The 56380-nt window shown below is 72.7% G+C and carries 50 protein-coding genes (1 of these 50 cut by a window edge); 23 read left to right on the top strand and 27 right to left on the bottom strand.

Translation table 11 applies throughout. The annotated features are described in order from the left end of the window. Nucleotides 1-309 carry the 5' portion of a response regulator gene (locus MKK69_RS18310; RefSeq protein ID WP_243970150.1) on the bottom strand. Its footprint begins 153 nt before the window's first position, so the window shows 309 of its 462 coding nt (coding positions 1-309); the start codon lies at nt 307-309; the stop codon falls past the left edge of the window. A 1-nt stretch (nt 310) separates the two neighbouring features. Beyond that, complete coding sequence (locus MKK69_RS18305) at nt 311-2566, bottom strand: ATP-binding protein (protein WP_243970148.1); 2256 nt, start codon at nt 2564-2566, stop codon at nt 311-313. Nucleotides 2567-2815: 249 nt separating this feature from the next. On the opposite strand from MKK69_RS18305, the gene MKK69_RS18300 reads away from it, so the two are divergent. Next, nucleotides 2816-4387, top strand: a complete 1572-nt coding sequence (locus MKK69_RS18300) for an ABC transporter substrate-binding protein (RefSeq protein WP_243970146.1) — start codon at nt 2816-2818, stop codon at nt 4385-4387. A 174-nt stretch (nt 4388-4561) separates the two neighbouring features. After that, complete coding sequence (locus tag MKK69_RS18295) at nt 4562-5047, top strand: hypothetical protein (RefSeq protein ID WP_243970144.1); 486 nt, start codon at nt 4562-4564, stop codon at nt 5045-5047. A 304-nt stretch (nt 5048-5351) separates the two neighbouring features. On the opposite strand, the gene MKK69_RS18290 is transcribed toward MKK69_RS18295, so the two are convergent. Next, nucleotides 5352-5576, bottom strand: a complete 225-nt coding sequence (locus tag MKK69_RS18290) for a DUF6894 family protein (RefSeq protein WP_243970142.1) — start codon at nt 5574-5576, stop codon at nt 5352-5354. Between the two features lie 204 nt (nt 5577-5780). Here MKK69_RS18290 and MKK69_RS18285 point away from each other — a divergent pair, with 204 nt between their 5' ends. Continuing rightward, nucleotides 5781-6884: an SMP-30/gluconolactonase/LRE family protein gene (locus MKK69_RS18285; protein WP_243970141.1), complete on the top strand. Its 1104-nt coding sequence runs from the start codon at nt 5781-5783 to the stop codon at nt 6882-6884. 32 nt (nt 6885-6916) lie between these two features. Then, a complete protein-coding gene (locus MKK69_RS18280; RefSeq protein WP_243970139.1) occupies nt 6917-7285 on the top strand; it encodes a hypothetical protein in 369 nt (122 codons plus the stop codon). A 209-nt stretch (nt 7286-7494) separates the two neighbouring features. Here MKK69_RS18280 and MKK69_RS18275 read toward each other — a convergent pair whose 3' ends face one another. Next, entirely contained in the window at nt 7495-7983 is a 489-nt protein-coding gene (locus MKK69_RS18275) for a response regulator (RefSeq protein ID WP_243970137.1), read from the bottom strand. A 602-nt stretch (nt 7984-8585) separates the two neighbouring features. Between MKK69_RS18275 and MKK69_RS18270 the strand changes: the two genes are divergently transcribed. Together MKK69_RS18270 and MKK69_RS18265 are read left to right on the top strand one after the other, a co-directional pair. Next, nucleotides 8586-11126 (top strand): PAS domain S-box protein, encoded by a 2541-nt coding sequence (locus MKK69_RS18270; RefSeq protein ID WP_243970136.1) that lies wholly within the window; start codon nt 8586-8588, stop codon nt 11124-11126. A gap of 196 nt (nt 11127-11322) precedes the next feature. Then, nucleotides 11323-11883 (top strand): PAS domain-containing protein, encoded by a 561-nt coding sequence (locus MKK69_RS18265; RefSeq protein WP_243970134.1) that lies wholly within the window; start codon nt 11323-11325, stop codon nt 11881-11883. Nucleotides 11884-11928: 45 nt separating this feature from the next. Here the strand turns inward: MKK69_RS18265 and MKK69_RS18260 are convergent, their stop codons facing one another. From MKK69_RS18260 to MKK69_RS18220, 9 genes are all read right to left on the bottom strand, one after another. Further along, nucleotides 11929-12675 (bottom strand): DUF1028 domain-containing protein, encoded by a 747-nt coding sequence (locus MKK69_RS18260; RefSeq protein ID WP_243970132.1) that lies wholly within the window; start codon nt 12673-12675, stop codon nt 11929-11931. A 6-nt stretch (nt 12676-12681) separates the two neighbouring features. Beyond that, nucleotides 12682-13413: an ABC transporter ATP-binding protein gene (locus MKK69_RS18255; RefSeq protein WP_243970131.1), complete on the bottom strand. Its 732-nt coding sequence runs from the start codon at nt 13411-13413 to the stop codon at nt 12682-12684. Further along, entirely contained in the window at nt 13406-15208 is a 1803-nt protein-coding gene (locus MKK69_RS18250) for an ABC transporter permease subunit (RefSeq protein WP_243970129.1), read from the bottom strand. The genes MKK69_RS18255 and MKK69_RS18250 overlap by 8 nt, the downstream gene beginning before the upstream one ends. Further along, nucleotides 15201-16034 carry a branched-chain amino acid ABC transporter permease gene (locus MKK69_RS18245; protein WP_243970127.1) on the bottom strand — a complete coding sequence of 278 codons (834 nt, stop codon included), beginning with the start codon at nt 16032-16034 and terminating at the stop codon, nt 15201-15203. Before MKK69_RS18245 ends, MKK69_RS18250 begins: the two co-directional genes overlap by 8 nt. A 133-nt stretch (nt 16035-16167) precedes the next feature. Then, a complete protein-coding gene (locus MKK69_RS18240; RefSeq protein ID WP_243970125.1) occupies nt 16168-17322 on the bottom strand; it encodes a substrate-binding protein in 1155 nt (384 codons plus the stop codon). Nucleotides 17323-17356: 34 nt separating this feature from the next. Beyond that, nucleotides 17357-18202 carry a nitrilase family protein gene (locus tag MKK69_RS18235; RefSeq protein ID WP_243970123.1) on the bottom strand — a complete coding sequence of 282 codons (846 nt, stop codon included), beginning with the start codon at nt 18200-18202 and terminating at the stop codon, nt 17357-17359. Nucleotides 18203-18372: 170 nt separating this feature from the next. Continuing rightward, the gene (locus MKK69_RS18230; protein ID WP_243970121.1) at nt 18373-18999 is read right to left on the bottom strand and encodes an ANTAR domain-containing response regulator; all 627 of its coding nucleotides are present in this window, start codon (nt 18997-18999) and stop codon (nt 18373-18375) included. After that, a complete protein-coding gene (locus tag MKK69_RS18225; RefSeq protein WP_243970119.1) occupies nt 18996-20150 on the bottom strand; it encodes a transporter substrate-binding domain-containing protein in 1155 nt (384 codons plus the stop codon). The genes MKK69_RS18230 and MKK69_RS18225 overlap by 4 nt, the downstream gene beginning before the upstream one ends. A gap of 144 nt (nt 20151-20294) precedes the next feature. After that, complete coding sequence (locus MKK69_RS18220) at nt 20295-20915, bottom strand: DNA-3-methyladenine glycosylase (protein ID WP_243970117.1); 621 nt, start codon at nt 20913-20915, stop codon at nt 20295-20297. Nucleotides 20916-21152: 237 nt separating this feature from the next. On the opposite strand from MKK69_RS18220, the gene MKK69_RS18215 reads away from it, so the two are divergent. Further along, nucleotides 21153-22883 carry an adenylate/guanylate cyclase domain-containing protein gene (locus MKK69_RS18215; RefSeq protein WP_243970115.1) on the top strand — a complete coding sequence of 577 codons (1731 nt, stop codon included), beginning with the start codon at nt 21153-21155 and terminating at the stop codon, nt 22881-22883. 310 nt (nt 22884-23193) lie between these two features. Then, entirely contained in the window at nt 23194-24480 is a 1287-nt protein-coding gene (locus tag MKK69_RS18210) for a PAS domain-containing methyl-accepting chemotaxis protein (RefSeq protein WP_243970113.1), read from the top strand. Nucleotides 24481-24512: 32 nt separating this feature from the next. On the opposite strand, the gene MKK69_RS18205 is transcribed toward MKK69_RS18210, so the two are convergent. Next, a complete protein-coding gene (locus MKK69_RS18205; protein WP_243970111.1) occupies nt 24513-25745 on the bottom strand; it encodes an MFS transporter in 1233 nt (410 codons plus the stop codon). 93 nt (nt 25746-25838) lie between these two features. Between MKK69_RS18205 and gcvA the strand changes: the two genes are divergently transcribed. Both gcvA and MKK69_RS18195 read left to right on the top strand, forming a co-directional pair. Continuing rightward, nucleotides 25839-26726 (top strand): transcriptional regulator GcvA, encoded by an 888-nt coding sequence (gene gcvA / locus MKK69_RS18200; RefSeq protein WP_243970109.1) that lies wholly within the window; start codon nt 25839-25841, stop codon nt 26724-26726. 146 nt (nt 26727-26872) lie between these two features. Next, nucleotides 26873-29017 carry a helicase-related protein gene (locus MKK69_RS18195; RefSeq protein WP_243970108.1) on the top strand — a complete coding sequence of 715 codons (2145 nt, stop codon included), beginning with the start codon at nt 26873-26875 and terminating at the stop codon, nt 29015-29017. A 40-nt stretch (nt 29018-29057) separates the two neighbouring features. Here MKK69_RS18195 and MKK69_RS18190 read toward each other — a convergent pair whose 3' ends face one another. Next, the gene (locus MKK69_RS18190; protein WP_243970106.1) at nt 29058-30191 is read right to left on the bottom strand and encodes an acyltransferase family protein; all 1134 of its coding nucleotides are present in this window, start codon (nt 30189-30191) and stop codon (nt 29058-29060) included. A 474-nt stretch (nt 30192-30665) separates the two neighbouring features. On the opposite strand from MKK69_RS18190, the gene MKK69_RS18185 reads away from it, so the two are divergent. Next, complete coding sequence (locus MKK69_RS18185; protein ID WP_243970104.1) at nt 30666-31004, top strand: DUF1491 family protein; 339 nt, start codon at nt 30666-30668, stop codon at nt 31002-31004. Between the two features lie 179 nt (nt 31005-31183). Here MKK69_RS18185 and MKK69_RS18180 read toward each other — a convergent pair whose 3' ends face one another. The 5 genes from MKK69_RS18180 to MKK69_RS18160 all read right to left on the bottom strand — a co-directional run bounded on the left by MKK69_RS18180 (nt 31184) and on the right by MKK69_RS18160 (nt 36813). Further along, a complete protein-coding gene (locus MKK69_RS18180; RefSeq protein WP_243970102.1) occupies nt 31184-32233 on the bottom strand; it encodes a ketopantoate reductase family protein in 1050 nt (349 codons plus the stop codon). 433 nt (nt 32234-32666) lie between these two features. After that, on the bottom strand, nt 32667-33650 hold the full coding sequence (gene dgcA / locus MKK69_RS18175) for an N-acetyl-D-Glu racemase DgcA (protein WP_243970100.1): 984 nt from the start codon (nt 33648-33650) through the stop codon (nt 32667-32669). A gap of 1 nt (nt 33651) precedes the next feature. After that, nucleotides 33652-34665, bottom strand: a complete 1014-nt coding sequence (gene dgcN, locus MKK69_RS18170; RefSeq protein WP_243970156.1) for an N-acetyltransferase DgcN — start codon at nt 34663-34665, stop codon at nt 33652-33654. A gap of 203 nt (nt 34666-34868) precedes the next feature. Then, nucleotides 34869-35420 (bottom strand): GNAT family N-acetyltransferase, encoded by a 552-nt coding sequence (locus tag MKK69_RS18165; protein WP_243970098.1) that lies wholly within the window; start codon nt 35418-35420, stop codon nt 34869-34871. A gap of 226 nt (nt 35421-35646) precedes the next feature. Next, nucleotides 35647-36813: a type III PLP-dependent enzyme gene (locus tag MKK69_RS18160; RefSeq protein ID WP_243970096.1), complete on the bottom strand. Its 1167-nt coding sequence runs from the start codon at nt 36811-36813 to the stop codon at nt 35647-35649. A 707-nt stretch (nt 36814-37520) separates the two neighbouring features. Between MKK69_RS18160 and MKK69_RS18155 the strand changes: the two genes are divergently transcribed. After that, on the top strand, nt 37521-38027 hold the full coding sequence (locus tag MKK69_RS18155) for a GNAT family N-acetyltransferase (protein WP_243970094.1): 507 nt from the start codon (nt 37521-37523) through the stop codon (nt 38025-38027). On the opposite strand, the gene MKK69_RS18150 is transcribed toward MKK69_RS18155, so the two are convergent. Next, nucleotides 38009-38245, bottom strand: coding sequence for a hypothetical protein (locus tag MKK69_RS18150; protein ID WP_243970093.1), 237 nt, complete (start codon nt 38243-38245; stop codon nt 38009-38011). The genes MKK69_RS18155 and MKK69_RS18150 overlap by 19 nt on opposite strands. Nucleotides 38246-38601: 356 nt before the next feature. Between MKK69_RS18150 and MKK69_RS18145 the strand changes: the two genes are divergently transcribed. The 6 genes from MKK69_RS18145 to MKK69_RS18120 all read left to right on the top strand — a co-directional run bounded on the left by MKK69_RS18145 (nt 38602) and on the right by MKK69_RS18120 (nt 50155). Continuing rightward, nucleotides 38602-40665: a methyl-accepting chemotaxis protein gene (locus MKK69_RS18145; protein WP_243970091.1), complete on the top strand. Its 2064-nt coding sequence runs from the start codon at nt 38602-38604 to the stop codon at nt 40663-40665. Between the two features lie 126 nt (nt 40666-40791). Next, a complete protein-coding gene (locus tag MKK69_RS18140; protein ID WP_243970089.1) occupies nt 40792-42234 on the top strand; it encodes a lipopolysaccharide biosynthesis protein in 1443 nt (480 codons plus the stop codon). A gap of 137 nt (nt 42235-42371) precedes the next feature. Further along, complete coding sequence (locus MKK69_RS18135) at nt 42372-43559, top strand: FAD-binding protein (RefSeq protein ID WP_243970087.1); 1188 nt, start codon at nt 42372-42374, stop codon at nt 43557-43559. Between the two features lie 134 nt (nt 43560-43693). Further along, nucleotides 43694-45022 (top strand): glycolate oxidase subunit GlcF, encoded by a 1329-nt coding sequence (glcF, locus tag MKK69_RS18130; protein ID WP_243970086.1) that lies wholly within the window; start codon nt 43694-43696, stop codon nt 45020-45022. Nucleotides 45023-45641: 619 nt separating this feature from the next. Further along, nucleotides 45642-48740 (top strand): ribonuclease E/G, encoded by a 3099-nt coding sequence (locus MKK69_RS18125; protein ID WP_243970084.1) that lies wholly within the window; start codon nt 45642-45644, stop codon nt 48738-48740. 284 nt (nt 48741-49024) lie between these two features. Further along, nucleotides 49025-50155: a methyl-accepting chemotaxis protein gene (locus tag MKK69_RS18120; protein WP_243970082.1), complete on the top strand. Its 1131-nt coding sequence runs from the start codon at nt 49025-49027 to the stop codon at nt 50153-50155. Between the two features lie 9 nt (nt 50156-50164). Here the strand turns inward: MKK69_RS18120 and uraD are convergent, their stop codons facing one another. The 6 genes from uraD to MKK69_RS18090 form a co-directional block, all read right to left on the bottom strand. After that, on the bottom strand, nt 50165-50674 hold the full coding sequence (gene uraD / locus MKK69_RS18115) for a 2-oxo-4-hydroxy-4-carboxy-5-ureidoimidazoline decarboxylase (protein WP_243970080.1): 510 nt from the start codon (nt 50672-50674) through the stop codon (nt 50165-50167). Nucleotides 50675-50678: 4 nt separating this feature from the next. After that, the gene (uraH, locus tag MKK69_RS18110; RefSeq protein WP_243970078.1) at nt 50679-51032 is read right to left on the bottom strand and encodes a hydroxyisourate hydrolase; all 354 of its coding nucleotides are present in this window, start codon (nt 51030-51032) and stop codon (nt 50679-50681) included. Nucleotides 51033-51064: 32 nt separating this feature from the next. After that, the gene (gene uraH, locus MKK69_RS18105; protein ID WP_243970076.1) at nt 51065-51580 is read right to left on the bottom strand and encodes a hydroxyisourate hydrolase; all 516 of its coding nucleotides are present in this window, start codon (nt 51578-51580) and stop codon (nt 51065-51067) included. 197 nt (nt 51581-51777) lie between these two features. Continuing rightward, nucleotides 51778-51978, bottom strand: coding sequence for a DUF2934 domain-containing protein (locus MKK69_RS18100; RefSeq protein WP_243970075.1), 201 nt, complete (start codon nt 51976-51978; stop codon nt 51778-51780). Nucleotides 51979-52072: 94 nt separating this feature from the next. Next, nucleotides 52073-52243, bottom strand: coding sequence for a DUF3606 domain-containing protein (locus MKK69_RS18095; protein ID WP_243970073.1), 171 nt, complete (start codon nt 52241-52243; stop codon nt 52073-52075). Between the two features lie 119 nt (nt 52244-52362). After that, entirely contained in the window at nt 52363-53373 is a 1011-nt protein-coding gene (locus tag MKK69_RS18090; RefSeq protein WP_279598473.1) for a 2-keto-3-deoxygluconate permease, read from the bottom strand. Between the two features lie 172 nt (nt 53374-53545). Between MKK69_RS18090 and MKK69_RS18085 the strand changes: the two genes are divergently transcribed. The 5 genes from MKK69_RS18085 to MKK69_RS18070 form a co-directional block, all read left to right on the top strand. Further along, nucleotides 53546-54016 carry a DUF4926 domain-containing protein gene (locus MKK69_RS18085; protein ID WP_243970072.1) on the top strand — a complete coding sequence of 157 codons (471 nt, stop codon included), beginning with the start codon at nt 53546-53548 and terminating at the stop codon, nt 54014-54016. Further along, the gene (locus tag MKK69_RS31040) at nt 54013-54147 is read left to right on the top strand and encodes a DUF6883 domain-containing protein (RefSeq protein ID WP_279598472.1); all 135 of its coding nucleotides are present in this window, start codon (nt 54013-54015) and stop codon (nt 54145-54147) included. The genes MKK69_RS18085 and MKK69_RS31040 overlap by 4 nt, the downstream gene beginning before the upstream one ends. Nucleotides 54148-54150: 3 nt before the next feature. Then, nucleotides 54151-54354, top strand: a complete 204-nt coding sequence (locus tag MKK69_RS18080; protein ID WP_243970071.1) for a DUF6883 domain-containing protein — start codon at nt 54151-54153, stop codon at nt 54352-54354. 268 nt (nt 54355-54622) lie between these two features. Then, on the top strand, nt 54623-55726 hold the full coding sequence (locus MKK69_RS18075) for a four-carbon acid sugar kinase family protein (protein ID WP_243970069.1): 1104 nt from the start codon (nt 54623-54625) through the stop codon (nt 55724-55726). Further along, nucleotides 55723-56380: PdxA family protein (locus tag MKK69_RS18070; RefSeq protein WP_243970066.1), on the top strand; the 658-nt coding region annotated here is incomplete at its 3' end. The genes MKK69_RS18075 and MKK69_RS18070, both read left to right, overlap by 4 nt.

The raw sequence follows: 56380 nt of genomic DNA, 5'->3' as shown, positions 1-56380 counted from the left end.
GTCGGTCTCCTCCCGCGACGACGTCAGCATCACCACCGGGATCCCGCGGGTCGTCGGATCGCCCTTGATCTTGGCGAGCACCTCCAGGCCGTCGACCTTGGGCAGCTTGAGATCGAGCAGCACCACCGCCGGATCCTGGGCCTGGCGCCGCTCGTGCGGCCCGCGCCGGTAGACGAAATCGAGCGCCTCCGCCCCATCGCGGCAGATGACGATCTCGTTGGCGAGCTGGCTGGATTCCAGGGCCGCGAGCGTCAACTCGATGTCGTTCGGGTTGTCCTCCACGAGGAGGATCGGCTTCAGTCCCGCCATGTCAGTGCGATTCCTCCCGGAGCGGCAGGGTGAAATAGAAGGTCGCGCCCTGGCCCAGTTCGCCCTCGGCCCAGGTCCGGCCGCCGTGACGCTCGACGATGCGCCGGACGTTGGCCAGTCCGATGCCGGTGCCCTCGAACTCCTCGACCCGGTGCAGGCGTTGGAACACGCCGAACAGCTTGTCGACATAGGCCATGTCGAAGCCGGCGCCATTGTCGCGCACGAAGAACACCGCCTCGCCGTCCTTCGGCGGCAGGCGCCCCATCGTGATGACGGCCTCGGGCTTGCCCCGGGTGTACTTGGCCGCGTTCGAGAACAGGTTCTCGATGACGAGCCGCAGCATCACCGGGTCGGCGTAGGCACGCCCGAGCGGCGCGATGTCCCACACGATGCTCCGGTCGGGGGGGACGTCGCGCAGGATCTTGCGCCGGACCTCTTCGACCAGGGCGTTCATGTCGCCCGAGACCTTGTTCAGGGCGTTCCGGCCCATCTGCGAGAACGCGAGCAGGTTGTCGACCAGGGTCCCGGCCGAGAAGGCGGCCTCGATGATGGTGTCGACGTAGTGCCGGCCCTTCTCGGAGAGGTTGGCCCCCTCGCGGGTCTTGAGCAGGTTCGAGTACCCGACGATGTGCCGGAACGGCGCGCGCAGGTCGTGGCTCACCGAGTACGAAAACGCTTCGAGCTCCTTGTTCGAGCGCTGAAGCTCCTCGCTCATGGCCGCGAGTTCCTCGGCCCGGCGCAGCACGATGCCGAGCACCGAGGCGCGCAGGTCCTTGGCAGCCTCGACCTCGGGGATGGACCAGGGTAGCGAGCGGCCCTGCACCGTCTCCTTCCAGATCTCGAACGACTTGCGCGGATGCAGGCGGTCCGGCCCGCCCTCGGGATCGGGCACGGCCGGTTTGGTCGGGTTGCCGCCCCACTTGACCGTCCGGACCACCTCCGGCCTGAACCACAGGATGTAGCTCGCGTATTTCTTCGAGACCGAGATCGCCAGGAGCCCGCTCGCCCGGTCGGCGAAGGCCGCCGCCCCGGGGATGACCTCCGACAGGGCCTCGGACACGAAGACGGCGTCGGTGTCGCCGCGGGCCGACAGCCATTCGTACAGGGCGCGCACCGCCCGCTCGTCCGGCGTCGCGCCGAGGAGCCGGCACCGGTCCGCGGTGACGATGGCCGCGCCGGAGGCGTTCACCAGGGCCAGGACGTCGTCGGGATGCTTGAGGAGGCCGTCGACGAAACTGTCCTCCTCGGCCATGAACCCGAGCAGGCGCGCCTGCACCTGCCCCAGCGCCAGCCGCTGCTCGGCCTGGGCGCCGCGCTCCCGCGCCGAGAGCTGCAGGGCGAAGATCTGGGCGAGCACGTCGCAGGCATTGCGGGCGTGGAGCGGCACGCGCTTGGGCTTGCTGTTGTGGCAGGAGATCAGGCCCCACAGGCCGCCGTCGATCAGGATTGACACCGACATCGAGGCCATCGTGCCCATGTTGCGCATGTACTCGACGTGGACGGGCGAGACGGAGCGCAGCACGGACTGGCTGAGGTCGAGCGGCTTGCCGGCCGGCGTCGTCGCCGGCAGGATCGGCACGGGCGCGTAGCCCGCGTCCGGGATGATGCGCAGGCGGTTGCTGCGGTAGAGTTCGCGCGCCTGCGCGGGGATGTCCGAGGCCGGGAAGCGCAGGTCGAGGTAGGACGGCAGGACGCCGTTGCCGTCCTCGGCCAGCACCGTGCCGTGCCAGTCCCGGTCGAACCGGTAGACCAGCGCCCGGTCGAGGCCGGTGACGTGGCGGATATCCTCCGCGACGAGTTGGCAGAGTTCCTCGATGCTGCGGGCGGTGTGCAGCCGCTCGACGAAGGCGCGCAGCCGCGGCGTGAGCACGTCGAGGCCGACCCCCATCGCGGCGGCGTCGATCTCCTCCAGTTCCAGCACCACGAGGTCGTCGACCCGGTAGGCCGCGACCTCGTAGGTCAGGCGCGCGGCGTCGGAGGTCAGCGTCACGGTGCGGAGGTAGGACGCGCCGGCCTGCGGGCCGCCCTCGTCGAGATGACGCCGGACGATGATGGCGAGGTGCGGAAAAGCCGCGTGGAGGGACGTGCCGACGGCGGCCTCGACCGGGGCATTCGCGCTGGCCTGCACGATCGCGAGGCTCCCCGCGTCGAGGGCGAGCAGGAAGCCGTGCGGCTGCACGCTCCCGACGATGTGGATCGGCTCGCGGTCGCAGGCGGTCAGGTCGACCCGGGGCGCCGCGTTCTTCGATGGCTCCAAACCGATATACCCCATTGCGACGGACGCTCGGGGGGACCGTACCATCTAACGAACATTAACATCGAGCCGCGGGCCTGACCATGCGCGGTCCGGCCGCTCCGTGCACGATACCGAGGCCGAAGGGCCGGGTTTCAAGGAAGCGACCGACGGTCGCGTCGGACCGATCATTCCCCGGCGCGCCTGGCCGGCGGCACGCGCCCGCTCTGGTCCGGGGGTTGCTACGCTTATGCATCCCGCGAAAGGACCACGATGAAGCGACGCACATTCCTCGCGGCCGGCGCGGCGACCCTGGCGGCCCCGGTCGTCGGCCGGGCCCAGGACGCCCGGGTCCTGCGCATGGTGCCGCAGGCGAACGTGACGTCCATCGACCCGATCTGGACGACGGCGATCGTGACGCGCAACCACGCCTACGTCGTCTACGACACGCTGTTCGGCCTCGATGCCGACCTGCAGCCCCGCCCGCAGATGGCGGCCGGGCACCGGGTCGAGGAGGACGGACGCCGGGTGACGATCACCCTGCGCGAGGGCCTGCGCTTCCACGACGGCACCCCGGTCCTGGCGCGGGACTGCGTCGCCAGCATCCGGCGCTGGGCCGCGCGGAACGGCTTCGGCCAGGTGCTGATGGCGGCGACCGACGACCTGAGCGCCGACGGCGATACGCGCCTCGTGTTCCGGCTCAAGACGCCGTTCCCGCTGCTCCCGAACGCGCTGGCGAGCGTGAGCCAGCCCCCCTTCATCAGGCCCGAGCGGATCGCGCGCACCGACCCGTTCAAGCAGATCACGGACGCCACCGGCTCCGGCCCGTTCCGCTGGAAGGCCGACGAGTTCAACTCGGGCAGCCTGATGGTCTACGAGCGGCACGCCGGCTACGTGCCCGCCCCCGGGGCGCCGAGCCTGACCGCCGGCGGCAAGGTCGCTCATTTCGACCGGATCGAGTGGCGGATCATCGCCGACGGCGCCACCGCGGCGGCCGCGCTGCAAAACGGCGAGATCGACTGGTACGAGCAGCCGCCGCCCGAACTTCAGCAGTTGCTGGCCCGCAACCGGGACATCGTCGTGGAGGGGCTCGACCGCCTTACCAATCCCGCGATCCTGCGGATGAACCACCTGCACCCGCCCTTCGACGACGTCGCGGTGCGCCGGGCCTTGCTGCCGGCCATCGTCCAGGGCGACTTCATGGCGGCGGTCGCGGGCGACGATCCGGCCAACTTCAACGACCGGTGCGGGATCTTCACCCCGGGCACGCCGATGGCGACGGAGGCCGGCCTGGAGGCGCTGACCGGTCCGCGCAGCCTGGACAAGGCCCGGGCCCTGCTGAAATCCGCGGGCTATAACGGTGCGAAGGTCCGGCTGATCGGCCCGACCGACATCCTGGCGCCCTCGGCGATCACCCAGGTGGCGGCCGATCTCCTGCCCCGGATCGGCTTCACCGTGGAGACGGCGCTCAGCGACTGGGGCACCGTGATCCAGCGCCGGGTCTCGCGCGAGCCCGTCGACAGGGGCGGCTGGTCGGTGCTGCTGACCACGTTCTCGTCCTTCGACAATGCCGACCCGGCCGCGCTCCAGCCGCTCCGGGCCAACGGCGCCAATGCCTGGTTCGGCTGGCCCTCGATCCCGAAGCTGGAGGCGCTGCGCACCGCCTGGTTCGCCGCCCCCGACGAGGCGGCGCGCCGGGCACTCTGCGCCGACATGCAGCGGGTCGCCCTCGACGAGGTGGTCTACGTGCCGGTCGGCTCCTACCGATCGATGACCGCGCACCGGCGCAATCTCGCCGGCCGCGTCGTGGGCTTTCCGATCCTCTGGAACCTCCGGAAGGCGTGAGCGGCGTTCCGGAATCCGGCGGGACGCGGCCGTGTCCGTGTCCCTGCTGCGCCGCCATGTCGTCCGGCCGGGTCTTTGACGGCTCGCGGGTCCTGCCGCACACTCACCGGCACGGTCCGGTCATCGCCCCGCAGACGCCCGAGGCTTGACCCGCACCCTGTCCGGGAGGAGCCCATGCGCGCTGAGATCCCGCTCGATGAACCGGCCGCCGCCGGGCGCGCGGACGGACGCCCGCTCCCGGCGCGCGCCGCCCTCGTCCTGCTGACGGCCCTGGCGCTGCTCGGGGCCTGGACGGTGTCCCGGAGCCCGGTGACGCCCGTCGATCCCGATCTGGTGCGGGTGATCCGGTTCATGGCGGCGCTCAAGGGCGGGTTCGCGCTGGTGGCCCTGGCGGCCTGCTTCTGGCGCCTCGCCCGGCCCGCCGGCCCCTGGCGGACCGCGGTCTACGTCGCCGGTCCGCCCTCCATGGCTGCGGGGGCGCTCGTGCTGGGCGCGCTCCACAGCCCCGCGATCGCCGCGGGCGCCCTGCATCTCGGCCTGCTCGCGGTGGTGGCGGCCGCCCTGACCGACCGCGATTTCCTGCCCGATTCGCTCCGGCGCGGGCGGGGACGTGCCCGCGCCCCGATCCGGTCCGCGCGGGGCGGTATGGCCGGCCGGTGACGGCGGGACGCGCGGGGCCCGGCTGATCGCGACGTCCCTGCGACCCGCCGGGCTCCGCGATTCCCAGTTCGGGTTTGGGATCATCGCCCGGTCCACCGGCATGGCAGTCTAGAGCCGCCATGCCCCTCCCGCCCCCTGCGGGCCACGGTACCCACACCCTCGGTTCGGGAAGGCACGACAGGCCCCGCTCCCGTGCGGGAGAGGGGAGACCCACGCACCGTCCTGCGCCCGTGTTGCCCGGTTTGTGAATCCGCTCGGTGTGAACAGCGCGCCCGGGCCAATCCGAGTCTGGCTGCGGGGCGGTTCAGGCGGCCGCCTCGAAGGGCTGCACGAGGACCCGCCGTCCGGTCAGATCGTGGACGCTGACGCGCCACTCGGACCAGTCGGTCCGGTTCGCCAGCGTGTGCCGCACGTCGGCCGCGACCCGGCGCGCCCGGGCGGTCAGGCGCGCGGCGGCGCGGATCTCGGTGCCCCGGGCGTCGAACACGCATTCGAGGCCGTTGGTGCAGTGGAACCGGTAGCGTGCCATCCCTCGCGCCTCCCGACCGCCCCGCGCGGCCCTCACCTTGAGTTCACTATATGTTCTGATTTGGCCGGGATCCAGCCCGGTCGAAGCGTCGCAGCCGGCCCGGATCGAACCGCGATCCGGGATCGCCTGCGGCCCGTCGAGGAACAGGAACCCGCCGCCCGCGCTTTCCGGCGGACAGTTTCGCCGTGCATCCCGGGACGCCGCATGACCCGCCCCTCACTCCTTGCCCTCCTGCTGGTGGCCGGCCTGGCGACGCCCGGCCGTGCCGCGGAGGCGCCGGCCGCCGGCGATGCCCTCCAGCCGATGATCCAGTCGGACAGCCTCGTCTTCAACGGCGTCACCCGGTCCCGGGACGGCCGGGTGTTCTCGCCGTTCCAGCGCCAGACCAAGGACACGGGGATCGAGCTCGGCGAGTGGCGGGACGGCAAGGCCGTGGCCTATCCCGACGCGGGCTGGAACGCCTGGAAGGCCGGGGACGACCCGGCCAAGGCGTTCGTGGCGGTCAACGCCATCCGGATCGGGCCGGACGGCGACCTCTGGGTGGTCGACAAGGGCGCCCCCGGCATGGGCGAGGCGCCGCTCCCGGGCGGCCCCAAACTCGTGCAGATCGACCTCGCCACGAACGCCGTGCGCAAGGTCTACCCCCTGCAGGCGGCGACCACCGACAGGAGCTTCATCGACGATTTCCGCTTCAACGGCCGCCACGTCTACCTGACCGATGCCGGGCAGCCCGGGCTGATCGTCCTCGACCTCGACACCGGATCCCTGCGGCGGGTGCTCGACGGGCATTGGTCGACGATCGCGCAGCGTCCGCTCACCGGCCAGGGCCGGGTGCTCCGGGACGACAAGGGCAAGCTGCTCTTCATCCACGCCGACCAGCTCGAGGTCTCGCCGGACGGCCAGACCTTCTACTATCAGGCCTGCACGGGCCCGCTCTACAGCATCCCGACCCGCGACCTCGACGACGCCACCCTGAGCGACGCCGAGCGCGCCAAGCACGTGCGGCTCCACGCCGCCACCGTGGCGACGGGGGGAACCGCGATCGACGCGGCCGGCACTATCTACGCGAGCGACACCGACGGCCTGCGCATCCTGAAGATCGCCCCGGACGGGTCGATGAGCACGCTCGTGCAGGATCCGCGGCTGGTCTGGGTCGACGCGCTCTGGATCGACGAGCAGGGCGGCCTGTGGATCCCGGCGGCGCAGATGAACCGGACCCCGGCGATGAACGGCGGCGAGGCCTCGGCGGTGAAGTTCCCGACGACGATCTACCGGATGCAGATCGACGCCAAGCCGCTGCGCAACTGAGCGCGGTCGCGGGGGCCGCGACGGAAGGATGGATGGGTACGATCATGGCGGCATTCCACGTCTCTTGGCTGGCGCGGACCCTCCTGGTCGCCGCCCTCGTCGGGCCTGCAGCGCCGGTGCGGGCCGGTGACGGCCTCGTCGTTCAGGAGACCCGCCTCCACACGCCCCCGGATTCCCACGAGCCACAGCGGGCCCTGGTCGAGGTGCGGAACGCGGGACCGGACCCGGTGACGAACGCGAGTGTCCTCTGCACCTTCACGGGGGCGGGCGGGACGGTCCTCGCCACGCAGACGGCCGCCGTGCCGGCGATCGCCGGCGGCGCCGCCGGGCAGGCCGAGGCGATCTATTACGGCTGGCCCCGGGCCGGCGCGGCCGCCTGCCGCCTCGCCGGGCCGCGCTGAGGCGTGACGTCGAGCGGCTTGGCCTTGGCGATGTCCGCCCGGGGTGGGACACAGGCCCTCTGTTTCCGACCCGTAACAGCTCGTGATGCCGACGCGCCCCATTCTCGAAAGCGGGCGAACAGGGCAGCCCCCCCAAGGGATGGCTCCGATCGACCGTGACCGACCCCGCCGAGGCAGGAAATCCTGCTCGGTCGTCGGAGAGGCCGAAGCTACGTCTTGTCCGGCTCGGTCGTGGGAGCGGCAAGGGCGCCGATGCCGTTGCCCAGCTCCAATCCCGTATGAGGCGGGACTCCGCTCGGCAATACGGGAGCGGCCGCGAGGTCCTCTTGCCCCTCGGCGAGGCCGGCTTCCACCTCCTGGATGAGGTCCGCGAACACGTACGGCTTGCTGAGCAGGCGTGTGCCCGGCGGCAGTTCGCGCTGAAGATCCGCCCCGGCGCCCGAGGTGACGATGATGCGAACACCGGGCCAACGGTGGTGAACGAGATGGGCGAGGGCAACACCGTCGCCTACGATGCCCCGTCCCGTAATCAGCACGCGCACCGGGGTCGGTCCTTCGAGCACCGCCAGCGCCTCGGCGGCCGTGCGGACCTCGATGGTTTGAAAGCCGACATCCTCCAGCATATCAACCGTCACCATACGGACGAGCTGGTCGGCCTCCGCGATGAGGACAGCGAGAGGCCTGCGGTCAGCGATCACTGGGTTTGCTCCTGATCTCAGCCTTACGTTCGTCAGGGCGAGGCGCTGCAGAGCGCTCCGGCATGGCGAGGTAGCCGCTCCAGAGACATTGAAACCGCCGACCTTGCTACCGCACCGCGGGCAAAGCGCCTAATCGGGCTGCACCCGGAACCGCTCGTGCCCCCCCCCCCGGATCGCCGCGTGGCGGCGGCCAATATCCGATGTGCCAATGCCGCGCCAAGGTCCGGACCGGCGGAAAACCGCCCGTTCCGGTCATTCGCCGCGGCCCCACCCAGCGCCCGAAAGCGGACCCGCCGAGGGTCCGTTGCGGGCCGCATCCCGCCACGCACCCCGAACCGGCCGGGTCCCGCCCGAGGCCCGCCCCCGTTCCCGAGGCTGCGCTCCACACCACACCGGCTCCGGACCAGATCGGCGGCCCCGGAAAGGTGCGGCCCGCTGTGGCGCCCCGGGCCGGTTTCCGGCAGAAGGCGCCGACGCATCCCCATCCCTCCCGGAGGCCGATTCCCGACCGTGACCGCCCCCTTCGCCACCCCCGACGAGCTCGGCCGCGCCCGGCGCGCGTGGGCCGATCCGCGCGCCCGCGCGCGGATCGGGACCTGAGCATGGGCGAGGCCGGGACCGAGGACCTCCTGCGGCGCGCCCGCGCGCTGGAGGAGGAGGCCGCCGCGCTCCGCGCCCGGGCCGGCATTGCCGCCCGGGGGGACGCACCGGGCGCGGCGGCGCGGGCGTGGCTGCAGCGGGCGATCTTCGACGGGACCACCCGGCTCGCGGTCGTCGCCGCCGACCGCGACGGGCACGTCACCGCGTGGAACGCGGGGGCGGAGCGCCTCCTCGGCTGGACCGCGGCGGCGATGCGGGGTCGGCCGATCGCCGACCTGTTCACCCCCGAGGACCGGGCAGCGGGCCATCCGGAGACCGGGATGCGCATGGCCCTGGATCGGGGCCGTGCCGAGGACACGGGCTGGCGCCTGCGTGCCGACGGCGCGCGCCTCTGGGTCGCCAGCGAGACGATGCCCCTGCGGGACGATGCGGGCGACCCCGCCGGCTTAGTGCAGATCCTCCAGGACCGCACGGATCTGCGCGAGGCCGGGCAGGCCCTGCGCGCCAGCGAGGAGCGCTACCGGACGCTGTTCGAGGCCATCGACGACGGCTTCTGCGTCATCACCTTCCTCGACGGCCCGCATGGGCCGCTGAGCGACTACGTCCACGTCGAGGCCAATCCGGGCTACGAGCGCCATACCGGCATCGCCGGCATCGTCGGGCGGACGCTGCGCGGCCTCGTCCCGGCCGACGACGCGGAGGCCTGGCTCGACCTCTACGGCGGCGTGCTCCGCACCGGCGTCCCGATCCGCTTCGAGCGCTACTTCGCGCTCGTGGACCGCACCATCGAGGTCTCGGCGGTGCGCATCGAGCCGCCGAGCCGGCGCCAGGTCTCGGTGCTGTTCCGGGACATCACGGCGCGCCGGCAGGCGGAGGACGCCCTGCGCGCCAGCGAGGCTTTGGCCCGGACCAATGTCGAGCGCGTCCAGCTCGCCCTGGCGGCGGGCGCGATCATCGGCACGTGGCTGTGGGACCTGCCGAACGACCGCTTCACCGTGGACGAGGCCTTCGCGACGAGTTTCGGCCTCGACCCGGTCCTCGGGCGCGAGGGCCTGAGTCTGGCCCAGGTGGTGGAGACCGTCCACCCGGACGACAGGGCCGGCCTCGCCGCGGCGATCGAGGCCGCCATCGCCCGGGGCGGGGCCTACGCGCACCAGTACCGGGTCCGCCGCGCCGACGGGCGCTATTACTGGCTGGAGGCCAACGGCCGCGTCGACCACGGCCCGGACGGGACGCCGCTCAGCTTCCCGGGCGTCCTCCTCGACGTGGACGAGCGCCGGGCCGTCGAGGCGGAGCGGGACCGCGTCACCGCGGCCCTGCGCAGCCTCAACGAGACCCTGGAGCAGCGCGTCGCCGCGCGGACCGCCGAGCTGATGCGGGCCGAGGAGGCGCTCCGGCAATCGCAGAAGATGGAGGCCGTCGGGCAATTGACCGGCGGGCTCGCCCACGACTTCAACAACATGCTGGCCGGGGTCGTCGGCTCGCTGGAGCTGATGCAGACCCGGATGCTCCAGGGCCGGGTCGGCGACCTCGACCGCTACATCGGCGCGGCGCAGGGGGCGGCCCGGCGCGCCGCCGCCCTGACCCACCGGCTGCTGGCCTTCTCGCGCCGCCAGACCCTCGATCCCAAGCCGACCGACGTGAACCGCCTGGTCGAGGGCATGATGGAGCTCGTGCGCCGCACGGTCGGCCCCGCGGTGACGATCGAGGCGGTGGGCGCGGGCGGCCTGTGGCCGACGCTGGTCGATCCGAGCCAGCTCGAGAACGCCCTGCTCAACCTCTGCCTCAACGCCCGGGACGCCCTGCCGGAGGGCGGGCGGATCGTCATCGAGACCGCCAACCGCTGGCTCGACCACCGGGCCGGGCAGGAGCGCGAGCTGGAGCCCGGGCAGTACGTGACGCTCTGCGTCTCGGACAACGGCACCGGCATGACCGCGGACGTGGTCGCCAAGGCGTTCGACCCGTTCTTCACCACCAAGCCGATCGGCGAGGGCACCGGGCTCGGCCTGTCGATGATCTACGGCTTCGCCAAGCAGTCGGGCGGGCAGGTGCGGATCTACTCGGAGTTCGGCCAGGGCACGATGGTCTGCCTGTACCTGCCGCGCCATCTCGGCGAGACGGAGGGCGAGACCATCCTGCCCGACCTCGCCCACGCGCCGCGGGCCGAGCAGGGCGAGACGGTCCTCGTGGTGGACGACGAGCCGACCGTGCGGATGCTGGTCACCGAGGTGCTGGAGGATCTCGGCTACGCGGCGATCGAGGCGGCGGACGGCGCCTCGGGCCTGAAGGTGCTCCAGTCCGACGTGCGCATCGACATGCTGATCACCGATGTCGGCCTGCCCGGCGGCATGAACGGCCGCCAGATGGCCGACGCCGCGCGCGAGACCCGGCCGGACCTCAAGGTGCTGTTCATCACCGGCTACGCCGAGAACGCCGCGCTCAACCACGGCCATCTCGGCCCCGGCATGCAGGTGATGACCAAGCCCTTCGCCCTGGAGGCGCTCGCCACGCGGATCCGGGGGATCATCGCGGGCGAGGGCTGAGGCCGGGGACGGGGCCCTGCGGGTCGGCGCGGCCCCGGTCATTGCCACGGGGAACCGTGGCGCTCATGACGGCGGCGGCGCCCCGCCGCCCGGGGCGCGAACCGGATGGCGCCGCCATCCTCGGAATCACGGACCGGGGGGACGTCCGGCCCGGATGCGACGTGCCGAACCGATCGGAGGCGACGGAGGATCTGCCGTGCACACGCAGGACATCCCAACCGAACTCAGGCGCTATATCGAGGGCGCGCACATCGCCCTGGCCCTGGCCGCGGCCGGCGGCGACACCTCGCTGCTGCTGGTGAACGAACCCTTCCGCCAGCTGACAGGCTACGCGGACGTGGACGTCGTCGGGCGTAACTGCCGCCTCCTGCAGCGCGACACCGAGAACCGCGAGGCCCGGGCCAGGATCCAGGCCTTCCTGCAGGACGAAAGGCTGGGCGCGGTGCGCACGCCGATCGTCAATGTCCGCAAGGACGGCCGGCCGTTCGTCAATCTGCTGTCCCTGTCCAAGCTGAAGGCGCTGTCGGGCGAGGTCCGCTTTCTTCTCGCCTCCCAATTCGACGTCAGCCGCTCGCAGCCGGAGCTGCTGTCCGCCTACGAGACCGCGCTGAGCCGGACCGTGTCCCGGCTGAACCCGACGCTGGCCGAGAGCGGCATCGTGATCGAGGGGTCCCTGACGACGATCGCCAACACGGTCGCCACCGTCGCGCAGGCCAAGCTCACCCTCGCGGATCTCGAGGCGCCCGGATGTCCGTGACGAGACCGGGGCCGGAGACCCGGAGGTCCTGGGCGGCGCGGGGCGTCACGGTTCCCGCGCAGGATCGCGCGCCCCGCCCGGGCGCTCGGCGGGGGGCTTGAGGAGCATCGCCACGACTGCGTCCGGCAGCGCGCCGGCCGGCCCGTCCTTCCGGGGCATGCCGGCCACGAAGGGCACGAGCTGCCGGCGGGCGACCTCCAGGACGCGGCGCAGCTCCGCCACGGGCACCGCGTGCTCGTCGACGCGCAGGTCGAGGAGCGGATAATCCTCGCCGGCCACGATCCGGAGCGCCGCCGACTGCTTGCCGCGCCGGTCGCCGCCGGCGGCATCGCCGGCCTCCAGGGCGCGCATCAGCCGCTCGTCGAGATCGGCTGCGGCGGCGTCCGCGAAGGCCCGCGCCATGGCGTCGAGCACCCCCGGCCCGGCGAGCATGTTGCCCTGCACGGCATAATCGGCGCCGGTGCGGTGGCCGGCCGCCGCCGTGCAGCCGGCTCCGGTCCAGGCCGCGCCGGTGCCGTGCGCGTCGACCAGCCCGAGCTGGCGCAGGTCCGGCCGGTCGTCGGTGGCGAGGGCCGCCGCCAGGGCCGCATCGGGGACCTGGCCCAAGGCGAGCCGGTCGAGGATGCGGGCGGCGAGGTAGGGGTTCACCCAGGATTGCGTGGTGACGGCCCCGATCCCGGCCCTGAGATACGGGCACAGCCCGCCCACAGCCGGGACGGCGCTCGCCACCGCGACGCCGAGCTGCCCGGTCCGGGGACAGCGGGCGGCGATGGAGAAGGTGTTGAGTTCCATCGTGCCTCACACCGCCAGGTGGTCGATGACCCGGGCGCGCGCCTCCGGCGCCCCGGCCGGGCCGCTGTCGACGATCTCGCCGCGCTTGAGCACCGCGTAGCGGTCGGCCAGCCCCAGCGCGAAGGCGACGTGCTGCTCCACCACCAGCATGGACACGCCCGAATCCCGCTCGGCCTGGAGCACGCCGCGCAGGCGCTCGACCATCGAGGGCTGCACGCCCTCGGAGATCTCGTCGATCAGGAGGAGGCGCGGGCGCAGCATCAGGGCGCGCCCGAGGATCAGCATCTTCTGCTCGCCCCCCGAGAGGGTGCCGGCCCGCTGGGCGAGGCGGTCCTTCAGGAAGGGGAAATGGCCGAACAGCCGCTCCAGCGCCTCGGGCAGCATCCGGTCGGAGGGCACCGCGAGGCGCAGGTTGTCGCGGATCGACAGGTCCTGGAACAGGGGCTGCTCCTGGGGGGCGTAGCCGACGCCGAGTGCCACCAGCTTGGCGGGCGTGAGCCCCGCGAGCGCTTGGCCGCCGATCGTGATCCCGCCGCCGCGCAGGGCGACCATCCCCAGGACGGTCTTGAGCAGCGTGGTCTTGCCCATGCCGTTCTTGCCGAGCAGGGCGACGATCTCGCCCGGACGCACCGCCAGCGAGACATCCTTCACGATGGAGACGGCGCCGTAGCCGCTCGATACGTTCTCCAGGGCGAGGGCCGCCGTCGCCGGCTCGCTCCGCCGCGCCGCCTCAGCCATGGGCGCCTCCCGCATAGATGGTCCGGACCAGTTCGGAGCCGACGACGTCTTCCACCGTGCCGTCGAGGACGAGCCGGCCCTGGTGCAGCACCACGATGCGGGAGGAGATCTCGCGCACGAAGTCGAGATCGTGCTCGACCAGCACGGCGGCGATCCGGCCCCCGGCGGTCAGCGCCTTGAGCACGGTCCCGATGGTGGTGCGCTCGGCCTTGGTCAGGCCGGCGGTGGGCTCGTCCAGCAGGATCAAGCGCGGCTCCAGCGCCACCACCATGGCGAGTTCGAGCGCCTGCTTCTGGCCGTGGGACAGGAGCCGCGTCGGCCGGGTCAGCAGGCGGTCGAGGCCGGTCATCCGCAGGACGTCGAGGGCCGGCTGCGGCAGGCCCAGCGTCTCGGCCTGCCCGACCGGGCTCAGGCCGTCATGCGGCGCCCGGGCGAGCCGGAGGCACTCGGCCACCGACAGGCTCTCGAACACGCTCGCCACCTGGAACTTGCGCCCGACCCCGAGGCCGACGATGCGGTTCGGCGTCAGGCCGGTGGTCGGGATGCCGCCGATCGCGATGGCGCCGGTGAAGGGTTCGGTGCCGTCGCTGAGGCAGCGCATCAGCGTGGTCTTGCCGGCGCCGTTGGGGCCGACGAGGCTGACGAGTTCGCCCGCGCGGATCTCCAGGTCGATGGCCTCCAGCACGGTGAGGCTGCCATAGGCCTTGGCGAGGCCCGCGACCTTGAGGATCGGGGGACCGGCCGCCGCCGCGCCGGTCTCGGCGGCCCGGGCGACGAGGCGCGGCGGCACGGGCTCCTGCCGGCCCAAGGGCAGCGCCCGCCACAGGCGGCCGACGAGGTCGGCGAGCCCGCCCGGCAGCAGGATGATGATGACCACGAAGGCCGTGCCCAGGAGGAGCTGCCAGAGGAACGGCAGATCCCCCGAGAGGTTCGCCGCGAGGTAGTCGATGGCGATGGTGCCCAGCACCGGGCCGAGCAGCGTGCCGCGCCCGCCGAGCGCCACCCAGATCACCAGCTCGGTCCCGAACAGGAAGCCGGCATTCTCCGGGGCGACCACCCCCGACGCGTTGGCGAACAGGAAGCCCGCGAGCCCGGCCACGGCGGCGAGCGCCGCGGTCAGCCGGATCTGCAGGCGGCGCGGGTTGAGGCCGAGATAGGCGCAGCGCGCCTCGTTGTCCCGGAGCGCCACGAGGGCGCGCCCGGCATCGGCCCGGACCAGGATCCAGGCCGCCAGGGTGACGGCGATCAGGACCAGGGCGGCGAGGCGGAAATAGCCCTCGATCTCCAGGGGCAGCACGTCGAAGCCGACGAGGCCGCTGCTGGAGCCGGTCCATTCGCCCCCCGAGTAGATGAGCTGCGTCACCACGATCGGGACGACCAGGGAGATCACCGAGGCGTAGAGCGGGGTCGAGCGGTGGTAGAAGGACAGCCACCCCACCGCGAGGCCGAGCAGGGCCGGGGCGGCGAGCGCCGCCGCGAGCGCCGCGGCGATCCCCAGCGGCGTCGCCCCGTAGGCGGCGAGGATCATCGCCGTCGCGTAGGCGCCGACGCCGAAGAAGGCGGCCTGCCCGAAGGTCAGGATCCCGGCGAAGCCCCAGAGCAGGTCCACCGTGACGGCCAGCACCGCGTAGATCATCGAGCGGGTCAGGACGTTGACCGCGAAGGTGTCGAGGACGCGCGGCGCGATCCAGAGCGCCAGGGCCGCCAGGATCGCGGCCACGAAGGGCGCTGCGCGGGACAGGCGCCGGCGCGGGGCCGCGGCGTCGCGCCGGGCGACGGGGACGCTCTCAAGCACGGGAGAATCCTTTCGGGCTGATCCGCAGCACCAGGGCGGCGAGCACCGCGACGGCGATGCTGCCCAGGATCGGGCTCACGAAGGTGCTGATCAGGACCTGCGCGGCGCCGAAGACCAGGCAGGCCGCCGCCAGGGCGAGGTAGGAGGCGTCGGCGACCATCACCAGCATGAAGGCGCCGATCAGCCAGGAGACGCCCATGTTCGGATCGACGCTGGTGAGCGGCGTCAGCAGGACGCCCGCCAGCGCCGCGAAGCCGGCGCCGATCATGAACACCACGAGGCGCACCCGGCCGGTGTCGATGCCGAGGCTGCGGGCGAGCGTCTCGTTCATGATCACCGCCCGGGCCGAGAGCCCGAGCCGCGTCCGCTCGATGGTGAGCGCGAACAGGAGGCCGATGGCCAGCGCGATACCCAGCGCCACGAGGCGGTAGGCGGAATAGTCGACGCCGAGGATCGTCACGGTCCCCGCGAGCAGGTTCGGGGTGAGCTGCACGTCGCGGCCGAAGCCCAGGGTGATGAGCTGGCCGACCACGATGCCGAGGCCCCAGGTCGCCAGGATCGCGTCCAGGGGCCGCCGGTAGAGCGGCCGGATGATGACCTGCTCGGCGAAGCCGCCGAGGACGGCCCCGACCACGAAGGCCAGGGGCAGCGCCAGCCAGGGGTTGAGCCCGAGCCGGGCGGTCACCACCGCGCAATAGGCCCCGACCGTCAGCCACGCCCCGTGGGCGAAGTTGATGATCTTCAGGACGCCGAAGATCGCCAGCAGGCCGATCGCGACGATGAACAGGATCGCCGCGGTGGTCAGGATGTCGAGGAGGAGGAGCATCGGGGCGTTCCGGGTGGGCGGGAATAGGAAGGCACGGCACGGGCCGCTGCGCCCCCTCCCCCGCAGAGGGGGGAGGGAGACGCGCGGTGCTCTTCGGCGAGGGCGATGCGCGGCTTCCTCAGCCCCCGTCCCCTCACGGCAGCTTCGGGCATTGCGCGCCGGGATCGACATCCTTGAAGGTGCCGGCGACCTTCACCGTGCCATCGGCCTGGATCTGGCCGAGATACATGGTCAGCGGCGCGTGGTGCTGCTTGCTCATGGTGATCGTGCCCCGCGGCCCGGTGAAGCTCACCGTCGGCAGCGCCTCCAGCACCTTGGCGGTCTCGGTGCCGCCGGCCTTCTCGACGGCGGCCTTGTAGAGGTAGATCGCCTCGTATTCCGGCACCGAGAGGTCGTTGGGCGTGCGCAATTCGGCGCCGAACTTCTTCTTCATGGCGGCCAGGAAGGCCTTGTTCTCCAGGCTGTCGATCCCGGTGACGTAGGAGGCCGAGAGGTAGACGCCCTCCGCGTCGGCGCCCATGCTCTTGGCGGTGCCCTCGTCCAGGGCGAGGTTGGCGAAGGGCAGCGCCACGCCCGCCCCGCGCAGCTGCTTGGTCAGCGTCACGTTCGGCGCACCGCCGGCCGTGGAGGTGATCAGCGCGTCGGGCTTGGCCTCCTTCAGCTTGGAGACGATCGCGGTCCAGTCGCTGCCGTCCATCGGCAGGTATTCCTCGCCGAGGACCTTGCCGCCGGTCTTCTCGACGTAGCTCCGGGTGAAGCCCAGCATGCCGCGGCCGAAGGCGTAGTCGCTGCCGATCAGGAAATAGGTCTTGGCGCCCTTCGCCTTGAAGGCGTCGACCACCGGCGGCACCTGCTGCTCCGGCACCCAGGCATCGACGAACAGGTTCCTGTTGCAGGAATGCCCCTCGTAGAACGAGGTGTAGAGGAACGGCACCTTCCCCTTGGTGACGGCGGGCAGGCCGGCATTGCGGGCCGCGCTCGTCTCCATGGAGATCAGGACGTCGACCTTCTTCTGGTAGATCAGCCCGTCAAAAGCCTTCTGGGCGCCGGCGGCCCCGGAGGCGTCGTCGGCCACCTCCAGGGCGAGCTTGCAGCCGAGCACGCCGCCCTTGGCGTTGATCTCCTCGACCGCGAGTTCGGCCGACTGCACCACCGAGGGCGCCACGACGCTGTTGGCCCCCGAGAGGCCGACGGGCACGCCGATGACGATCGGCTTGCCGTCGGCGGCCCGCGCGCCCGGGGCGGCGAGGACGAGCGCGGCGGCGCCGAGGAGGGACCATTTCACCATGAACGAACTCCTTGGGAGGGTAAGGGATCGCGGCTCAGCCGTAGATGTCGGTGCGGCGGTCGCGCAGGAGGGAATTGAACGCGTTCAGGTCCTTGCGGCCGGCCGCGTCGAGGTCGACGAGGGCCGAGAGCGTTTCGGTCCGGTCGCGGCTCGCCGGACCGGCCAGCGGCCAGCCCTGGGGCCCGATGATCAGGCTCTGGCCCTCGAAGGGCTGGCCGCGCTCGATCCCGACCCGGTCGGCGCAGGCGATGAAGATCCCGTTCGAATGGGCGGCGGCCCGGTGCAGGGTGTTGGCCATGGCGGCCTCGCCCGCGGGCTGGTCGGGCATCGGCACCCAGTTGGTGGGGATGCAGACGATCTCGGCGCCGCCCAGCGCCAGCTGCCGGAAGGTCTCGGGGAACCAGCCGTCGTAGCAGATCGCGACGCCGACCTTGCCGAGCGCGGTGGCGAAGACCGGGAAGCCGAGGTCGCCCTTGGCGAAGAACACGTTCTCCCGGTCCCAGAGATGGGCCTTGCGATAGGTGCCGATATAGCCCTCCGGCCCGACGACCACGGCGGCGTTGTACAGGACGTCGCCCGCGGTCTCGGCGATCCCGGCGACGATGTGCACGTCGAGTTCGGCGGCGAGCGCCGCCCAGGCCCGGGTGGTCGGGCCGTCCGGCACCGGCTCGGCGAGGGAGCGCGCCTCGGCCTCGGATTCGAACACGTAGCCGGTGCTGGCGAGTTCCGGCAGGACGATCAGCCGGCTGCCCCCGGCGGCGGCGGCGCGGACGAGATCCGACGCGCCGGCGATATTGGCCGCGACCGCGCCGATCCGCGGCTCGAACTGGATGCAGGACACCCGTATCGGCGGGCGCGGGGGACCGTTCGCTTGGATCATGAAAGCTCCAAAACGCAAAAAGCCCCTGGACGCGGACGGATCATCCGCGAACCAGAGGCTCCAAAGCCGAGATGTGGTGCAGCAATCCTGCTGCGGGGCACCCTTGCCCGCTCGAACGATACGCCCCGAGACACGGACCGCAAGACTATAATTGCGTCACGCTGCTGCGATCAGGTCTTGTCCGCCAACGCGATGCGCAGACCGAGACCGCTCATCGCCTCGTGGGCCGTCACCACGCCCTCGGCGACGCTCGCCATCGGCACCCGGGACGCGGTCGCCCGGTCCCGGAGCATCCGGTAGGCGGCGTCCTCGTCGATCCGGTTGAGCTCCACGAGGAGCCGGACCGCCTTCTCGACGGTGCGGCGGCCCTTCATGGTCTCCTCGAGCCGGTTGATCTTGCTGGTGAGCCGCCCCTCGTAGCCGCGCCGGTAGCGGGCGAGGGCGAACTGGGTGAGCACGCCCCGCGGGTGGAGCGGCTTGTTCAGCACCCCGTGGGCGTTGACGTCGGCGATGGCCTTCAGGGAGGTCGGGCTCTCGTAGGCCACAATGGCGATGACGGCGGGCTCGATCGCCTCGATCGACGGCAGCAGGTGCATCACCTGGGCGTCGTCGAGCTGGATGAACAGGGTGTCGATGTCGCCCGGCAGGGCGGCGGGGGGCGGCCAGGCCAGCGAGACCGCGCAGCCGAGGCGCCGGAGCTGCTCCAGGAGCGCGGCGCCCTCCTCGTCCCGGGGATGAATCACGAGGGCGCGGGCCCGCCTCAGGTCGTCCAGGATCTTGCGGGCGGAGGCGGTCACGCGGCGACACCCTCCTCCAGCCCGTTCGTCTCGAACCGGGACCACGCCAGGTAGGGATCGGGCCGCACCGGCCGGCGCGCCCGCCAGACTACGTCGAACTGCCCGTCGGCGCGGGCGACGCCGATGCCGGGGGTCAGCCAGAGGTGCCGGGTCTCGCCGTCGAAGGCGAGTTCGCCCTCCGGCGCCGCGAGGCGCTGGCGCAGGGCCGCGGCGCCGAGGCGCTCGGCGTCGAGGGTGCCGGCCTCCGCGAGCGCCCGGGCGAAGAGGTGGACCTGCGCGTAGGCGGTCTCCGACCACATGCTGGTTGGCCGCCCGGGCCCGAACCGGGCCTGAAAGGCGGCCACGAAGCGCCGGTTCTCCTCGCCCGCCAGGGCGGCGAAGTACGAAGCCGCCAGGACATGGCCGGTGCAGAGCTCGGGGCCGATCACCCGGATCTGGCCCTCCGCCAGGGTCAGGCTGGCGATCGGGCAGCGGGCGCGGTCGAGTCCGGACCCGGCATAGGCCCGGTAGAGCCGCTCGGCGCCGCGCCCGACCACGGTGGAGAACACCGCGTCCGGCCCGGCGTGGCGGATCTCGGCGATCATCGCCGCGTGGGCCGCATCGTCCCCGTCGAGGGGCGCGTAGCGCTCGCCCACGATCGTCCCGCCCTTGGCCTCGATCAGGTCGCGCATCACGCGGTTCGACTCGCGCGGGTAGATGTAGTCCGACCCGATCAGGAAGATCCGCGGGCCGTGCGCCTGCAGGAGATAGTCGGCCAGGGCGAAGACGTTCTGGTTGAGGGTCGCGCCGGTATAGATGATGTTCTCCGAGTATTCGAAGCCCTCGTAGATCGACGGGTACCAGAGCAGGCCGTTGTGCCGCTCCACGGTGGAGAGCACCGACTTGCGGCTTGCCGAGAGCGAGCAGCCGAACACCACCTCGACCCCGTCCTCGCCGAGCATGCGCCGGGCCAGCACGCGGTAGGCCGCGTTGTCGCCGGCCGGGTCGTAGCAGACCGGTTCGATCGGGCGCCCGAGCACGCCGCCGGCCGTGTTGATCTCCTCGATCGCCAGGGCGGTGCCGAGGAAGTGCTCGGTCTCGGTGACGCCGCTGACCCCGCTGCGGGAGAACAGGACGCCGACCCGCCACGCCGCCTCATCCCTGCCCGCCATGGTTCCCCCCGATCGGCGCCGGCCGCGCGGCCGACCCGTCCTACCCGACGAACCCCGCGGGGTGAAAGCCGACGGGTGCGCCGCCGGACGGGGCGCGCCGCCGCCGATCCGCACGGCGGTCCCCGACCGGCCGGGCGATCCCGGTCACGCGGCCCCCTCCCCCGGGACGCCCCGGCGCACCGGCCGGCTGACGAACCGGGAGCCGGCGAGCAGGAACCGCCAGGGGGTGCCGGCCCCGCGGGTGATCCCGATCCGCCGGTCGCTCACCACCGCGACCGGCCGGGTGCGGGGCTCGAACCGGAACGGCGGTCGCCCGAGGGGCGCCCCGTCGAGCAGGCCGGTGACGCCGAGCGCCTGGCAGAGGCGGCCGGGCCCGGCGCAGAGGAGCCGCGCCTCGCGCTCGCCCTTGCTCTTGCCCTCGCCATTGCCCTTGTTCTCGCCATTGCCCTGGCCCCGGCGCTCCGCCATGGCGGCCAGACCCTCCGTCGGCTCGATGGCCCGGAGCAGCACCGCGCTGCCGGGCGCGCAGACGAGGTTCAGGCACCAGTGCAGCCCGTAGGAGCGATACACGTAGGCGTGTGCGGGCGGACCGAACATGCTGGCGTTGCGCCGGGTGGGACCGTTGAAGCTGTGGGAGGCCGGGTCGGTCCGGTCGTAGGCCTCCGTCTCGACGATGCGGCCCCCCGCCCCGTCGACGAAGAGGTGCGCGCCGATCAGGTCCGCCGCCACCGCGGCGGCCGGTCGGGCGAAGTCGAAATCCAGCATCGGGTCCCCGGGTCCGGCAGGCGCCATCCGGCACGGGCAACGCACAGCCGGCCCTTCAGGTTGGCCCGATCCGACCGATCCCGTCACCCGCGACGGGCCGCGACCGCGCGCAGTGCCCGCGGACATCGACGCCGTGTTCCACCGGCGAAGCGAAATAAATCGGACGCGGTGGAAGTCTTGCTGGTACGAAGGTCGGCGAATTGCGGGCCCGCGGCCGATCCCATCGGACCTCCCAGCATGACGCGCACAGCCTCGGTCGCGACGCTGCGATCCGCCGACGGGCACGCCGAGGGGCGGCCGGCCGCGGCTGCCGCGCGGGCGTGGCGGCCCCTGACCCTGCGCCGCCTCCGGCTGGCGAGCGGTCTGGTGCTGTTCGGATACGTGCTGAGCCACCTCGCCAACCACGCGCTCGGCAACGTCTCCCTCGCCGCCATGGAGGACGGCCTCGACCTCGTCACGGCCCTGTGGCTCAACCCCCTGGGCCTGACGCTCCTGTACGGCGCGCTGCTCGCCCATCTGCTCCTCGGGCTCCAGGCCCTCTACGCCGCCCGCTTCTTCCGCTGGCGGGCCTCCGAGATCCTGCAGCTGGTCTCCGGCCTGCTCATCCCGCCGCTGCTCGTCAGCCACATCGCCGGGACCCGGATCGCCTTCGTCACGGAGGATCTCGACAAGGGCTACGCGCAGGAACTCTACACCTTCTGGGTGGCCTCGCCGCCGCTCGGCCTGATGCAGGCGGCCGTGCTGATCGTCGCCTGGATCCACGGCTGCGCGGGCCTGCATTTCTGGCTCCGGCTGAGGCCCGGCTTCGGGCGCGCGGCGCCGGTGCTGCTGGCCCTCGCGGTCCTGGTGCCGGTCCTGGCGCTGCTGGGCTTCGTGCAGGGCGGCCGGGCGATCCTCGCCCTGGCGCAGGATCCGGCCTGGCGGGCGACGGCGCTCCAGCCCGTCCATGTCGGGCGGCCCGACCAGGTGGCGCGGCTCGCCGGCATCCGGGACGGGATGCTCCTGACCTATGCCGGGCTGGTGGCGGCGGTCGTCGCGGCGCGCGGGCTGCGGAGCCTGGCGGAGGTCACCCGCGGGACGGTCCGGCTCAGCTACCCCGACGGGCGGGTGGTCCGGGTGCCCCGGGGCACCAGCGTCCTGGAGGCCAGCCGCCGCAACCGGATCCCGCATGCCAGCGTCTGCGGCGGCCGCGGCCGGTGCTCGACCTGCCGGATCCGGGTGACGGACGGCAGCGACGGCGCGCCGGACCCCGGCCGGGCCGAGCGGGCCGTCCTGGAGCGGATCGCCGCCGGGCCGGGGGTGCGCCTCGCCTGCCAGTTCCGGCCCGAGACCGACCTCGCCGTGGTGCCGCTGCTGCCGCCGCAGCCGCGGGTGCGTCAGGCGGATCTGCTCGACCGGGCGGAATCCGGCGAGGAGCGCTTCATCGTGGCGATGTTCGTCGACCTGCGCGGCTCGACGCGGCTCGCCGAGGAGCGGTTGCCCTACGACACCGTGTTCATCATCAACCGCTTCCTCGGCGCGGTCGGGGACGCCGTGCGGGAGGCGGGCGGCTCGACCAACCAGTTCCTGGGCGACGGGCTGCTCGCCCTGTTCGGCCTGGAGACGGAGCCCGAACAGGCCGCCCGGGACGCCCTGCGGGCGGTCGACCGCATCGCCGAATCCGTCGCCACCCTGAACCGGCTGCTGGCGGCCGACCTGGAACACACCCTGCGGTACGGGATCGGCGTGCATGCCGGCCCGGCGATCGTCGGGGAGATGGGGGACGCCACCGATGCCCGCTTCACGGCGCTCGGCGACACCGTCAACGTCGCCTCGCGCCTGCAGGGGCTGACCAAGGGCCTCGGCTGCGTGGCGGTCGTGTCGGAGGCGGTGTACCGCGCGGCCAGCCTCGCCCCCGAGACGATCCGCGACGTCGCGGTGGACGGCCGCTCCGAGGCCGTGCGGGTCAACGTGCTCGGGCGCCGGTAAGGCCTCGCGGGGGCCGACCGCCGCGGGGGCCGAGCGAAACGGCTCCGGCGGTACGTCCGGTGGGCACAGCCGAACGGCGTTTCGGCCGGCCCGCCACGCCCTCCGGCCCGGGCCGCAACGCTTCCGCAACAGGGAATCGTGTGATAGCAGATCTTGCATCACACCCAATGTTTAACCGGCTAAAAGCGAAATCACATCTTCCAATTTCCATCACAAATGAAAAACATATCTCGATTAATCGATCAAAAATAAAATCGACGCCGGAATACGGCAAGTGCACCGACGATTGATCACTATCGAGGGGCGGAAAATGTTTGCAAAGCGTCGGGACACGTCGGAACTGCTCGCGCTGCTCCAGGTCCATTCCGGGGTCGGGCTGTGGGACGCGATCCTGCACGACGGTGATCCCGCACATCCCAAGAGCCGCTGGACGTGGAGCGCCGAATTCCGCCGGCTGGTCGGCTACAAATCGGAGGCGGAGTATCCGAACACGATGGAGTCCTGGTCGAGCCGCCTGCATCCCGACGATGCCGGCCCGACCTTCGCGGCCTTCGGTGCCGCGCTCAAGAACGTCACGAACCGGGGCGCGTACGACGTCAAGTACCGGCTGCGGATGCCCGACGGCACGTATCGCTGGTTCCGCGCGACGGGCGGCGTCGCGTTCGATCGGGCCGGTGTCGCGCAGCGGGCCTGCGGCTCCCTCGTCGACATCCATGCCGAGGTCGAGGCGCTTCACTCCAGCACGCTGCGCTCGCGGCAGCTCGAGGCGCTGATCGCCGAGTTCGATGCGAACGCGTCGTCGGTGGTCGCCGCCCTGTCGGCGGCGGCGGCGGAGATGGAGGCCGTCGCGCGTCGGATGACGGGCTTCGCCGAGCAGGACACGCAGCGCACCGGCGAGGTCGCGAAGGCGGCCACGCAGACGTCGGACAACGTCGGCATCGTCGCATCGGCGGCTGAGCAGCTCGGGTCGTCCGTCTCGGAGATCGGCCAGCAGGTCGACGGCTCCGCGCGGCTCGCCCGCACCGCGGTGACGGAGGCCGAGCAGGCGACGGGCCTGATCACGGACCTCGATGCGGCCGCCTCGAAGATCGGGACCGTCATCGCGGTGATCTCGTCGATCGCCAGCCAGACGAACCTGCTGGCGCTCAATGCCACGATCGAGGCGGCGCGGGCCGGCGAGGCCGGCCGGGGCTTCTCGGTCGTCGCCGCGGAGGTGAAGGAGCTGGCGGGCCAGACCACCAAGGCCACGGAGGAGATCACCACGCAGATCAGCCAGATGCAGGCGGCCACGCAGCGCGTGGTGGCGGCGATCGGCGGCGTCGCCGGCCGCATCCGGGAGATCGACACGACCACGACCTCGATCGCCGCCGCCGTGGAGCAGCAGCAGGCCGCCACGCAGGAGATCGTCCGCACGATCGGACAGGCCGCGTCGAGCACCGGGGACGTCACGCACAATATCGGGCAGATCGCGTCGAACGCGGGCGCGCGCGGTTCGGCCGCCGACGGGGTCCTGAACGCGGCGCTGCAGCTGTCGACCCATGCCGAGCGTCTCGGCACCGCCGTCCACGACTTCCTCGGGCGGATTCGGGCCGCCTGAAGGCGATCGGGACCGGCGTCGGATCGCGCCGATCAGGGCCGTCGCGCGGGCGCCACCCGGAGGCGCGGCGCCAGGGCCAGCATGAGCGGCACCGCGGCCAGAGCCGTCGCGGCCGCCGCGACCGCCGCCCAGTGCGGCCCGGCCGCGTCGCCGAGCCGCCCGTAGAGCAGCGGCGCCGCCAGCGCGCTGCCGCCGAGGGTCCAGGTGTAGAACACCGCGAAGGCCCGCTCGACGCGGCCCCCCGGGGCCAGTTCCGGCACGGTCCCGTAGAGCACCGACGAGGTGCCGTTCAGCATCACACCCAGGACCGGGAGCAGGAGCAGCACGGGGGCGAGCGGCAGCGCGATCACCGCCAGGATCGTCAGGGCGGTCCCGGTCTCGGTGAGGATCACGGTGCGGGTCACGCCCAGGCGCGCCCCGACGCGTCCGCAGATCGCCTTGCCGAGGGCACCGCCGACGAAGACCAGGGCGAGCGCGAGGCCCACCGTGGTCAGCGCTGCGCCCTTCTCCTGCATCAGGAACGGCAGGTAGATCAGGAAGGCCGGGCGCGCGGCGTTGTCGAGCATGCCGATGGCGACCAGCAGCCCAAAGCCGCCGCCGCCGGCCGCCCCGGAATCGGCGGGCGCGGCCGTCCGGACGGCCGTGCCGGGCGCGGGACCGCGTGAAGCCGGATCACGCGGCAGCAGGCGCGCGACAGCCAGCGCCACCACCACCCCCGCGGCGGCGACCGCCCAGAGCGCGTGCCGCCAGCCCGACTGGGTCAGCAGGATCCCGACCAGGGGCGGAACCGCCGCCTTCCCGAGATCGCCGGTGAAATTGTAGGTGCCGAGCGGCCCCCGCGCCCCGGGGCCGTAGGCCCGGGCGATCACCGCCGAGGCCAGGGGGTGCTGGGTGCTGCTGCCGGCACCGCCGAGCAGCAATCCGGCACCGAGGCCGACCAGGCCGCCCGAGGCACCCGCGACGGCGTAGCCCCCGGCGCTGAGCAGGGTGCCGAGCGCCAGGACGGTGCGGGCCCCGAGGGACTGGGCGAGGCGGCTCGCCGGCATCTGCAGCGCCGCCAGCGCGCCGTTGTAGAGGGAGCGCAGCAGCGCCAGGGCGGCGTAGTCGAGGCCGAACTCCGCCTGCCAGACCGGCAGCAGCACGTAGATGAGATCCGTGTAGCCGTCGTGCAGGGCGTGGTTGAGCCCCGTGACCGCGAGGGTCTGGCGGGCCTCCTGCGGGCGGGCGTGATCGGGGGACGCGGTCCGGTCCGACGCGAAGGACATCCTGTCACCATCCGTGCTGGCATCACAGGATGGCCGCCTGGTTCGACCCTGACAAACGACTTATGCTGACGCTCGCGTGAGGAAACCTGACCTGTGCATCGCCGCCTGCCGCCGCTCAACGCCGTGAAGGCCTTCGAGGCCGCCGCCCGCCACGGCAGCTTCACCCGCGCGGCGGACGAGCTGCACGTCACCCACGGGGCGGTGAGCCGGCAGGTGCAGATGCTCGAGGCCTGGCTGGGGCTGCCGCTCTTCGAGCGCCACAACCGGCGTGTCGTCCTCACCGAGGCCGGCACCGCCTACGCCGCCGAGATCGGCGCCGCCCTCGACCGGATCGCCCTCGCCACCGCCCGGCAGGCGGAGCGGGGCCGCCCGCGCCTGCTGCACGTCAACGCGCTGGCGACCTTCACCCTGCGGTGGCTGATCCCGCGCCTGTCCGGGTTCCAGCGGGCCAACCCGGCGATCGAGGTGCGGCTGACCACCTCCAACGTGCCCCTGGCGCAGCTGACGGACCCGTTCGACGTGGCGATCCGGGGCGGCCCGGACGCGCGCCCGGGCCACGTCGCCGAGCCGTTCCTCTCGGAGCGGCGCATCCCCGTCTGCAGCCCGGCACTGCTGCGGCGCCTCCCCCTCGCGACGCCGGAACAGCTCGCCCGGCACACGCTCCTGCACGCGGCGACGCTGCCGCGGGTCTGGCCGGACTGGCTGCGGGCGGCGGGGGTGCCGGACCTGGAGCCCCAGGCCTCGGTGACGCTGGAGCATTTCTACCTGACGCTCCAGGCCGCCCTCGACGGGCTCGGGGTCGCCATGGGTCCCGAGCGCCTGATCGCCGACGACGTGGCGGCCGGCCGTCTGACCCTGCCCTTCGCCGGCCCGGCGCTGCCGGCGCGGAGCTACTACACCTACGTCCCGGAGCCCCGGGCGGAGGATCCGGCGGTCCGGGCCTTCTGCGGGTGGCTCGCCGAAGCGGCCCGGCGGCCGTGAGGGTCGTCCTCGCGCGCGCAGCGAAGCGACCCGGGGCGGCGGCGAATCCGGCGTGGCGCGCCGGCGCGTCCCGGCGCATGGTGGCGCTCGGAACGCCCCCGACCACGTCCGGGTTGGCGTGAGACGCCGCTGCCAGAGGTGACCGCATGGCGCGCAAGCGTCTCCGCCCGACGATCGACAGCCTGATCGAATCCCTGGGGCGGCTCGGCCTGTCGCCGGACGCCGTCGATCTCGACCGGCTGCTCGCCCATCTCGAACTGCCCGACTACGGCGCGGAGGTGGAGGACGCGCGGGTCGCCGGGGCGCTGCGCGCGATGCGGGCGGCCCGGGTCTTCGCCGAGACCGGGGTCCCGGCGGTCCGGAAGGCGATTCCCGCCCTGCGGGCCGTCGTCACGAAGGACCACCGGATCACGTGGCTGATCCGGACCGAGATCCCGCTCCTCGACAACGGCCGCCTGGACCTGCGGCTCGACATCGCCCCCGACCCGGAGGCGGCCGAGATCCTCGCCCGGATGGCGGCCCGGAACGACCCGGCGCATCGCCTGGAGGCCCTGCGCGCCGCCGTGGCGCAGACCGCGCTCCAGGCGGTCCGCGCCCTGCACAAGCCCGTGGACGGGCTGCGGGCGCAGATCCTCGTCGACCTGCGCGAGGTCGGGGCGGATGCCGCCGCCTACATCGCCCATATGGACCGGTCGCTCCGGTCCCGGGTGTTCACCTACGGCCCGAAGCTCGCCCGTGCCCTGAACGACACCCTCACCCCCGTGCGCCGGCACGCCAAGGCGGTGGCCCGCGAGGGCTCGCGTCTGCGCCGCCTGCGCGATCAGGTCGGCTTCGGCGCCTATATCGAGCGGTTCACCGCCGCCCGGCGCCTCAACCGGAAAATCCTGTTCCACATGGGGCCGACCAATTCCGGCAAGACCTACGCGGCGCTCCAGCACCTGACGGCGGCGGAGACCGGCGCCTACCTCGCGCCGCTGCGGCTCCTGGCGCTGGAGAACTACGAGGCCCTGCGCGAGCGGGGCCTGCGCGCCGGCATGATCACCGGCGAGGAGGTGCTGGGCGAGCCCGATCCGACCCACACCGCCCGCACCATCGAGACCGCCGACCTGACCCGGCCGATCGACGTGGCGGTGATCGACGAGATCCAGATGCTGTCGGATCCCGACCGGGGCTGGGCCTGGAGCAACGCCCTGTTCGGCGTCGCCGCCCGGACCGTGATCGTCTGCGGCTCCGACGACGCCCTGTCGTATGTCCGCCGCGCCGCGGAGGCGGCCAACGAATCCCTGGAGGTGATCCCCTTCACCCGCAAGTCGCCGCTCCTGCTGCTGGAGGCGCCGGTGCCCCTGGAGAAGGTCGAGCCCGGCGACGCGGTCGTGGCCTTCTCCCGCCGGGCGGTGCACGAGAACCGCGAGATCCTGGTGGCCAGGGGCCACCGGGTGGCGACGATCTACGGCGCCCTGTCGCCGGAGGTCCGCCGGGCCGAGGCCGCCCGCTTCCGCGCGGGCGAGGCCGACGTGCTGGTCACCACCGACGCGATCGGCATGGGGCTCAACCTCGGGCCGCTCAAGCGGGTCGTGTTCTCGGCGGTGCGCAAGTGGGACGGGAGCGCCGAGCGGGCGCTCACCCATTCCGAGATCCGGCAGATCGCCGGCCGGGCGGGCCGCTACGGCCACCAGGATGTCGGCTACGTGGCGGCGACCGACCCCGTCGCCGTCGAGCCGATCCGGACCGCCCTGTCGGGGGCGCCCACGGCGCCGGCGGCCGACACGCGCTTCTATGTCCGCCCGGATCTCGGGGCGATCCGCTCGGTGGCCGCGGAGATGCGCACGCACAGCCTCCACGAGGTGCTGACGCACTTCGCCCGGGCGACCTTCTACGCGGGCTCGCCGTTTCAGCCCTCGGCCCTGGAGGAGGTGCTGGAGGTCGCCCGCACGGTCGACCGGGCCCGGCTGCCGATCGAGGAGAAGTTCGCCTTCTCGGTCTGCCCGATCGACCGGCGCGACGAGATCGCCATGGGTCTGCTGGAGCGCTGGTGCCAGGCGCGGGCGGGCGGCCAGACGGTGCCGGCGCTGCGGGGGAACCTCACCGGCGCCCTCGACTACCAGGAGCGGACCGTGAAGCTCGCGAGCGCCTATCTCTGGCTGTCGCGGCGCTTCCCCGAGACCTTCGACGACGTGGAGGCGATCCGGCACATGCGCGGCCGGGCCAACGACGCCATCGAGCAGCACCTGCGGGAGACCGCGACCCGCAAGGCGGAACGGCGCACCCGCCGCAGCGCCGGGGCGCGGTGACCGACGGCTGCGGCGCGCGGGGTTCCGACGTGAGACCCGGTCAGGACGCCGTCCCGACGCGGGACGAAGCCCCCGCGGGGGACGGTGATACGGCCCCGGCGGCCCGGTCCCGGTGGAGGTCCGCGATCAGGCGCCGGCCGAGGCGGATGCTGGGCCGCTCGACGAAGCGATGCACCGGCGCCGCGCAGGCCAGGGCCACCAGCATCGCCGCGGCGATCAGCGCGTGGCCGTGGCCCGTGAGCCCCACGGACCGGGCGGCGGCGCTCACCGCCTCCTGCGCGATCGGGCCGAACAGGTAGAGGCCGTAGCTCAGCGCCCCCAGCCAGGCGAAGACGGGCGCCTCGATCCGGCCGCGCGTGGTCATCAGGGCGAACAGCCCGAGGGCCGCCCAGTAGGTGGCGGTGTAGCGGTACCACGTCTCGCCGAATCCGAGATCGCGCCCGTAGGCCAGCACCGAGACGACCGGGACGGCGAGTACGATCAGGGCCAGGACGCCGAGGGCGGCGCGCCGCGCCTCCGCCTGCCCCTCGACGTGCCAGCGGCGCCAGAGGGTTCCCCAGAGCATGATCGCCAGGGCGAGGGGGAGCGCCACCGGGAGGGCCTTGCCGAGCTGGTGGCGGGCGACCGCCATGAGGATGGCCGCGCCCAGCATCGCCACGGCGGCGCCGGCGACGCCGCGCGTCCGCTGGAGGAGCCCGGCGCAGAACAGCAGCACGCAGAGGCCGTAGAAGATCAGCTCGATCTGCAGGGTCCAGTACAGGCCGATGACGTTCTCGATCCCGGCGAATTGCTGGAGCATCGTCAGGTTGGCCAGCACGGTCGCCACCGGGATGCCGCGGCCCGGCACGACGTAGAAGGCGTAGATCCCGAGCGGAATCGAGAGCCAGTAGACCGGATAGAGGCGGAAGAACCGGCTGATCGCGAAGTCCCGGACGGGGGTCCGGCTGCGCCCGTCGAGCGAGTAGGGGACCACGAAGCCGGAGACGGCGAAGAACATCACCACCGCCACCTTCCCGAGATCGATCCACTGCGTGAGCGCCACGAACAGGACCGACTCGATCCCCGCCCCTGCCTGGCCGGTCTTCAGCAGGTGATCGGCGACGTGGAAGTAGATGACCGCCAGGGCGGCCAGGCCGCGGATCGTATCGATATAGCCGAGCCGTGTGCCGCGCATCGCTCCACCCGTGCAACCGGAGGGTCGGGCTGCATCGTGGGCAGCGAACCGGTCCGGGCACAGTAAATCGGTTCCCTGCACCGTGACGGGCGAATCGATGTTCATCCCCGAAACTGTATCGGGACGGTTAAGAGCGCCGGGCGAGATCCCGTCCATCGATCGCATCGCGGGCGGGATACGGGACCGGCCCCGACCGGGGGGCGACGATGCTCGCACATCGGTTCGGGACGGCGCGACAGGCCCCCTTCTTCCGCACGGGAGGGGGGGCCTGTCGCGCCGCGTCATGAGCCGCGTGCCTTGAACCTGTGTCGCCCGTAGGCGTGCGGGGAGAGGGAGACACGCGGGGGACGTTGTGTGACTCTCGTCGCCCCCCGGACGCGGCCCCGCGTCGCGTCCCGCGGTGCAGGCCGATCCATCGCCGCTGGGGCGTTGGTCACCGCGCCGGCACCGGCATCTCGAAAGGTCTAACGCCGCATGCGCCTGCGCTCCGATTTCTGGGTCTCGGCCCATCTGCGCCGCCTCGGCGTCGCGGGCGTCCCGGCGGTGCTGCGCCGGCGCGGTTCGCCGGAGGCGGGGGCGATCTTCGTGAAGGTCGACCGCCTCGACGGCGCCGCCGATCTCTACGGCCCGGCACCGCAGGCCCTGTTCGAGGCGGAGGAGAGCGGGGATCGCCGCTTCGCCGCCATCGTCACCGGCGGCAGCCCGCTCGACGTGGAGGAGCGCCTGACCAAGGAGATCCGGTTCGATTCCGACCTCTGGATCGTCGAGATCGACGACCGCCAGGGCTGCCATTTCCTGGACTTGGCGGAGTGATATGAAGGCCCGCTGACCGCCTCTGCGCGTCCAGCGAAGCGATCCCGTGTCACCCCGGCGACCGGTGTCGCGCTGCCCCAGGTTACTTCGCCCCAGGTCACTTCGCTGCGCTCGTGATGACGGGTTGGATGACGCGACACCGCTCGGCGTCGCGCCCGGCCCGCACGCGACGGGATCCGTCAGCCCTCGATGATGCGCTCGTCGAGCTTGCGGTCGACGGTCGCGACCGTGCGGTCGATCTCGGCGCTGGGTTCGCCGAGTTGGTGGGAGATCAGCTTCACCAGCAGATCGACCCGCTCGATATAGGGGGCGCCGTTGGCCACCGCGCGGGCGGCCGAGGAGGGCTTCAGCAGGCTCTCGGCGGCCTTGGCGTATTTCTCGAACGGCACCTGATCGGCCGGGTCGGCGCCGAGCTTCCGGGCGATCCCGTCGACATGCTCGTAGATCGCCCGCGAGCGCGCCAGATCACCGTGCACCGCGTCGTGGATCGATTGCGGCTCGCCCGGGGTGATGCAGCGGTAATTGCCGGTGAGCAGCATCGACCACTTGGCCAGCGGCACGAACAGCGAATCGAACACCTTGAGCTTCACCGGCACGTCGTGCCCGTCGAGGCGGACGGCGTCGATATCGGCCTCCAGCTCCCGGAGCAGCGCGTTGTGGCCCTCGTCCGCGAAGGTCGCCGCCTTGAAGTTCGTCGGCAGCCCGACATGGAGGACGTTGGCCTCCTCCTCCGGGGGCCGGAACGCCTGCGGATCGGGGGAGCAGAGCGTCACCAGCCCCGGCTCGAACCGGTCCCAGACGCCGGCATTGGTGTAGGCGTCCTCAAGGTCCATGGCGGCGAGCCCCGGGATCCGCTTGAGGTAGGGCAGCGGCGGCATGTTCATGATCGACAGGCACGGCAGCTTCGCCGCCGCGATCTTGATCATCAGCACGCGGATCGTGTGGTTGTTGTATTGCGGCTCCTGCATGGCGAGGCCGACGAGGTCGTAGCGCGCCACGTCGACGTCCTCCGGCGGCATCGCGTCGACCTTGCCCGGCAGGTCGCGCGAATGGATCGACCGGTGCTCCTTCTCGTCGCGGAGCTTGATCCGGACCTCGGTGCCGTCGCGGTTGATCAGGTCGGCGGTCTTCCTGCGGCAGACCAGGGTCACGTTGTGACCGGCCATCAGGAGCTTGGTCCCCAGGAGCGAGCCGTAGGAGGCCCCCAGGATCAGGATGTTCTTGGCCATGTCGGTCCTCCCCAGCATATTGGTTTTGCTGTTGTTGTCGGGCTGCCGGGTCCTGGGCGTTGACGCTCGGCCCCATCGCTTGACCGATGGATGGCAGCGGGGCGGGGAGAAGGCAAGCCTTCTGGTATACCTGATCCCAACCGGCTCCGATGTGCGATCGGACGATGGGCGACGCGGGTTCGGAGACGCTCGGATGGCCTCTCGGATGCAAAGAACGCGGCGCGGGTCCCCTCCCCCGTGCGGGCTATGATGTTCACAGATCGCTGGCCGAGGCGTTCTCTCCTCCCCGCACGGGCGGAGGGCGACACACGTTCCAGGCACGCGGCTCATGACGCAGCGCGACCGGCCCCCTCTCCAGTGCGGGAGAGGGGTCTGCGGCGCTCCGTCATCGAGGCCGTGCCCAGACCGGTTGATCCGCCGGTCAGCGCGATCCCTATCCCCACAGTTCCGGCGTCGGCGGATGCATCAGGCTGCCCTCGTAGCGCAGCGGCGGCGCGCGGTCGCGGGCGAGCAGCAGCGGACCGTCGAGATCCACGAACTCGGCCCCCTCGGCCAGGAGCGCCGCCGGCGCCATGCCGAGCGAGGTGCCGAGCATGCAGCCGACCATGATGGCGAGGCCCCGCCCCTTCGCCTCCCGGGCGAGCAGCACCGCCTCGGTCAGGCCGCCGGTCTTGTCGAGCTTGATGTTGATCGCGTCGTAGCGCCCGGCGAGCGCGTCGAGGCCGGCGCGGTCGTGCAGGCTCTCGTCGGCGCAGACCGGAACCGGATGCGGGATCCCGGCGAGCAGCGCGTCGGCATCGGCCGGTAGCGGCTGCTCGATCAGCGCGACGCCCGCCTTCAGGCAGGCTTCGAAGTTGGCTTCCACGGTCTCCGGCCGCCACGCCTCGTTGGCGTCGACGATCAGGCGGGACTCCGGCGCGCCGGCCCGGACGGCGGCGATCCGCTCCGGGTCCCCGGCCCCGCCGAGCTTCACCTTCAGGAGCGGCCGGTGGGCGGCCTTGCGGGCGGCCTCGCCCATGCTCTCCGGCGTGCCGAGGCTCAGCGTGTAGGCGGTGATCGCCGGCCGGGGTTCGGGCAGCCCGGCGATGGCCCAGGCCGGGCGGCCCTGGAGCTTGGCTTCCAGGTCGAACAGCGCGCAGTCGAGGGCGTTGCGCGCCGCCCCCGCCTTCATCCGCGTCATCAGCTCGTCCCGGCCGATCCCCGCCGCGATGGCTTCCCCCTGCCCCTCGATCAGCGCGACCACGCTCTCGACGCTCTCGCCGTAGCGGGGATAGGGCACGCATTCCCCGCGCCCGACGCCGTTCTCGTCCGTGATGGTGGCCACCACCACGGCGATCTCGGTGCGGCTGCCGCGGGAGATCGTGAAGGCGCCGGCGATCGGGAAACGCTCCACCGAGAGGCTCAGGCGGCGGCCCATGTCAGGCCTCCGGGAAGTCGGCGACGATCCGGTCGACCAGCCCGTCCACGCCGAAGCGCACCGGGTCGGTGGCGGGCAGGCCGTGCTCGGACCCAAGCGTGTCCAGGAGCGCCCGGGCCTCGTCCTCGGCGAGCGCCTGCGTGTTCACCGCGATGCCCACCGGCTTGATCCCCGGGTTGGTCAGGCTGCCGAGCTGCACGGTGAGGTCGATGACCTGCCGGATCGTCGGCAGCGGATGCTGCACGCCGCGCATCGTCGTGCGGGTCGGCTCGTGGCAGACCACGAAAGCGTCGGCCTGGGCGCCGTGCAGCAGGCCGAGGCTCACGCCCGCGAAGGACGGGTGGTAGAGCGAGCCCTGCCCCTCGATCAGGTCCCAGTGGTTCGGGGCGGCCTCCGGCGAGATCGTCTCGACCGCGCCGGAGATGAAGTCGGCCACCACGGCATCGATGGCCACGCCCCGGCCGGAGATGAACACGCCGGTCTGGCCGGTGGCGCGGAAATCCGCGTCGAGGCCGCGCTCGCGCATGCCCCGCTCCAGGGCCAGCACGGTGTATTTCTTGCCCACCGAGCAGTCGGTGCCCACGGTCAGCAGGCGCCGACCCGCGCGTTTGGTGCCCTTGCCGGTGGGGAAGCGCTCGTCGGTGTGGCGCACGTCGTGGAGCTGGCGGCCGCGCCGGGCCGCCGCCTCGGCGATGGCCGGCACCGCGCCGAGCTTGACGTGCAGGCCGCTCGCCACGTCGAGGCCGGCCTCGATCGCCGCGACGATCTCCTTTACCCAATGGTCGGGCAGCACGCCGCCGGCGTTGACGACGCCGATCACCAGGGTCCGGCAGCCCTTGGCCAGGGCCTCCGGCAGGGTCATGTCGGGGATGCCGAGATCGGCGGCGCAGCCCGGGAGCCGCATCTGACCGATGCACCAGTCCGGGCGCCAGTCTTTGATGCCGTAGGCGGTCTTGGCCGCCAGCGTGTCGGGCACGTCACCCAGGAACATCAGGTAGGGCGTGGCGATCTGCATCGGACGGGACACCTTCTCGGGAGGCCGGCGCCCCGTCTATGCGGGATCTGGCCCGTCCGGCGCAATGCACGATGGCGGCCAGGACGGTGGACCGGGCCGCCATTCGGCGCATGCCGGCACCGCGCCCGAGCCGGAGACCCCGCTGGGGATGCGGTCGCGCTCGGGCGGACCGCCCTCACCCCGGCGGCAGGCGGAAGCCTCGCTCAGGCGGCGCGTCGTCGCCCGGCCGCGGCCTCGTCCGCCACCCGCTCGACCGGGGCGAGGACGCCCGTCGGCCGGACCATGCCCTCGGCCCCCGCCAGCGCACCCGGACGCAGTTCGAGCCCGAGGAAACGCGCGCGCTCGAACGGCCCCGGCAGGGTCAGCGCTTCCGCCAGCGCCCCCGCGAAGCCGAAGCGGGCGTAGTAGGGCGCATCGCCGACCAGCAGCACGGCGCCGTGACCGAGGGCCTCCGCCCGGCCCAGCGCGGCCTGCATCATCACCGAGCCGAGCCCCTGGCCCTGGATCGCCGGATCGACCGCGAGCGGCCCGAGCAGCAGCGCCGGCCGGGCGAGCCCGGCCTCGACATGCCACAGCCGCAGGGTGCCGACGAGCCGGCCGGCGCGGGTCGCCGCGAAGGCGAGGCCGCGGGCCGGAAGCCGTCCCTCGCGCAGGCGCTCCGAAGTCTTGGCACGTCGATTGCCGGCAAAGCACGCGTCGAGCAGGCGCTCACGCGCCGGGACGTCGTGGCCGTGCTCCGCGCGGATCTCGATCATGGCTGTGCCCTCCCCGGGCCGGCATGCGGGAGAAGCGATGGATCGTCTCGGCAGGCGATCGGGCCTGGCCGTCGCGTCCTGAGAAGCGACGGCGGCCCTTAACGCCGCATGACCGCAGGATGGTTCCGGACGAACGGAATCCGTGCGTCCACACCCTGCCGCGGCCCACCCACCGGGAACGGTCCTGGATGGAGGCCGCCCGGAGCATCCCGGGCGGCCGGCGCGATCAGATCACGATCTGCTGGAGGGGCGGGAAGCCGTTGAAGGCCACCGCCGCGTAGGTCGTGGTGTAGGCGCCCGCCCCCTCGATCAGCACCTTGTCGCCGATCGAGAGCGAGATCGGCAGCGGGTAGAGCTGCCGCTCGTAGAGCACGTCCACCGAGTCGCAGGTCGGCCCGGCGATGACGCAGGGCTCGGTCTGCTCCCCGTCCCGCGCGGTGCGGATCGGGTAGCGGATCGCCTCGTCCATGGTCTCGGCCAGCCCGCCGAACTTGCCGATGTCGAGATAGACCCAGCGCACCTCGTCGGCCTGCGCGGACTTCTTCGACACCAGCACCACCTCGGCCTCGATCAGGCCGGCATTGCCGACCATGCCCCGGCCCGGCTCGATGATCGTCTCGGGGATCCGGTTGCCGAAATGCTTGGTCAGGCCGCGGAAGATCGCCTCGCCGTAGCTCTCCACCCCCGGGACCGCCTTGAGATACTGGGTGGGGAAGCCGCCGCCGAGATTGACCATCGACAGGCCGATGCCGCGCTCCGCGCACTCGTGGAACACCGCCGCCGCGGAGCCGAGCGCCCCGTCCCAGGCCTCGGTGTTGCCCTGCTGCGAGCCGACATGGAACGAGATGCCGTAGGCCTCGAGCCCCTGGCGATGGGCGTGCTCCAGCACGTCCGCGGCCATCTCGGGCACGCAGCCGAACTTGCGCGACAGCGGCCAGTCGGCGCCGGCGCCGTCGCACAGGATGCGGCAGAACACCCGCACCTCGGCGGCCGGCACGCCCACGGTCTCGGCGGCCCGGGCGATCTTCTCGACCTCGGCCTGGCAATCGACCGCGAACAGGCGGATGCCGAGCGCGAGGGCGCGGCCGATGCAGCGCTCCTTCTTGATGGTGTTGCCGAAGGAGATCCGGTCGGCGGTGGCGCCGGCGGCGAGCACCATCTCCATCTCGGCCACCGAGGCGGTGTCGAAGCAGGAGCCCATCTCGGCGAGCAGGCGCAGCACCTCGGGGGCCGGGTTCGCCTTCACGGCGTAGAACACGCGGGTATCCGGAAGGGCGCGGGCGAAGGCGGTGTAGTTGTCGCGCACGACATCGAGGTCGAGGACCATCACGGGCCCCTCGTCCTGACCGAGGTCGCGGCGCACGCGCAGGTAGTCACGGATGCGGTCGGTCATGGTCGTCTCCCGGCACGGGTTCGCGTGCGCCCTTCGCGGGGCGCGCTGTCGAAGGTGACGGCCTGACAGGCCGCCGGCGTCAGGGGGCGAAGCGTCGCGCAGACTCACGCGGTGTGGAGACGCGTGCATCCGTGCGGGCGCAGGGCACCCGGAAGCTGCCGTGGATTGGAAGGGAGGACCCCCACCGCACGCCGGGCAAAGAGAAACAAGCCTCTTCGGTGCCGGCCTTTGGAGGGCCGACGAGACCAAAAAAGCCCGTTCGTCGTTGCTTTAAGCTGCGTCCCCCGTGGAGAGCGGGGTTCGCCGGTTTCGCCTCCGGCTGCCGGTTGTTGTCGGGGTCCGGTGTTGCCACCTGGATGCCGGCCGTAGGGATCCACCCTTGCGACCATCGATCCTTTAAGACCCCTGGCGGCTGTCCGGCAGTTGACCGGATGCCCACCAACCGACACGCGGCCACAGGCACGTGCGAAATTGGGCAAGCGGCATATACGGGGCCGCCCCCGTATCGGCAAGGGCAATACAACCTGCAGCAGCCGCTTTTCAGCCGGAAATCCACCCCCCGGGCCGCCCGTTGCAAAAACGGCGCATCCCGGGGGGCCGGGCGGGCTTCCCAAGCGGGGCGGAAGCGGGCATCTGACGGCGAGCGTGGCGTATGCAGGCGGGTGAGCGATGGGCGGGGCGAGCAGATCCACCGCGACGGCGCGGGCGTGAGCGCCCCGATCCGCCACGCGGTCGCCGTCGATCTCCCGGAGCCGGTGATCCGCGCCGCCACGCTCGCCGACCTCGACGCCCTCGTCGCCCTGGAACACGCCGCCTTCGCCACCGACCGGGCCGAGCGCCGGGCGATCCGCCACGCGATCCTGTCGCCGACCATGGACGTCCTGGCGGCCCTGCTCGACGTGCCGGACGGCGCCCCGGATCCGGTCCTCGTCGGCGCCGCGGTGCTGGAGCGGCGGCGCGGCAGCCGCATCGCCCGCCTGGCCTCGATCGCGGTCGCGCCGAACCGCGGCGGCCTCGGGCTCGGCGGAAAGATCCTCGACGCCGCCGAGGCACAGGCCCGCGCCCATGGCTGCGACCGCCTGCGGCTGGAAGTGCGGGCCGACAACGGCGCCGGCATCCGCCTCTACGAGCGCCGGGGCTATGTCCGCTTCGCGGTGCGTCCCGACTATTACGAGGACGGCATGGAGGCGTGGCGCTACGAGCGCGCGCTGTAGCACCGGGTCCGCGCGTCGATCTTCGGCGCCTGGGAACGCACGGTGCGCGCAACGGCCAGCCCGCTGTGGGCGATCGCGCCGGCGGCCGCCGTCAGGATCGCCGCCATCAGGCCGGACACCGCCTCGTTGGCGCCGACCGCGCGCCGCGTGCCCTCCCGGATCCCGGCGACCCGGGCGGCGCTGTCGTGCGTGGCCTTCGCGGTCTGTTCGGCCAGCATCTTCACCTCGGCCGCCACCACGGCGCGGCACGGACGCTGCAGGATTGTTCATCCGCGGAAGGGCGGAACATCCGCCGCCTTACGGATGCAAAGGGTTTTTGATCAATAATATTGATCTCAATTGCTGCATATCAATATAAATTCCTGATACTTGAAGTATGTGCTGCAATACGATCAGAACGCAAAACGCTATGCTTTGTTTAGACATCGTGCTACGCTGGTATTTCAACTCTTTGCACAATATGAACGAAGCGACAACCACTGTGTGCTAACAGAGTGCCGAATTCAATTTCAATGCGCCCTTGCGTCGAGGTCTGAACATGCGTCTTCCAAAAGGAGTTTCGATCCGCACGACGATGTGCCTCGTCCTGAGCGCGATGGGCCTCATCGTGCTGAGCTACGCGACGATCGCGCTGATGGAGGTGCATGGACAAGCCCGGGAGGCGGCCAGGGTCGGGACCCTGACGCAGGTGAGCCGCACCGCGCTCCAGGGTCTGCTGGCGACGCGCCTCGCGCGCGGCATCGCCCTTCAGGGCAACGCCAGCGAAACGCCCCTCGATGCCGCGTCGGTGTCCGACTTCGAGACGAATGACCAGCGGGTCGACAGCGCCGTCGTGCACATCGCGACGCTCCTGCGGGACCAGGATCTGCCCTCCGTCACGGTACCGCTCGGCGAGCTCCAGGCGGCCCGGGCGGCGCTCGCGGCCCTGCGCCCCCGCCTCGCCCAGGGCATCCGCCTCCCCAAGGCGCAGCGCGCGGCGGCCCTGCCGGCCGATACCCGGACGGCCTGGCAGGCGATGCTCGACGCCCTCGGCGCCACCGCCGACGCCGTCGATGCCGCGATTCCCCTGTCCGACCCGGTCCTGCGCCGGAACCTCACGATCAAGCGCGCCGCCTGGGCGCTGCGCATGGCGAGCGGGGATGTCGGCACGCGCATCCAGTCGACCCTCGCGGCCGGCACGTCGTGGTCCCTGGCCGAGTCCATGGCCGCGTCCAGGGAACTCGGCCGGATGGAGGCGGCGTGGCAGCGCGTGGCCGCAAGTGCGTCGGAGATCTCCGAGACCGTCCGGGCCGCGATGCAGAGCGCCAAGGCCCATAATTTCGAGGGGCCGACCCTGGCGCGCCGTCAGGCCTTGTTCGATGCGTTCAGTCAGCACACGCCGCCCGGCATCACCCTCTTGGAATCGCGGACGCGCAACACCGCCGACCAGCAGACGATCGTGGACCTCGCCTCTGTCGCCCTCGACGAGCTGATCACCCGCGCCGGCACGCTCCAAGGCCAGGCCGAAGCGGCGCTGCTGCGCAATGCCGGGGCGTTGCTCGCCTCGCTCCTGCTCGTCGGCCTGGGCCTGCTCGCGGTCTTCCGCGGGGTTCTGCGGCCGATCGGACGGATGACCGCGACGATGCGGGCGCTGGCGGACGGGGACGCCACCGCCGAGGTGCCCTTCCGGGACCGCCGCGACGAGATCGGCGCGATGGCCGCGGCCGTCCAGGTCTTCAAGGACAACCTGCTTCGCACCCGTGCCCTGGAGGCGCAGGCCGAGCAGGCGCGGCGGGCCACCGACGCGCAGCGCAAGGCCGGGATGCGCGAGATGGCCGAGGGCTTTCAGCGGACGATCGGGAGCATCATCGGCCGCGTCGCCGACGCGGCCACCGCGTTGCAGGCGACGGCGCGGACCATGAGCGGCGTCGCGGCCGAGACCGCCAGCCGGTCCACCACGGTGGCGGCCGCCGCCGAGCAAGCCTCCAGCAACGTCAACACGGTCGCGGCGGCGGCCGAGGAGCTCGGCACCTCGGTCCGGGAGATCGGCCGTCAGGTCGAGGGTTCGGCGGACCTCGCGAAGGCCGCGGCCGACCAGGTCGACCAGACCGGCGCCCTGGTGCAGGAGCTGAACAGCGCGGTCAGCCGGATCGGCGACGTGGTCGGGCTGATCTCGTCGATCGCCGGGCAGACCAACCTGCTGGCGCTCAACGCCACGATCGAGGCGGCCCGCGCCGGCGCGGCCGGCCGCGGCTTCGCGGTGGTCGCCTCCGAGGTGAAGGCGCTGGCCGAGCAGACCGCCAAGGCCACCGGGGAGATCGCCGGGCAGATCGCCCGGGTCCAGGGCTCGACGGCCCAGGCCGTGTCGGCGATCGGCGCGATCACGACCCGCATCCAGGAGATCAACGGCGTGGCGACCTCGATCGCGGCGGCGGTGGAGGAGCAGGGCGCGGCCACGCAGGAGATCGTGCGCAACGTCGGCCAGGCGGCGCAGGGCACCGGCGCGGTGACCAGCACCATCGTGGGCGTCGCCGGGACCGCCGAGGAGACCGGCCGGGCGGCGGGCCAGGTCCTCGACGCCGCCTCGGCGCTGTCGCGCCAGTCCGAGCACCTCGAGGCCGAGGTCGCCCGCTTCCTCGACACCGTCCGGGCCGCCTGACCGGCACGCGAGCGCCGGGCCGACCGGCCCCCGCCCCGTTCCCGCCCCGTTAAAGGAGTCTTACACGTCCGGCCCTACCGTGCCGACACCGTCCCGAAGCCCCTCGACGCTCATGAGTTGCCGTCCATGGCCGTGATCGCCGCCTTCATCATCAATGCCGGGCTCAACTTCGTCCTCGGCCTGCTGATCGCCAAGCTGCTCGGGCCGGCCGATTTCGGCCGGTTCGCCCTGGCGACCACCGGGGCGACCGTGCTCAACACGGTGCTGTTCGAGTGGCTGCGGCTCTCGGCGACGCGCTTCTACTCGGGGCGGGTGCGGGTCGACGAGCCCTGGATTCGCCACGGGCTCGACCGGGCCTATCTGCGCATCGGCCTGCTGCTCCTCGCCGCCGCCGCCCTGTGCGGGGCCCTCGGTCTCGGCGACGGCGCGGACGGGCACGCGGCGGTGCTGTGCGGCACCGGGCTGGCCGCCCTCGGCATCGGCGTCTTCGACTATCACGCGGCCCTCGCCCGGGCCCGGTTCGACGGGAAGCTCTATCTCGGCCTCGTCGCGGTCAAGAACGTCCTCGCCTTCGCCCTGATGGCGGCCGCCGCATGGTGGCTGCCGCAGCCCGCCTGGGTGCTGGCCGCGGCCGGGCTCAGCCAGTTCCTCGCGGTCCTCCTGCTGCGCCACCCGCTGCGCGACCCGCGCACGCCGTTCGAGCGGCCGCGCCTGTCGGCGACCTGGGGGGTCTTCGCCCGCTACGGCCTGCCGTTGATCGCCGCCAACACCGCCTACCAGTGCCTCGCCTTCGTCAACCGGGGCGCCGTCGCGGGCCAGGCCGGCTTCGCGGAGGCCGGCTACTTCGCCCTGGCGGCCGACGTCACCGCCCGCGCCCTGATGACGCTCGGCACCGCCCTCGACCTGCTGCTGTTCCAGCTCGCCGTCCAGGCCGAGGAGCGGCACGGGCGCGCCGCCGCCGAGGCGCAGGTCGCCGGGAATGCCGGCATGGTGTTCGCGCTGCTGGCGCCCTGCGCGGTCGGCTTCTGGGCCGTGCTCCCGGCGCTCCAGGCGCTGGTGGTGCCGGACGCCTATCGCGGCCCGTTCGAGAGCTACAGCGTCGCGCTGATGCCGGGCCTGTTCTGCCTGACGATGATGTTCTACGCCCTCAACCCGGTCTTCCAGATCCGCCGCCGGACCCTGCCGGTGATCGCCGCGGCCCTGGTCGGGCTCGCGGTCAACGGCGCCGGCCTGCTGGTCCTCCCGGATCGGATGGGCGGGATCGGGGTCGCCCTGGCGCAGACCGCCGGCCTCGCCGCCGCCGCGCTCTGGCTCGGCGGGCGCGCGCTCACGGGCCCGCAGCGCATCCGCCTGCCCTGGGGCGGGATCGGGGCGGCGTCGCTGGCCTGCGCCGCGATGGGCCTGACGCTGGCGCCGTTCCGCCACCTGCCCCCGGCCACCGCCCTGGCGGTGCTGGTCCCGGCCGGGATGGCCCTCTACGGGGCGCTGGTCTGGATCTTCGACATCGCGGGCCTGCGCCGCCAGGTCGGCGCGCGCCTGCATCCGGCGCGGGCGGTGGCGGCGGAATAGCCGTCCCGGCCGCCGCGGAGAAAAGCCCGCCGCTGAAAGCCCCGGCCGGCCCCGCGACGCCGCCCCCGCTTGAATCCGGTCGCCGTTCCGGCGACACCCGTCCTGGAACGGATACAAACAGCACCGGGACGGAAACGATGGGCGTCTACGAGCCCGAGACCGAGGCGCAGGCCGGGGCGATCGTGCGCGACGCCGCCGGGCGGGGCGCGCGCCTGCGGCTCGAAGGCGGCGGCACCGCGGCGGGGCTCGGCCGGCCCGCGCAGGACAGCGACACCCTCTCCGCCCGGGCACTCACCGGCGTCACGCTCTACGAGCCCGCCGAGATGGTGGTGGCCGCCCGCGCCGGGACGCCCCTCGCCGAGGTCGAGGCGCTGCTCGCCTCCCGGGGCCAGATGCTGCCGTTCGAGCCCATGGATTTTCGCGGCCTCTACGGCACCGGCGGCGAACCGACCCTCGGCGCCGTGGCGGCGATCAACAATGCCGGCCCGCGCCGGATCAATGCCGGGGCGGCCCGGGACAGCCTGATCGGCGTGCGCTTCGTCAACGGCCGGGGCGAGGCGATCAAGTCGGGCGGGCGGGTGATGAAGAACGTCACCGGGCTCGACCTCGTGAAGCTGATGGCCGGCGCGCACGGGACGCTGGGGCTGCTCACCGAGGTGACCTTCAAGGTCCTGCCGGTGAGCGAGCGGGTCGCCACCCTGGTGTTCTCCGGACTCGACGATACCCGGGCGGTGACGGCGCTGTCGGAGGCGCTGGGCTCGCCCTTCGAGCTGACCGGGGCGGCGCACCTGCCCGCGGGGATCGGCGCCCCGGAGGCGCGGACGCTGATGCGCTGCGAGGGGTTTTCCGACTCCATCGCGTACCGGACGGGGGAGCTGCGCCGCCTGCTCAAGCGCTACGGCCAGCCGGAGATCGTGGACGGCGCGGCCGGCGCCGCCCTCTGGCGCTCCGTGCGCGACGCCGCCCCGCTCGCCGAGCCCCGGGACGCCGCCCTGTGGCGAATCTCGACGGCGCCGACGCACGGGCCGGCCCTGGCGGCGGCGGTCGCGGCCGAGCGGGACGCGCGCTGGTTCTACGACTGGGGCGGCGGCCTGATCTGGCTCGCCACCGGCGCCGACGGCGATGCCGGCGCCGGGCCGGTGCGGAAGGCGGTGCAGGCCCAGGGCGGCCACGCCACGCTGGTGCGCGCCCCCGACGCGGTGCGCGCCGCCGTGCCGGTGTTCCAGCCGCTCGCCGAGCCGCTGATGCGGCTCGGCGCGGGGATCAAGGCCGCGCACGATCCCGCCGGCGTGCTCAACCCGGGGCGGATGTACGCGCAGGTGTGAGGTTCATCCCCTCCCCCCTGCGGGGAGGGGCCAGGGGTGGGGGTGGTGCAGGAGGCACCGCAGCGCTCGATCCTGAGCCACCCCCACCTCCCACTCCTCCCCGCAAGGGGGAGGAGAGCAGGCAGGAAGAGACCGTGCAAACCAACTTCGCCCCCGCCCAGCTCGCCGACCCCGCCATGGCGGCCTCGGAAAAAATCCTGCGGACCTGCGTGCATTGCGGCTTCTGCACGGCCACCTGCCCGACCTACCTGCTGCTCGGCGACGAGCTCGATTCCCCGCGGGGCCGGATCTACCTGATCAAGGATATGCTGGAGGGCGGCAAGCCGGCCTCGCAGGAGGTGGTCAAGCATGTCGACCGCTGCCTCTCCTGCCTGTCCTGCATGACCACCTGCCCGTCGGGGGTGCATTACATGCACTTGGTCGACCATGCCCGCGCCCATATCGAGACGACCTTCGCGCGCCCGGCGGATGACCGGTTCCTGCGGGCCGTGCTGGCGCAGGTCCTGCCCTACCCGGGGCGATTCCGCCTGGCGCTGATCGCCGCCAAGCTCGGCGCCCCGTTCCGGGGTCTCGTGGCGCGGCTGCCCCGGGTCGGCAACCGGCTCGCCGCCATGCTCGACCTCGCCCCGGCCGGGAGGCCGCCCCGGGAGCCGACCAACCGGCCCGGCCGGTTCCCGGCGACGACCGGGACGGCGGGACGGCGCGTCGCCCTGCTGCGCGGCTGCGCCCAGAGCGTGCTGCGGCCGGACTTCAACGCGGCGGCGATCCGCCTGCTCAACCGCCACGGGATCGAGGTGGTCCATGCCCAGGAGGGCTGCTGCGGGGCGCTGACCCACCACATGGGCAAGGAGGCCTCGGCCCACGCCCACGCCAAGCAGACGATCGACGCCTGGGACGCGGAGATCGCCAAGGGCCTCGACGCGATCCTGGTCACGGCCTCGGGCTGCGGCACGACCATCAAGGATTACGGCTTCATGTTCCGCGACGACCCGGCCTATGCCGAGAAGGCGCGGCGGGTCTCGGCGCTGGCCAAGGACGTCACCGAGTACGTGGCCCTGCTCGACCTCGCGCCGGTCGTCGAGAACGACCTCGTGGTCGCCTACCACTCGGCCTGCTCGATGCAGCACGGCCAGGGCATCCGCCTGGAGCCCAAGACCCTGCTCAAGCGCGCCGGCTTCACCGTGAAGGACGTGCCGGAGGGCCATATCTGCTGCGGCTCGGCCGGGACCTACAACATCCTGCAGCCGGAACTCGCCGGGAAGCTGCGCGCCCGCAAGGTCGCCAACATCGAGCGCATCCGCCCCGACGTGATCGCCACCGGCAATATCGGCTGCGCCACGCAGATCGGGAAGGGCACCGGCATCCCGATCGTCCACACGGTGGAGCTGCTCGACTGGGCGACCGGCGGCCCGAAGCCGGCGGCGCTCGCCGGGGTGGCGCCGCGGCTCGCGGCGGCGGAGTAACGCATCGGCGAACGACGCGCGCGCCGACCTAAGCCCACCTCCGCGCGGGCCCATCGCCCGTGACAGCCCCGTGACATCTATTCACGCTTGACCCTTGCCAAATCCGCGCGGCGGTCTGTAATGATACCGACCCCTCTCCGGTCCCGCCGGTCGCCGCAACGGCCCGCGGACGTGGCCGAATTCCTCGCGAAAACGGCCGCGGCGTCGCGGCGGGCCCTGTCGTCCCGTCTGGCGGCGACGGGTCTCGCCCCCGATCGGGCAGGTGTCGCACGACGCGGCGGAGATCCTCCGTCGCACCCCAGGAATTCACGGCCGGTCCCGATCCGGCCGAGATTGTTTCGCGAGGTCGGAACCAGGATGGACGGAAGCACGGCCCAGCATGGCGCTGCGCGTGCCCCGGAGGCGCAGGACCTGCGTCGCACCGGTCCGTCCGCCCACCCGGCCTGTTTCAACCCCAGGCGCCCAGGGCGCCGAACGGCGGTTGACGGCAATTTCCCCTCGAACCCAGCCGCCTCGGCGACGAGGCCGGCGCCATCGGCGACCGCATTCCGGTCGTGCGAGGCGCCGCCGGGACCACGGGCACGGAGAACGACGTCGGCCGCCATGCCGAGAGTCCGACATGGCCAACAAAATGCTGATCGACGCGATGCACCCGGAAGAGACCCGGGTCGTCACGGTCCAAGGGTCTAGGGTCGAGGAATTCGACTTCGAGGCCGCCAACCGGCGCCAGCTGCGCGGCAACATCTATCTCGCCAAGGTCACCCGCGTGGAGCCGTCGCTCCAGGCGGCCTTCGTGGAGTATGGCGGCAACCGCCACGGCTTCCTGGCCTTCAACGAGATCCACCCCGACTACTACCAGATCCCCCTCGCCGACCGGCAGGCGCTGCTGGAGGAGGAGGCGCGCGACGCCGAGGAGCACCGCGAGCGCGAGGAGCGCCGCCGCCGGTCGCCGCGCCGCTCCCGGGGCCGCCGCGCGGAGGCCCGCGTCCGCGGCACCGACGAGACGGTGAGCGCCGAGGATCCGCACGCGGCGCATCCGGCCGAGGATCACGGGGCGGATCACGGCCAGGGTCATGACGCGGATCACGGGGCGGACCATTCCGAGACCCCCGCCGAGACCCCCGCCGAGGCCGGGATCGCCCCCGCCGGCATGCCCGACGCCCTCGCCGAGAACCCCGAGGCGGTGCAGGAGGCGCTCGCCTCCGAGACCGAGGCCGGGGACCTCCCGGAGACACGGGCGGAGCACGCCGCCGATCCGGCCGCCGAGGCGCGGCCCGAGCACTCCGCGGCCGAGCCCGACGACGCGGTCGAGCCCGAGGCCCGGATCGCCGTCGCGGAGGCGCTGACCGTGGCCGACGCGCCGGCCGAGACCGTGGCGGAGGATGCCGCGGAGGCGTCGGGCCGCAGCGGTCCGGCCACCGGCGAGGCCGACGAGCTGTCCGACGAGGACGAGCCCGAGGAGGACGAAGACGACGAGGACGAGGACGACTCGGAGGACGACGAGGACGAGTCCGACGAGGATGAGGATTCGGACGAGGAGTCTGACGAGGAGTCGGACGATCCCGACGCCGAGCCGCGGATCGCCCAGATCGGCGGCAACGGCGATGCGCTGGCCGAGATCCCCGAGCGGCCCCGCCACTACCGCCGCCAGTACAAGATCCAGGAGGTGATCAAGCGCCGCCAGATCATCCTGGTGCAGGTCGTCAAGGAGGAGCGCGGCACGAAGGGCGCGGCGCTCACCACCTACCTGTCGCTGGCCGGCCGCTACTCGGTGCTGATGCCCAATACCGGCCGGGGCGGCGGGATCTCCCGCAAGATCACCTCGGCGGCCGACCGCAAGCGCCTCAAGGAGGTCGTGGCGGACCTGGAGGTGCCGGAGGGGATGGGCGTGATCCTGCGCACCGCCGGCGCCTCGCGCTCCAAGCCCGAGATCGCCCGGGACTTCGAGTACCTGATGCGCCTGTGGGAATCGGTCCGGGAGCTGACGCTCACCTCGATGGCCCCCGCCCTGGTCTACGAGGAGGGCTCGCTGATCAAGCGGGCGATCCGCGATCTGTTCAACAAGGATCTGGATGAGGTTCTGGTCGCCGGCGAGGAGGCCTACGCCGAGGCCAAGGACTTCATGCGGATGCTGATGCCCGGCCAGTCCAAGGTCGTGAAGCCCTACCGCGATTCGACCCCGATCTTCGCCCGCTTCGGGGTCGAGCAGCAGCTCGACGCGATGTTCTCGACCCATGTCTCGCTGAAATCCGGCGGCTATCTGGTCATCAACCCGACCGAGGCGCTGGTCTCGATCGACGTGAACTCGGGCCGCTCGACCCGCGAGCACGACATCGAGGACACCGCGCTGCGGACGAACCTGGAGGCGGCCGAGGAGGTCGCCCGCCAGCTGCGCCTGCGCGACCTCGCGGGCCTGATCGTCATCGACTTCATCGACATGGAGGAGAAGCGCAACAACCGCGCGGTCGAGAAGAAGCTCAACGACTGCCTGAAGAACGACCGCGCCCGCATCCAGGTCGGCCGGATCTCGCCCTTCGGCCTGATGGAGATGAGCCGCCAGCGCATCCGCACCGGCGTGCTCGAATCGTCCTCGATCCCGTGCGTGCATTGCGGCGGCTCGGGCTACGTGCGCGCCACCGCCTCGGTGGCGTTGCACATCCTGCGCTCGATCGAGGAGGCGCTGCTCAAGTCGGCCTCCCACAACCTCGTGCTGCGCACCCGCACCGAGGTCGCCCTCTACATCCTCAACCAGAAGCGCGGGCACCTGCGCGAACTTGAGGTCCGCTTCGGCGTGACCATCACGATCGCGGCCGACGAGCGGCTGGCGGCGACCGCGGCGTTCCAGCTCGACCGGGGGGAGACGGCCCAGCGGGCGGAGGGCCCCGTCACGGGGGTGCGCGCCCAGGCGATCTCGCCCACGACGGAGCTCGAGGACGAGGACGAAGAGATCAACGAGGCCGAGTCCGAGGTCGGGGTCGAGGCCGAGGCGGAGCCCGAGGGCGACGCCGAGGAGGGCCGCACCGAGGCGCGGGAGGACGGGACCCGCGACGAGGGGGACGGCCGCCGCCGCCGTCGCCGCCGCCGCCGGCGTGGCGGCCGCGCGGACGGCCGCGCGGAGGACGGCCGGTCCGAGGAGGAGCAACAGGACGGGGCGCGTCCGGACGAGGACGGCCGGGACGAGGACTGGGACGGCGAAGAGCCGGCCCGGACCGAGGAGCCCGTCGGCGAGACGGCCGAGGCCGCCGTCGCGGCCGGGAGCGGGACCGCCGACGAGACCGCCGCGGGCCAGGACGAGGCCGTCCCGGCCGAGGACGAGGGCGGCCGTCGCCGTCGCCGCGGACGCCGGGGCGGACGCGGGCGCGGCGAGGGCCGTACCCGCGAGGCCGCCGAGATGGAGGACGCCCCGGCCTCCGCCGAGGACGTCGTCGCCCTGTCGGCGGAGGAGCCGGTGAGCGACCGGGCCGTGGCCGAGGTCGTGGAGGCCGCGCCCGCAGCCGCCCGCGGCGAGACCGCGGTGGATCTGCCGGTGGCCGCCGCACCGGAGCCGGACGCCGCCGAACACCCCGCGGCGAACGGGGCCGCCGAGCCGGCCCCCGAGTCCGCGGTTGAATACGCGCCCGAGCCGGTCGCGGTCGTGCTGACTCCGCCGGCCGACCCGGACCGGCCCAAGCGCGCCGGCTGGTGGTCCCGCACCAAGGCCGCGCTGACGGGCGAATGAGCACCCGCGCCCCCGGATCGGTTTCGGTCCGGGGGCGCGGCACCGGGCCGTCTTCGGCGCCGGACATGCGCGCCGCAGCGCCAGCCGACCCGATAATCTTAAGGCCAATTTGAAGTTTTGATGCCATTCTGCGCACCGATTCGATTGCCGGAGCGCGTTTCATGTTCAATTTGCGCCTCAAACGCCGAGGTGCGGGGCTTCCTGCCGTAGCGGAGGCCGGCCCGGCGGTGATCGTTGCCGCGGCGCCGGCCGCGCCGGATCCGCGCCCGGAACCGGAGTTTTCCGTGAGTCGGGACTGGCAGGCCCTCCTGGCGCGGATGTCGGCCGCGGCCTCGGATGCCGGGACCTCGATCGGCTGGATGACCAACGATGCCACCGGCACCGCCGAGCAGACGCGGCTGATCGCGGCCGCGAGTGAGGAACTCGCCGCCACCACGGGGGAGATCGCCGCCCGCTCCACCTCGGCCGCCGAGACCGCCGAGACGGCCCGCGCCGGCATCGCCACCTGCGTCGGCGACCTGCAGCGCGCCACCGAGGGGATGCGCGGCATCGAGGAAGGCACCGAGGAGATCGGCAGCCGGCTCGACAGCTTCTCGACCGCGGCCCTGCGGATCGAGGAGATGGCCGGCACCATCGCGGCGATCTCGGCCCAGACCAACCTGCTGGCGCTGAACGCCACGATCGAGGCGGCCCGGGCGGGCGAGGCCGGGCGGGGCTTTGCCGTGGTCGCCGCCGAGGTGAAGACGCTGTCGGCGCAGACGGCCCGCGCGACCGACGAGATCCGCGCCCGCGTGGCCGGCCTGCGCGAGGAGATGGCGGCGATGCAGGCCGCGGTCACCCGCAGCCGCAACGCGGTCGAGGCCGGGTCCGGCGCCATGATGCGGGCCAATGCCCGCGTCGAGGCCGAGAGCGGCGCCGTCGCCAACGTCGCGGCGCAGATGCGCGAGGCCGCCGAGATCCTGAACCAGCAGATCCAGGCCACCGGCGACATCGCCCGCACCGTCGGCCAGATCGCGGAGGGCACCGACAAGGCGCGCCGGGAGATCGGCGACGCCCTCGGCCAGCTCGAGCAGATCGAGGATCTCGGCCGCACCCTGCTCGACCAGCAGACCCGGCAAGGGGCGGAGCAAGGGACGGAGGCGCGCGTGATCCGCCTCCCGGCCGACTGCGCCCTGTGGCGCCGCGCCATCGCGGCGACCCTGGTGGGGATGCGCCCGGCGGACACGCCGCCGGCGGCCGTTCCCGCCGATCCGGCCCGGCCGGCCGCCGTGGAGGTGCCCCTGGCGCAGGCCCGGGAGCAGGCCGCGGCGATGCTCCGCCACGTGCGCGCCCAGGCCTGGGACGAGGCGACCGCGGCCTTCATCGCCTTCGAGGCGGCCATCAAGGACGTGGGGAAAGCGGTCGCCGCGGCCTGACGCGGCAGCTCAGCCGTCGATCAGGCGATCGAGCCGCAGGCGGGTGATCTGCGCGACCTCCTCCAGGGCGGTCTCCATCTCGGCCGCCCGATCCCGGCCGAGGCGGGCCTCGAACGCGGCCAGGATCTCGGCCCGTCCGCGCCCGCGCACCGCGATGATGAACGGGATGCCGAACCGGGCGCGATAGGCGGCGTTCAGGCGGTCGAAGGCCGCCGCCTCGGCCTCGCTCATCCGGGCGAGGCCGGCGCCGTCCTGCTCGCGCGCCGAGTCGTCCGTCAGGCTGCGTGCCCGCGCCTCCGGGCCGGCGAGTTCCGGATGGCCGTTGAGGAAGGCGAGCTGCGCCGCCGCGGGGGCGGACCGCACCGCCCGCATCATGGCCGCGTGCAGGTCGGCGACGCTGGCGAAGGGCCGCGCGGCCCAGGCGTCCCGCGCCACCCAGGCCGCGTGCTCGAACACGCCCCCGAGGCGGGCCTCGAAGGCGCCCGCATCCATCCGGTTGACGGCGGCGAGGTCGGTCACGGCCTCAGCTGCCGCGATAGGTGGTGAAGCTCCCGGGCGCGCACAGCATCGGCACGTGGTAATGCTGGGCCGGGTCGAAGATCGCGAAGCGCACCACGGGGTCGTCGATGAAGATGTCGGCCTGCGCGGTGCCGGGCCGGCGCCGGAAATAATCCTCGACGTGGAAGGCCAGCTGATACTGGCCGACCCGGGCCTCCTCGGGCGCCAGGATCGGCTGGTCGGTGCGGCCGTCCGCGTTCGTCACGACGCTCTTCACGAGCCGCCACGTCTCGCCCTCCAGGACGGAGAAATCGATGCGGATCCCCGCGGCGGGGCGGCCGCGATCGGTGTCGAGGACGTGGGTCGAGATGCCGGCCATAAGTCGATGTCCTGACGGTCGGGGGATCGAGGTCAGCTGCCGCGATAGTAGGAATAGCCCCAGGGCGTGAACAGCACCGGCAGATGGTGGCGCTGGCCCGCGTCGCGGATCCGGAAGCGGATCGGCACGCGGTCGAGGAAGTTCGGGCTCGGCAGGCTCACGCCGCGGGCGGCGAAATAGGCCGCGACATGCATCAGCAGCTCGTACTGGCCGACCCGCAGCGCGGCATCGGCGAGGAGCGGCTCCGCCGGCCGGCCGTTAGCGCCCGTGACCACGGTCTTGATCGGCGTGAGGGTGTCGCCCTCCCGCCAGGCGAGATCGCAGACCATGCCGGCGGCCGGCGTCCCGTGGAAATTGTCGATGGCGTGCAGCGTCAGGCGCGGGCCGAGACCCGCCTGCGAGACCGGCGCGGCGGCGAGCGGGCCGGGCTGGCCCGGGGACGCGGGCGCCGGGCCGGCCTGGGCCAGCGCGCCGCCGGACGCGGCGGCCGCGGCCCCTCCGAGGCCAAGGCCGGCGAAGTGGCGGCGTGTCAGAGCAGGTGTCTCCACGGCGGGCTCCCGTCACGCCGCCGGCCGCGCCGACGATCGCTCATGGGGCTCCGGGAGGCAAGGGACACGCCAGGATCGGCGCGGCGCAAGGAAGCAGATCGAGGGGGGGTCGCATCGCAGGTCACGGGTCACGGCATCGCGGGACGTGCAACCGCCCGGAACAAGGGCTCGGGCTGGCCCCGCGATACGGCGTAGCCCTAAGCCCCCGGCCCGTTCGCGGCGGCGCGCCGCGCGCGCTCCTTGCGCAGTTCCCGCTCGGCCAGGAGCCAGAACTCGATCTCGAATCCCTCCGGCCGGTGGTTGCGCTCCCACAATTCGTAGGCGCGCTCGCGGATCTGCTCGAAGGGGATGGTGTCCGGCGCCGGGGCCGGGGGAGACGCGGTCTTGTCGTCGGACACGGACGATGAACCCGAGGCGTGAGGCGGGTGCTCCGGAGCCGAGGGCCCCGGAGGCGGATGAACGTCGGACGTCACGGCGACGCCGCCGGCCTCCTCACATGGCCGGCTTGTCGAGATAGGCGGCCACGCTGGTGATCCGGCTCCCCACCATCGTGACGGCCTTGCGCAGGCGCTCCTCGCTCACGCCGAAGCGCTGGGCCCAGGCCTCGCGCATGGCGCGGTCGTAGATGTCGATATGCGTCTTGCCTCTGGGTTCGGTGGACATGCTGCGCGTCCTGATCTGTGCCTGCGCCGCGGCGGTGCCGGGCCATCTGCTGAGACAACCGAGCGTCACCGCCTTCGGTTGCCGAGCCGGGCCCGGGTCGATGCGGGCCTGTGGACGGATCAGGGCCCGGGCGTCGCGGGCCGCGGGACGGGCGCGCGCCGGGGCTCGGTCGGCTCCGCCTCCGGCCCGACCCGGGCGGCCACGAAGGCGGTCAGCAGCGGCACCAGCAGCGCCGAGACGACGACGCTCGCCGCCACCAGCACGGTGGCGGGGCCGGCGGCCTCCGCGTAGGCGGGGTTGGCGGCCGCGATGATCGCCGGCACCGCGGCGGCGTTGCCGGCCGTGGAGGCGGCCGCCACCCCGGCGACCCCGTTGCCCCCGGTGAGCCGGTCGGCGACGAACAGGACCGCACCCGTGACCGCGACCACCGCCGCGCCGAGGCCGATCCCGAGCAGGCCCGCCTGCCAGATCTTGCCGAGGTCCAGCCCGAACCCGAGCGCGAAGGCGAAGAACGGGATCATCACCGGGGCGGCCCCCGATAGGAAGGCGCGCATGTCGCGGTCGAAGTTGCCCAGCACCATGCCGACCACCAGCGGCAGGATGCTGCCCACCAGCGTCGGCCACGGGAAGGCGGAGAGGCCCGCGAGCCCGAGGGTCACCATGGTCAGGAACGGGCCGGATTCGAGGCTCATGATCGCGTAGGCGCCCGCGTCCTTCGGGCGGCCGAACTGGCCCATCAGGGCGAGGTACAGCCCGCCATTGGTGTCGTTCATGGCGGCGACGATCGCCAGGGTCGAGAGCCCCGCGAAGGCCCCGCCCACGATGGGCGCCTCGCCCAGGACTTGGCCGAAGACCACGCCCAGGATCGCCGCGACGCCGACCTTGGTGGCCAGCAGGACGCCGCCCTTGCGGGCGATCGCCGGGGTGGCGCGGAAGTCGATGCCCGCGCCCATGCAGACGAAGAACACGGCCAGGATCGGCAGCGCGCCGTTGAACAGCGCCCCGGTGAACGAGCCGAAGAAGGTCGCGGTGTTCGGGAACAGCGTGTGGAGGATCGCCCCGAGGAAGAGCGGCACCACCATCAGGCCGCCGGGGACGCGCTCCAGCGCGCGCTTGATCGGAATCTGCATGGGCCGCCCTCCGGTGCGGCCCCTGTCCCGAGGCCGGCACCCGCACATCCCCCCGGCGCCAGCTACAACCTTTCGATAAGTGCGTGCAACACAGGGGTGAACCGCCGACGTGTCGACAACCCGGCTGCCCCATCGCCGACTTGGCCGTCGTTGCGCGCGAAGGCGGTACCGGATGTCGTCAGCCCTTTCCGGCCCGGCCGAGGCGCCTGCCGGTCCGGCGGAGGCCCCCGTCAGCGCCTCGGCCGACAGCATCTACCACGCGGCCCGCACGGGAATCGCCGACGGGACCGACGCGGCGCAGGCGCGCCCGCCCAGCGAGTACGATCTCACCGGCCGCGAGAGGCCCCGGGGATGCCTTGCGGCCCGGTCGAAGGCGCGGCAGAATGCGGGCATGTCGGTCGAAGCCGTGTATCTGTTGAGGAAGGACCAGCCCGGCTGCGCCATCCGGGAGCTCGACGACGTGCGCCTGCTTTCGGACGTCGTGACCCTCGATGGGGACACGATCCCCGCCGGTCGCGAGGGGACGGTGGTCGCCGTCTGGGGTTTGGGTGACGCGTTCGAGGTCGAGTTTCCGGAACCGATGGGCGCTCTGGCGACGGTGGAAGCGGCGTGCATCGCGCGGATCGGGCGCTCGGTGCCTTGATCGACCGGGATCGGGAACCGCTTTTCGAGGTTCCCGAAGACAAGATCGTCCATTACCTGCTGAACGTGAACCATCCGAAAGACGGTCCAAAAGCACGGTATTTCCTGACCTTCGGCTTCGATCCGTCCTGACCCATGCAGTTGGCGGAGGCGCTGCTGGCCCAGCGGACCGCGACCGGCCTGCGGATTCAGGAAACGGACGTCGCGGGACGAAGACGCCTGATCTACGAGGGCCCGATCGTCGCCCCCGACGGGCGCAGCCCGACCGTGCGAACGGTGTGGCCGCTCTCCGACGGCGTTGCGTGGCGTCTCATCACCGCCATCCCGCGGACACGGTGAGGAACCGCTCCGCGCCGTCTCCGCGGCATTCCTTGACCCGCCGCGCAGGACGGGCGTATCCGGCGGACACCGTCACAACACGCTGTGGTTGCCGATCGCGGGAAAGCCAGGGATGAGCGCCGGAGCAGGCCTTCGCGCGCGGCGCGCCGGTGCTGGCGGCGACCACGCCGCCATCGGGCTCGGGCAAACGCCGTGAGCGCCTCGCCCCTGCCAAGACCCGCCTGCCAAGACCCGCTTGCCATGACCCGCTTGCCATGACCCGCCTGCCATGATCCGCCTGCGCCTCATCGCCGACGACCTGACCGGCACCCTCGACACCGCGGCCGGCTTCACCGGCCTGTGCGGGCCGATCCCGGTGGCGTGGCCGGAGATCCTGACCGATGCCGGGTCCGGGTGCCTGGCGATCGATTCCGGCACCCGCGAACGGGCGGCCGCGCCGGCCGAGCGGATCGTCGGGGCCGTGGCGCCCCGCCTCCGCGGGGCCGACATCGCCTTCAAGAAGGTCGACAGCCTGCTGCGCGGCCCCTGGGCGGCGGAGCTCGCGGCGGTGATGCGGATCGGCGCCTGGGACCGCTGCATCGTCGCGCCGGCCTTCCCCTACCAGGGGCGCCGCACGGTGGACGGGCGCCAGCACGCCCGGGGCGACGGGGGCTGGGGGCCGGTCTCCGGCGACATCGCCGCGGCGCTGCGGGCCGCCGGGCTGCCGGCGCGGCGGGCCACGGTGGCGGAGGGCCCCGTGCCCGGCGTGGCGGTCTACGACGCGGCGTCGGACGCCGATCTCGCCCGGATCGCGGATCTCGGCCGCGGCGGCCCGGTCCTGTGGTGCGGCAGCGGCGGCCTCGCGGCGGCGCTGGCGCGGGGCGCGGCGGCGCCGGGCGACGACCGCCTCGTCGGGCCGGTGCTCGGCCTGTTCGGCTCCGACCGGCCCGAGACCGCGGCGCAGCTCGCAGCCTGCGGCCGCCACCGGCTGGTCCTGGCCCCGGACGATACCGACCATGCCGGATCGGTGAGCGCGCGCCTCGATCGGGACGGCGTCGCCCTGGCGAGCCTGGCGCTCCCGGAGGGCACCGCCCGGGAGGCCGCCGCCGCGCGGATCGCCGGGGCCTTCGCGGGTCTCGTCGACCGGATTCCGCAGCCCGGCACGCTGCTGGTGGCGGGCGGCGAGACCCTGAAGGCGCTCTGCCTCGCCCTGCAGGTCGAACGCCTCGACGTCACCGGCCAGATCGCCCCGGGCCTGCCCCGCTCGACCCTGCGGGGCGGTCGCTGGGACGGGCTTGCGGTGGTGTCGAAATCCGGCGCCTTCGGAACGGAGGGCGTCTGGCGGGATCTACTTCATCGGAACGGCTTCACGCCCGACAGGAGCGACCCATGACCCCTCACCTCGCGATCACCATGGGCGATCCGGCCGGGATCGGCCCGGAGATCATCGTCAAGGCCGCCGCCCGGCTGAAGGACCGGATCGCTGCCGGTGATCTGCGGCTTGTCGTGATCGGCAGCAATCCGGCCCTGCACCGGGCCGAGGCGGCGCTCGGCCTCCTGCCCGAGCCAATCCCGGAGGTGACCGAGGACGGCGCCTGGCCGGCCCTCTGCTGCCTCCAGGCGGACGCCGAGGGCGCCCCGATCGAGCCCGGCCGGCTCTCGGCCGATGGCGGTCGCTTCGCCTACAAGGCGATCGAATCCGGGGTGCGCCTCGCCCTGGCGGGCCGGATCGGCGGCATCGTCACGGCACCGCTCAACAAGGAGGCGCTCAACAAGGCCGGCTACCACTATGCCGGCCACACCGAGATGCTGGCGGAGCTGACCGGCGTGCGCGGCTCGGTGATGATGCTGGCCCACGGCAACATGCGGGTCTCCCACGTCACCACCCACGTCGCCCTGGAGGACGTGCCCAAGCGCCTGACCCCGGAGCGCCTGCGCCTCGTGATCGACCTCACCGACAAAGCCCTGAAGGGCCTGGGTATCACGAACCCGAAGATCGCCATCGCCGCGCTGAACCCCCATGCCGGCGAGGGCGGCCTGTTCGGGC

The sequence above is a fragment of the Methylobacterium sp. J-026 genome (genome assembly GCF_022829585.1).
In the GTDB taxonomy this organism is placed as follows: Bacteria; Pseudomonadota; Alphaproteobacteria; order Rhizobiales; family Beijerinckiaceae; genus Methylobacterium.
The sequence above is the reverse complement of the archived record's forward strand: the minus strand, read 5'-3'. Positions and strand labels throughout refer to the sequence as shown.

Excerpts from the sequence above, each read along its gene's own strand:
- MKK69_RS18300 (WP_243970146.1), top strand. The coding sequence starts at position 2,816 with ATGAAGCGACGCACATTCCTCGCGGCCGGCGCGGCGACCCTGGCGGCC.
- MKK69_RS18295 (WP_243970144.1), top strand. The coding sequence starts at position 4,562 with ATGCGCGCTGAGATCCCGCTCGATGAACCGGCCGCCGCCGGGCGCGCG.
- MKK69_RS18290 (WP_243970142.1), bottom strand. The coding sequence starts at position 5,576 with ATGGCACGCTACCGGTTCCACTGCACCAACGGCCTCGAATGCGTGTTC.
- MKK69_RS18285 (WP_243970141.1), top strand. The coding sequence starts at position 5,781 with ATGACCCGCCCCTCACTCCTTGCCCTCCTGCTGGTGGCCGGCCTGGCG.
- MKK69_RS18280 (WP_243970139.1), top strand. The coding sequence starts at position 6,917 with ATGGGTACGATCATGGCGGCATTCCACGTCTCTTGGCTGGCGCGGACC.
- MKK69_RS18270 (WP_243970136.1), top strand. The coding sequence starts at position 8,586 with ATGGGCGAGGCCGGGACCGAGGACCTCCTGCGGCGCGCCCGCGCGCTG.
- MKK69_RS18260 (WP_243970132.1), bottom strand. The coding sequence starts at position 12,675 with ATGGAACTCAACACCTTCTCCATCGCCGCCCGCTGTCCCCGGACCGGG.
- MKK69_RS18255 (WP_243970131.1), bottom strand. The coding sequence starts at position 13,413 with ATGGCTGAGGCGGCGCGGCGGAGCGAGCCGGCGACGGCGGCCCTCGCC.
- MKK69_RS18245 (WP_243970127.1), bottom strand. The coding sequence starts at position 16,034 with ATGCTCCTCCTCCTCGACATCCTGACCACCGCGGCGATCCTGTTCATC.
- MKK69_RS18240 (WP_243970125.1), bottom strand. The coding sequence starts at position 17,322 with ATGGTGAAATGGTCCCTCCTCGGCGCCGCCGCGCTCGTCCTCGCCGCC.
- MKK69_RS18235 (WP_243970123.1), bottom strand. The coding sequence starts at position 18,202 with ATGATCCAAGCGAACGGTCCCCCGCGCCCGCCGATACGGGTGTCCTGC.
- MKK69_RS18225 (WP_243970119.1), bottom strand. The coding sequence starts at position 20,150 with ATGGCGGGCAGGGATGAGGCGGCGTGGCGGGTCGGCGTCCTGTTCTCC.
- MKK69_RS18220 (WP_243970117.1), bottom strand. The coding sequence starts at position 20,915 with ATGCTGGATTTCGACTTCGCCCGACCGGCCGCCGCGGTGGCGGCGGAC.
- MKK69_RS18215 (WP_243970115.1), top strand. The coding sequence starts at position 21,153 with ATGACGCGCACAGCCTCGGTCGCGACGCTGCGATCCGCCGACGGGCAC.
- MKK69_RS18210 (WP_243970113.1), top strand. The coding sequence starts at position 23,194 with ATGTTTGCAAAGCGTCGGGACACGTCGGAACTGCTCGCGCTGCTCCAG.
- MKK69_RS18205 (WP_243970111.1), bottom strand. The coding sequence starts at position 25,745 with ATGTCCTTCGCGTCGGACCGGACCGCGTCCCCCGATCACGCCCGCCCG.
- MKK69_RS18195 (WP_243970108.1), top strand. The coding sequence starts at position 26,873 with ATGGCGCGCAAGCGTCTCCGCCCGACGATCGACAGCCTGATCGAATCC.
- MKK69_RS18190 (WP_243970106.1), bottom strand. The coding sequence starts at position 30,191 with ATGCGCGGCACACGGCTCGGCTATATCGATACGATCCGCGGCCTGGCC.
- MKK69_RS18185 (WP_243970104.1), top strand. The coding sequence starts at position 30,666 with ATGCGCCTGCGCTCCGATTTCTGGGTCTCGGCCCATCTGCGCCGCCTC.
- MKK69_RS18180 (WP_243970102.1), bottom strand. The coding sequence starts at position 32,233 with ATGGCCAAGAACATCCTGATCCTGGGGGCCTCCTACGGCTCGCTCCTG.
- dgcA (WP_243970100.1), bottom strand. The coding sequence starts at position 33,650 with ATGGGCCGCCGCCTGAGCCTCTCGGTGGAGCGTTTCCCGATCGCCGGC.
- dgcN (WP_243970156.1), bottom strand. The coding sequence starts at position 34,665 with ATGCAGATCGCCACGCCCTACCTGATGTTCCTGGGTGACGTGCCCGAC.
- MKK69_RS18165 (WP_243970098.1), bottom strand. The coding sequence starts at position 35,420 with ATGATCGAGATCCGCGCGGAGCACGGCCACGACGTCCCGGCGCGTGAG.
- MKK69_RS18160 (WP_243970096.1), bottom strand. The coding sequence starts at position 36,813 with ATGACCGACCGCATCCGTGACTACCTGCGCGTGCGCCGCGACCTCGGT.
- MKK69_RS18150 (WP_243970093.1), bottom strand. The coding sequence starts at position 38,245 with ATGCTGGCCGAACAGACCGCGAAGGCCACGCACGACAGCGCCGCCCGG.
- MKK69_RS18145 (WP_243970091.1), top strand. The coding sequence starts at position 38,602 with ATGTGCCTCGTCCTGAGCGCGATGGGCCTCATCGTGCTGAGCTACGCG.
- MKK69_RS18140 (WP_243970089.1), top strand. The coding sequence starts at position 40,792 with ATGGCCGTGATCGCCGCCTTCATCATCAATGCCGGGCTCAACTTCGTC.
- MKK69_RS18135 (WP_243970087.1), top strand. The coding sequence starts at position 42,372 with ATGGGCGTCTACGAGCCCGAGACCGAGGCGCAGGCCGGGGCGATCGTG.
- MKK69_RS18125 (WP_243970084.1), top strand. The coding sequence starts at position 45,642 with ATGGCCAACAAAATGCTGATCGACGCGATGCACCCGGAAGAGACCCGG.
- uraH (WP_243970078.1), bottom strand. The coding sequence starts at position 51,032 with ATGGCCGGCATCTCGACCCACGTCCTCGACACCGATCGCGGCCGCCCC.
- MKK69_RS18095 (WP_243970073.1), bottom strand. The coding sequence starts at position 52,243 with ATGTCCACCGAACCCAGAGGCAAGACGCATATCGACATCTACGACCGC.
- MKK69_RS18090 (WP_279598473.1), bottom strand. The coding sequence starts at position 53,373 with ATGCAGATTCCGATCAAGCGCGCGCTGGAGCGCGTCCCCGGCGGCCTG.
- MKK69_RS18085 (WP_243970072.1), top strand. The coding sequence starts at position 53,546 with ATGTCGTCAGCCCTTTCCGGCCCGGCCGAGGCGCCTGCCGGTCCGGCG.
- MKK69_RS18080 (WP_243970071.1), top strand. The coding sequence starts at position 54,151 with ATGCAGTTGGCGGAGGCGCTGCTGGCCCAGCGGACCGCGACCGGCCTG.
- MKK69_RS18075 (WP_243970069.1), top strand. The coding sequence starts at position 54,623 with ATGATCCGCCTGCGCCTCATCGCCGACGACCTGACCGGCACCCTCGAC.